Source organism: Synergistetes bacterium HGW-Synergistetes-1 (assembly GCA_002839185.1).
GTDB lineage: Bacteria > Synergistota > Synergistia > Synergistales > Synergistaceae > Caenicola.
Map to the genome: position 1 here is coordinate 4,764 of PGXO01000006.1, position 57,671 is coordinate 62,434.

Consider the following 57,671-nt stretch of genomic DNA (forward strand, 5'->3'; position numbering starts at 1 on the left):
ACAAAAAAGCTCCGTGCATAAGCACGGGGTTTTTTTGTTGGGAAGCTGCCGTAAGAACACCGGCGCGAAGTGCGACATAAACATGTCGCGGAAAGCGGTTGGGAAGCAATTGTTTAGGACCGTGGGGAATTACGGCATTGAGCCTGCCGCGGTGAATTTGCCGGGTGGTGCGTCCGGCGGAGAATTTGCGACATAAAGCGTCGCGGTGAATGAGACATTGGTGTTTGACCGTAAGCCTCTATCCTCGTCGTCCCCGAGTGCCTGTATCGGGGATCCAGTGTCTCTAGATTTATGCTGTTACTGACTTTTAGAACCTAACCCAAAGCCGCAGGATTTCCGATTTAAGCATTCGGGAACGACCGGGAATTGGCCCAACGGCTGCTACGACAGTGCTTTTGGTTCTTACGACTGTTCAGCAACCGTTGCCTGATCTTTTCCGACAGTGCAACGCAATTGGGGTTTAGAGCGAGTGATAACGACGCAACAAGCAGCGGAGCCTTCCGAAGGCGTATACTAATACGTCGAAGGAAGGCTCCGCAAGTGTTGCTAAGTCAGCGCCGCTATAAACCCCAATTGCACTAGAGGTAGAACAGTTGATTGCGACTGTTATACAAAGTCTTATATCCGAAATAGAGGGAGCCGAATACTGATAGGCATACTACCGCGCAGATCGCTATCATGATCGAGATCTGGTAGAGGATGGCGGTCGTTGGGAGCGTTCCCGACAGTATCTGGCCGGTCATCATTCCGGGCAGGGAGACTATGCCCATTCCAAGCATTGAATTTAGGGTGGGTAGAAGTGCGGTCTCAAGTGCCTGGTTTACCATTGGGAGCAGGATCTTCTGCGGTGTGACTCCGAGGTTTAGCAGGCTTTCCATCTGCTGGCGCTTTTCGCTGAGTGATTCGCAGAACGTCTTTGTGGCAAGATTTACACCGGTCATGGCATTGCCGATTATCATACCGCTCAGAGGGATGACATACTGCGGATTAAATATGCTTTGCCCCACGACAGCGGTCACGAAGAAAATCACTATGCCCAAACCTGAACAGGTTAGAGAAAGGGCTATCGCGATCTTGAATCCGGTGTTCATGCATTTGTTTTTCGAAAGTACCCTGTGGATCGCAAAAAGTATCATGCTTGTCAGATACATAAGTATGAATATCGGATGCGGATTATCGAAAATGTATGTGAGGACAAAGCCAGCCAGGGTCAGCTGGAGAGTCAGCCTTACGCTTGCAACGAAAAGGAGCTTGGTCTGGTTTATTTTTGCTTTTTTCATTACAGCAAGCACTACAAGGAGCAGGATATATACGAGGCTGAACTGGACAAGGCTTATTGCAGCGATTTCACGCATTATGGCTTGCTCCTTTCGAGTGCGATGATATTGTCTCCGTATTTTTCGGCAAGAGGAAGATAATGGCTTACTACGATAATTGTCATCTCGTTATCATTGGAAAAATTTATAATGTTCTTCATCATTGCATCCGAAGAGATGTTGTCCAGTGCTGATGTTGGTTCGTCAAGCATCAGGATTTTGGGCATGAACGAAAGGAATATCGCTATGTAGACCCTCTGCCGTTCTCCGCCAGACATAGTCTCGCATCTGGTCTCAAGAGGAAAATCTGCGCTGCATAGCTTGAGGAATTTCTCCATGTCTTCTTTTGGAAGAAGGTCGTGATCCCTGTATTCGTAATATTTTATAAAATTTTCTTCTATAGTGCCTGTGAATAGGTAGACTGACTGGCTTACGAGGAGAATTTCTCTTCTTAGTTTGATCGTGTCGATATTTTCAATATTATTATCGTTGTAGAGGATCTCTCCGCTGTCAGGGGAAATCGTGCCGTTAATAAGCTTGAGCAGCGTGCTTTTGCCGCAGCCGCTCGGACCATGTATGAATGTGGTTTCCTCCTTAGCGATTTTTATATCCGGGTATCTGATCATCGACTGAAAAACAACTTGATTGGCAGAAATGATATCCACGCGCTCACTCCTCAGTAAAAAAGGAAGTTAAGTATCTTTACTTTGTATTTCTCTTAAAACTATTTTCTCCAGAGTCCTGAGAAAACGGATATCGTCCTCCGCGGCTCTTTTCTTTGGGCCCTTTGTCCTTCCGCCGTTTCTGCGGAATTTGGCCTTGATTTCCCTCTCTTCGAGCATGAAGGTCATTCTTTCAGCTTCGTATTCTATACCCGCTGGGCTCAACGCGGAGGCTTTTTTTGAGAGCACGATGGCAGCAAGTCCCCAGTCCTGGGTAACTATAATGTCGCCGCATCCGGTGATGTTTATGATCTTGAGATCTGCTTCCTGGGATCCGCTTTCAACGGTAATATGTTGGGAAGAAATAATGTTGTGGTTGAAGCTGGCAACAGTTATTATAGGTATGCCGTATTTTGCCCCGGTATCTACCGTATGCTGCAGGACTGACTTTGGACATGCGTCTGCATCCACTATTATCCTCAGTTTATATTCCCCCGAATAAAGCAAAATAAACAATATTGCCAGATCATTATTTAGCATATTTGTGCTGTCATTACTAGTATAATGATTATAATTTATGGCTGCTTAAAATCATAATAGAATGTACGTTTCGGTTGTTGATTTTTAATTATCCAGGGGGATACCGATGGACCGATCTCTATGGACCCAAAAACGAAGTTGTTTTGCATGGTTTTTTTTCATCCTCTATTTCTGTGTTCAAATACTGTTTTTTTCAGGAGTCGGCACATGTACAGCGCAGACGCTCCCGCCTCTGCATGAAGCAGAATCGATGATCGGAGAAGGGCCGGAAGTTCTTGCTGCGGTTGCTGCAATGGGCCGCGACGAACAGATGATGGAGCTTGAGCGTCAGCGCATGGGAGCTAAATATTTTTTCAGCGCTACTTTTGGATACAGCGATGAACCCCTTTTTGAAACAAGCGAAGAATCCGCCTCCTACCGAAAATTAGGGATAGGAGCAGGTCTGGTTTTTCCCATTTTTGGAACATGGAACAAGCAGAAAATAAATGCTCTGGAATCACAGATAAGATCGATAGAATCTGAGTACAGACCAAGGATATTAAAACTCCACAACCTCGCAGCACTTCGAAAGGCCTATGTTACTTTATGGTCGGAATGTGAAAAAATTGCGATTGCAGAAAGGTTCCTCAAAACTGAAGAAAACACATCGAAGATACTGATTGAAAGAGAAAAAAAAGGACTCGTGCTTCCCGCGGACAGGATAGAGTTTTTGACTGCTTATGATATGGCAAGAAGGGATATTGCTGTGTCAAACATGAGGAAGACCCAGGCCCTGCAGATAATCAGACTTGCAACAGGGCAATTATGGGAAATGCCTCAGAAAATGGAAATACCTACTCTGCCTGCTTTTAACGGTCTGGAAGCGGACATTGAAAAACACCCAGAGATTTCGATGAGAAAAGAGACACTGAAAAAATATGAAGATCTCATGCGTGAAAAAAGAAGCGTTGACAGGGAAGGATCATTTACTGTCGGTGCGACTGCGGCTAAGGATTTTCCCGGAGAGATAGGAAGCGGGGTCTATGCTTCCGTAACGATAAACGAACCTCTTGGAACTGCGTTCTCCAAAGAAGATAAAATAAAAAAAGCTGCAGAGCATGACCTGAAAAGAGCAAAGCGTGAAGAACTTTTCATGAGGATCAAAGTACAGGGAGAAGCTGAAGAGGCAGCATCCCTCGCGTCTTATGCAGTTGCTAATATAAGGGCACAGGAATCCAGGCTGGCTGCACTTACAGAGGCTGTGAGGGAGAGGATCATGAGACATGCTTCTCTTTCCGGTGATACATTTGAGCAGCTGCAAAAGAGCAGGTACCAGTATTACCGTGGAGTAATGGATCTCCTTGATTCCGAGATGATATTTATGCAGACAGGTGCAGACCTCCTTGGTTATGCATATCCCGACGGGCCATTATCTGAGCCGTCAGAGCGCATACGGCCGATAGCAGATAACCCTCTCAGGTCAAGAATGCTTGATCCTGACTGGCTTGCATCCAAAATAAATGTCCCCGGTGGCAATACCCGAATCCTGGAACTGGAAAAGCCTGTCCCGAAGGACTATCCTGCAGCGGGTTCTTCGGCATCAACTGGCGTTCCTCACACAGCGACCGCTGTCGAGCCCACTAAGGTTGTTTCAACAGTCAGTCAGCCAAAAGAAGCAAAAGAGGGATCGATAAAAACCGATGTCTTAATGCCGAAATCCGTATATGTGTGGGATGCTTCGTCTTTTCTTGTCCCGGAGACCAGGATCTCTTCACTTGAGGAATTGAAAGCAAAAGGTTTTGATCATTTCCTTATCTCTTTCACAGCGGAACAGGTAAAAAAATTTGATGATTATTACAACAGGATGGAGCTTGAAGATCTTCTTTCAACTTCTAAGAGCATGGGGATAAGGGTGGATCTGCTTCTCGGAGAACCAACATGGCTGTACCCTGAAGAACGAAAAGACCTCATCAGGATTATCGAAAGGATGAAAAAGTTCAAATTCAGTGGCATACATCTTGATATTGAGCCTGATTCACTGCCCGGGGCAGAAGGAAAAAGGAAAGATCTCCTTGCCCATTTAATAGAGACTGTCAAAGAGGTAAAAAATACAACGGATCTTAAATTGTCTGTCTCAGTACACCCAAGGTATCTTGATGGGAGTCTTGGCGCAATTTTGTCAAAAGGATTTGCGGGACTGGGGCTTGAATACCTTGCTGTAATGATATATACGACAAATCAGGATACCGCGATAAAACGAATGAGGGATATCATGCTGATGCATCCCTCTTTGAACTTCCGCCTTGCCCAGAGCATTGAGAGGGTCCTTCCTCCTGAAGAGAGCTATTTCTCATCAGGGATAGATGTTTACAAACAAAGCATGGAAAATATATCCAGTGAGCTCTCAAACATCAGTAAGTTCAATGGTGTGATAATACAGTCATGGGAAGATATCGGAGGGATGTTTAGATGAGGGTGTCTTTTTCACAGACTCAAAAAAATGATCCGGAATTGAGATCAGGAGTAAAGATCCCATATTCCCCCGGAAAAAGGAGTACTTCGAAACTTCTCTGGTGGTCGATACTGGCTCTTGTATTCACGCCGCTGATCGTTCTTTTATGGAACATTTTTATCGACTGGATCTTTGTTTCATCACCAGGGATAATAAGTATGGACAGCTTTGCAATAACAGCACCTGAGAATGGTTTTATCAAAGAAGTCTATGCAAAAAAAGGGTTAGACGCAGATCCCGGCTTCGTGGCAATGAAGCTGGTAAGGGAACCTTCTCCGGAGCTTATTGATCAGATCGCGCTGATGAAAGCCGAAAGGGATTCACTCAGTTCGGCTTTGAATTCCCCAGCCAAGTTTCCGCTTATTTCTACCAGACTTGTTGATCAAAATATCGAGTTCTACAGGAAAGAAGCAGTTACTGTCAGGCGTCTGATGGAACAGGGAGCTGCGACAAGGGCTGAACTTAACCTTGCAGAATCGAACCTCAGGTCCGCAATGGCAGAACGTGAATCGATATTATCAGTAAGAGCGGATGACACAGCGGAAAAAAACACCAGATCGAGGCTGGATTACTACAACAGGAGTATTGAATACCTTGAAAGCCTTAAAGGTTCTTCTTTTGAGGTGGTAATAAAAAGAGCAGGCAGGATCCAGTCTATAGAGGCCTTTCCGGGCCAGTCAGTAAATGCCGGAGACGATTTGCTTTGGATAGCTGATCCCAGGACTGCCAAGGTAATAGTCTATGTCGCTCCCGAGAATTTCGAAAAGATAAAGATTGATTCGGAAGTGAAAGTTGTTTTACCCGGCAAGTCAAAAGGTATCAAAGCGGTAGTTGAAGAAATGCCGACGACATCACAAAGCACTCCGGGCGGTTTAGGAAGCAGGATGCTTGTTTCCCCCCGAAGCATAAGGGTATATTTGACACTTAAACAACCTTTGCCGGAAGAGCGGATAGTTGACGGGCTTCCCGTGAAAGTCGAGTGGGGACTCAGGTCCTTTTTTTAGGAGGATGAATGATGAAAGAGTATAAAATTTACAGGATCCTTCTTGGTGAAGAGACTGCACATTCTCCCGACGGTAAAATCAGCGATTTCCAGAGTGCAAGGGAATTATTGGAAAAAAAGCCCGAGAGTGGAATAGTCCTGATCGATGGTCTTAAAGGCAAAAAGACATCGGACAAACTTAAAGTATTCTGGGAACTGGTTGAACTTAGAGAATCAGTGGAGTTTTGCTGTGCACCTATTTACTTGTCACGCACTATGCAGCAGGTAGACATTTTAGTAGACGGTATTTCAAGCAATATTGAAGAGAGGCTTCCTGAGGCAGCTTCCATACTTGAAAGAGGCAAAAGGATCAGCAGGGAAAAGCTGCTGGATAACCACAACCTGAGAATGCTTTCCTATATGTATGTCAGGGGCGAAGAATATTCCCTTTCTCCAGTCTGCTCTCCTTTTTCACAATGGATATACTCCTACCCAGAAATGGCTCTCCTGCTTGACAGCTCTACAAAAGCATCGAAGATACTCAGGCCTGAAGATCTCAGTGGACTTGAGAGGCTGAGGTCTTTTCGGTTCGATACAGAGATGATAATGGCCCTGAGGGCAGTTACATTTCTTGAAGACCATGGATACATAACTCGAAATTTACTGGTGGACAGGGTGAGGAAATGTCCCAAATGTAAAACAGGCCACCTGAACTATGTCGATGTCTGCCCTAACTGCGGAAGCATCGATTTTAATAAAAAACTAATGATACACTGTTTTATCTGCGGACATGTTGCGCCGGACAGCGATTTTAGAAAAAACATGTCATTCGTATGCCCGAAATGCAATACTGTATTAAGACATCTGGGAAGCGATTACGATCACCCTCTCGAGTCTCATGAGTGCAACAACTGCGGATCAAAATTTATAGAGCCTGATGTTAAGGCTGACTGCCTCTTCTGTAGGACAAGGACAGATCCTTCTGATCTGACAGTTGTAAATGTTTACAGCTATAAGCTTTCAGAAAAGGGATCTGCTGCAGTACGGACAGGCAGTATGCAGATGGAGATCCAGCTGTTTGACGGGCAGAATAATCTAAAATTCAGCTATTTCTGCAATATCATTGAATGGATGAGGGAATACCGGAAACGCTACGCTGATGAAGTTTTCACCTTGATAGGGCTTAAATTTTCCAACCTGTACGAAGTTGAAGATTTATTGGGAGAAGATCTATACAAAAAGATAATGGATGAGCTGATATTCCGTATAAGGGCTATGGTAAGGACCACTGACATAACCACTTCTTCAGCGCCTGATACTTTCTGGATACTGCTGCCAAGGACATTGTTTGACAACTCAACGATATTGGCAGAACGTATAGAGCTGCTGAATGACAAGCTTGAGATCAAGTCAGATAAGAAAATTGAGATCACTGCAAAATGTTTCCAGATACCGACTGAAGATAATGAGATTTCTGCGGAGAAATATCTGGAATTGTTTGCTGAAGAACTTTGATCGAAAAACAGGAACTGACATGGAAGTATTCGAAGAGCTTTTGAGTTCAGAATATTTACCCCTTCTTTTTGAAGAAGGGGCAGGTACTCTTTTACTCAAATTCATGCCCTTTGTCCTCTTTTTTGAATTGCCGCTCGCGATCCTGGTCATAATAGGTGTTATCAAATATACAGTCGACAGGAGATATGAAGGGGAACGAAGACCGTATTTCCCCTCTGTTTCCTGCATAATCACATGTTACAGCGAAGGCCGCGATGTACAGAAAACTATAATGTCTCTCACCGAACAGATATATCCGGGCAAAATTGAGATGCTGGCAATGATCGACGGTGCAGCAAAAAACAAATTTACCTACGATTCAGCCCATGAAATGTCCCACTATGTATCGGGCTTTGAAAACAGAAAGCTTCTTGTTGTCCCCAAATGGCAAAGAGGCGGCAGGGTCTCCAGCCTGAACACAGGGCTCAATTTTGCGAGCGGAGAAATAGTAATGGCACTGGATGGAGATACTTCGTTTGACAACAACATGGTAGAGAGGGCCACCAGGCATTTTGAAGATCCAACAGTGGCAGCAGTATCAGGATGCCTCAGGGTAAGAAATGCCGATGAATCTTTGACAGCGTCTCTTCAGGCCATTGAGTATTTTATATCGATCCAGGCATCGAAGACCGGATTGAGTTCCTTTAACATGGTTAACAATATATCTGGAGCATTTGGCGTTTTCAGGAAAAGCGTACTTGACCTTGTAGAAGGGTGGGACGCAGGCACAGCGGAAGATCTTGATTTAACACTTCGGATAAAAAATTATTTTGGAAGATACAAAAAGAAATTCCGAATAATTTTTGATCCGGAAGCTATTGGACATACGGATGCCCCGGCGACATTCAAGGGGTTTCTGAAACAGAGGATAAGATGGGACGGTGATCTTTCCTACCTCTATTTTCGCAAGCACAAGCGCTCATTTAAACCTAAAATTCTCGGCTGGCCGAATTTTCTGATGATAATTTTAACGGGGCTCTTTTCACAGATAGTTATGCCTTTTGTCATCTTTGTATATACCGTATGGCTTTTTATCAGGTATCCGATTGAATATGCTTCTACTTTACTTTTTCTGGTCTATCTCTTTTATTTCTTTTTGCTTCTTGTAATGTATCTCATTTTTACAGCGTGTCTCTCAGAAAGACCTGAAGAGGACCTGTCAAGGCTGTGCTTCCTGCCTCTGATGCCGCTGTTTGCCTTTGCTGCAAGGATGAACAGTCTGGTCGCAACAGTATGGGAGCTGACAGCAAGCGGTCATAAGGATACATCAATGGCTCCGTGGTGGGTAACTCGGAAAAATAAATTCTGATCTCAGCGAGTGAAAAGGTCAAAAGCTATCTTGGCTAGCAGGAATATAAGAACAACGACCATCATGGGGCGGATAAATTTTCCGCCCTTTTTCAGTGCGTAGGCAGAACCGATATAGTTTCCGATAATGTTGCATATCCCGGCAGGGATAGCTATCTGGTAATAGACTGTTCCGGCCAGTGCAAACGTCAGCAGTGACGCGTAATTTGAGGCCAGGTTGACTATTTTTGCGTTGCCGGATGCTGTCTTAAGGTCATACTTCATAATTGAAGAGAAAGCGAATATGGCAAATGTGCCTGCGCCGGGACCAAACATTCCGTCATATCCTCCGACAAGGAATCCTATCAGAAGGGATAAAAAGAAAACAGCTTTCCTGGACAAAGAGTTAGAATGGTCTTCTTCACCCATATCCTTTTTCAGGAAGATGACGACCGCAGCAATCGGGAGGATCAGTAAAAGCATAGTTTTGAGGACATGGTCGGGGATCATCAGAACAATTGATGCGGCTATCCCTGATCCAATGAAAGAGCTGAATGCGGCCAGAAGTGAAGATCTTAGATTGACCGCACCGGCAGACCAGAATTTAAAAACCGACAGAGTAGTGCCGCATGCGCTTGAGAATTTATTGCACCCGTATGCGAAATGTGCAGGCATCCCCGTAAAGACATAAGCAGGAAGGGCGATGATCCCCCCTCCTCCCGCTGATGCATCGACAAAACCCGCAAGCCCCACCAAAAGGCAGACAAAAGAAAATACTGGCAGAGTAACGGTAAAATCAGTCCCCAAAATTATAACCGTTATGGATCATCTCAGATAATTTACTGGCGTTCTGTGCCTATGCTTCTACTTAAGGCAGTCGCATATCTCAGTGTTCATTTTGTCTCCCGGTTCCACCATAAAGCTTTTGATCCTGATCTTACCCTGCCTGTGCAGGGCCAGAGCAAGGGAGATTATGGTTGAACTGCTGACGCCGATCCTCTTAGATATCTCTTCAGGGTCGAGCTCTCCGTTTTCCTCTGCTGCACTGACAACTTCTTCACCCAGGAATGATACCCACTGGTTGAAAAGAGCGTGCATCTCAGGCGTATTTGAACTAGCCATCTGATTAAGTGTTATTACTGATTCGAAAATACGGGCGGAAACCAATTCAAGCGAATGTACCAGCATCTTCATGTCCTGTTGTTCCAGTGTTTTGGAATCTATATTCATAAAAATCACTCCTGTTTCTATGTTTTTCCAAGCCCACTGATTATATAATAGCTGGGAATAATATCAACCAGGATTTTCCCCGTAAAGGATGTGATGACATGTCTGTCTATAATATCCACAGCAAAGTGCTTGGAGTGCTTTCTGATACCCATGGAAGTTACCCTGCATGGGTATCAGCGCTCTCCCTATTTAAAAACGCAGATGCGATACTGCATGCCGGAGATGTCCTTTATCACGGGCCTCGAAACGCCATACCGGGAGGATACACCCCGTCAGATCTGGCCGAGGCTATCAACAGCTATAAAGGAACGATACTTATCGCAAGGGGAAATTGTGATGCTGAGGTTGATCAGATGGTACTGCATCCTCTGCTTGCCCCTTATGTCTCGATATGGTGGAACGGAAAAAAAATATTAATGATGCACGGCGACAATTTCCCGCTTTTCAGGCAGATGGCTCTTGATTCCAAAGCAGATCTTGCCATTTCAGGACATACTCACATAGCATCTGTTGTGAGGGAGAAAGATACGATCTTCCTGAACCCCGGATCGACAACTATGCCCAAGGGCAAAGATCCGGCCAGTGCCGCTGGTGTTGATGAAAAAGAAATAAGGATCATGACACTGGAAGGGAGAATTTTGCATAGTGAAAAATGGTGAAGCATACTATGGCCGGGTATTCAGGAAGAGAAGGTTTTGGCCTCAGATATTCTGGCTCATGGTTTTGTCTGCAGGATGCGGTTTTAGCTGCATATTTAATTCCACTCCGCTTTTCATTGCCTCGATATTGGCTGCTTTTCTAGGTCTTACTGAGAGCAGCAGATGGTCTCATAAAACCAACCTTCTGATATGTGCTTCGACGGCTGTCATAGGATCTGTGTGCGGAGTTTTCTCCTGGTTCGATACAGCTTCGATTTTCTTTCTTCTGGTGTCGGTCGGTGGATTCATGCTCTATTACAGGGACACCGGCAAAAAATTCATGGCTGCCTTGGGGAAATTTTCATCGGAAATTTCGAAAGAAAAGGACATGGCAGCCCTGTTGTCTGCAGCTGCTGATAGAATCAGGGAAATGACTTCAGGAGACGAGGTTTTTATAACAGTCGCAGACAGGTCAGGCGCTATGTATATGCCCGGCAGAACAGGAAAGCCGGATTCCTCGATACCGAGGAACGGAGGCGCAGCATGGAAGGTGTTCGCATCAGGGAGAGCATATCTTACCCAAAAGATTGAGAGTGCAAAGGACCTTCCTTTCTACAGGGATGCCAGGTCACTGATGTCAGCTCCGCTTTTTGCTGAAGGAGAAAAAATTGGTGTGCTGCAAATAGAATCCCACGTTGCCGACGCATTTTCGGAGGAGGATCTCCAAAAACTTGAATTGATCGCTTTTGTTCTTTCACATCCTTTGTATGTAAAATTGTCTGCTGAGGGTGGGGAAAAAGAGGAGGCTCAAAGCGACCGATGATCTTGATAGATATGCACGTCCACAGCAACTATTCTGACGGGACGCTAAGCGTAGAGTCAATAGCCAAAGCTGCGAAGAAACGGCACATGGCCTTTGTGAGTCTCACTGACCACGACACAACAGAGGGCCTCGCCCCTTTCATGTCTGCGTGTAAAGAATATGGGGTGGAAGGTCTTACGGGCATAGAACTTTCCGCGGATTCAGATTATACGCTTCACATCCTGGGCTTTCGGATAGACCCATCTAATGGGGCTCTCCAGAAGAGACTTAATGAAATAAGAGACCACAGGAATGCCAGAAACCACAGGATATGTAAAAAATTGCAGGAACTGGGTTTTGATGTACAAATAGAAGATGTTTCCCTCCTCTCAAGGGGGCAGGTCGTTGCAAGGCCTCACATAGCGAGGTTGATGTTGCAGAAGGGATATGTTTCAAGCATAGGGGAAGCTTTTACAAAATATATAGGCTTTGGAGGAAGCGCACATGTGTCAAGGGCAAGACTCGCCGCAGAGGAATGCATTTCTCTCATCACCGATGCAGGCGGGCTCGCAGTACTTGCACATCCGGCCCAGAGTTATCTTGAAGATGAAAAAATGGATCGGCTTCTGCGGCATCTTAAAGACAATGGCCTTTGGGGTATCGAAGCGCTTTATTCCGGACACAGCCCTGAACAGACATACAATTATCTTAAACTGGCCGATAAATTCGATCTTTATGCGACTGCAGGATCAGATTTCCATGGTTCAAACAGTCATGGTGTTGATCTTGGCGTTGCAGTCAGCGAAGATTTTCTTCCCTGGGCCAGGCTAGGGGTTAAAATATAGAGGCTGAAAATGGTTTTAATAAAAGCGATATTGAAGTATGGCTATAGAATATTAAAATAACAGAAAATCGACCAATGGAGGTATTTCAATATGAAAATTATGGATTTTCGCAGTGACACAGTAACGAAGCCCTCGGAAGAAATGCGCACGATCATGGCAAACGCGGAGGTAGGGGACGATATATACGGAGATGATCCATCGTCAAACGCTTTGTCAAAATATGCCGCTGAGCTGACAGGCAAAGAGGCGGCAATCTATACATGTTCAGGAACTATGGGAAACCTTCTTGCTTTTCTCTCCGCCGGACGCCACGGAGAAAGTCTCCTTGCAGGCAAGCGCTCCCATATCTGGAATGCCGAGGTCGGAGGTTTTTCAGCAGTTGCAGGACTTTGTCCATATCCCCTGAATGACGATGAAGGAATTCCAAAAGTCGAAGACATTGCTCCTGCAAACAGGGCGGACAACAACATCCATCACCCGGACACGACCATCCTCTGTCTGGAAAATACTCATAACTATACCGGAGGCATAGCTGTTTCCCCGAAACGATTTGCAGAAGTTGCCAGAGAAGGACACAGGCTAGGGTTCCATGTACATCTTGACGGAGCCAGGATATTCAACGCTTCCGTATGTTACGGAGTTGACGTGACCGAGTTTACAAAAGAAGTGGATTCAGTCCAGTTCTGCCTTTCAAAAGGTCTTGGCGCCCCAATGGGTTCCATGCTCTGCGGATCACATGAATTCATAGAAAGGGCAATGAAAGCCAGAAAGCGCATCGGCGGTGCTCAGCGCCAGGTAGGAATAGCAGCTGCAGCAGGACTTTATGCGCTCAAAAACAACATCCCCAGGCTTTCTGAAGACCATGACAACGCAAAACTTCTGTGTGAGCTCCTGATAAAGGGAGGAGTACATGTAGAGGAAGTGCCTAATATGACTAACATGGTATTTTTCCCGATGCTGCAGAGCTATCCCACAGATGAATATTTCGTAAGCGCCTGTAAAGAACGCGGACTGCTTCTAAACGCTCTTTCTCCGAGAAGGATACGCCTTGTTACACACCTCGATGTCAACAGGGAAGATGTTGAAAGGGCGGCAGGCATAATACTTGAGGTTATCTCTCAGTGACCGAATTCCTTTCCCGCGAAGAAGTTGAATCCATCTCTAATTGGATGCTGGATGAGGCTCTGCGCGGAGGGGTATCCGGAGCCGACGTGCTCTATTCGGAGGGTGCAGGCTCCGGCCTCTCCCTCAAGGATGGGGAGATCGAAGAGTGTGTGACAGGTTTTACGGCAGGCATTGGCGTCAGGACGATCATGTCTGACGGCAGGCAGGGCATATCCTATGGAAACAGGCTTGACAAGCTTTCCCTCCGGGAATTGGTGGAGTGGAGCCTTTTCAACTGCAGGAATTCTGAACCGGAAGAAGGCATTATGCTTTACGAGGGAAAGCTGGTCTCTGATCCCTCGCTTGATCTGGAAGATCCGGAGATCACAGCCGTTACACCTCAGAAGAGGATGGAATTCTGCCGCGTCATGACAGAGAGCGCAATGTCTGCCGACAGCAATATAATCTCTGTGAGGAGCGCATCCTGGAATGACGGATGGGGATCTTCCTTTTACTGTACAAGCACCGGACTTGAAGGCTGGGAGCGTGGAAGCAGCGCAAGCTGCGGAGTTACAGTCATTGCAGGTGATGGAAGAAATACCGAGATGGGCGGTCATGGTGAAGAGTCAAGAAGACTTGATGAACTCGACATAAGGAAGATCGCCCTTAAAGCTGTGGAGAAGACAGTCTCGGCTCTAGGCGGTACCCCTATGAAGACCGGCCCTTACACTATAGTGATCGAACCTGAGACCGCTGCATCGCTGGTTGATGTCATAGGTGATCTGTTCTGCGCCCCGGAGATACATAAGGGGAGGTCCCTGATGGCGGAACGGCTGAATTTAAAGGTGGCATCACCCTGCGTGACTCTTGTCGATGACGGAAGGATCCCCTGGAAAGCAGGCACAGGTTCATGGGATGCGGAAGGAGTTCCGACAGGCAGGACATTGCTCATCAAAGATGGCATTGCCCGCTCTTACCTGTATAATCTTCAGTACGCATGGAAAGACGGGGTCACATCAACCGGAAATGCATGCAGGGGAATGTCTTCTCTGCCTGATGTCGGTACGTCCAACCTCCTGCTTGAGGCCGGAAGCGAAACGCCGGGATCTCTGATCTCAGGAGTAAGCTCGGGCCTTTTCCTGACAGAATTGATGGGACTTCATACAATAGACCCGATCAGCGGTGATTTCTCGGTAGGAGCAAAGGGACATCTGATCGAGAACGGAATGATCACGAGACCTGTGAGCGGCGTCACGATAGCGTCGAACTTGATGGACTTTTTAAATAATATAGTTGCAGTCGGTTCCGACCTTACCTTCTTCGGATCAACTGCGGCCCCGACATTGGTGGTGGAAAACATTGTTGTTGCAGGTGAATAAAAAAATATCAAAGATACTCTGCTCTGCCTTGCTTCTAATGGTTATTATGGCTGTATCTGCTTCAGCAGAGACCCTCTCCCTTTGGCACAATGATATCAAAAAAGGAGACATATCCGCCAGGACAAACTCCCTTAAGGGCAAAGACATTGCAATTGAAGAGGTAATATCTGCACTGGGACTAGCAAGGTCAGGCAACCTTCAGGGTATAGTAGTTGTCATCGACGGTAAAAAAATGGAGTTTTGGAATAATTCAAGCGTGGTTAGGGTTGACGGAGCGATCATAAGCCTTCCTGATCCCATTGCAGTTGAAGATGGTCATTGGTGGGCGGACTCAAAAGCCATGATAACCGTACTGGACCAGTTTTATACCAAGATAGGCAAAAACCCCGGTATGAAATGGACTGAATCGGGGCAGGAACCTCCTCAGGCTGGACAGATAAAGAAAGAAGAACCTAAAAAAGAACCTCAGAAAGAAATCGCTGCTGAGCTGAAAAAACCTGAAAAAGAGGTAACGGCTGAACCAAATATTCCTATGCTCGAAGAAGAGAAAAAAGAAAGCGAAACATCGGCTGTTCCTCTAAAGGTGACTTACGGCAGCAAAAGACCTGTCGTAGTGCTTGACGCAGGGCATGGCGGTCATGACCCGGGCGCCGTTGCAAACGGCATGAGGGAAAAGGACATAAATCTCAGGGCTGTCCTCCAGCTTGGAGAGATGCTCCAGGCTTACGGCATAGACGTTCGCTATACAAGAAAGACGGATGTATATCTGAAGCTTGCAGAGAGAACTGCCTTTGCAAACGACAACAAAGCCAACGTTTTTGTCAGCATACACTGCAATGCGATGCCTAAAGGGAAGACTGCCGCAGGGCTTGAGTTTTACATAATGGCTCCCCCGTCAGACAAAGACGCAATGCAGCTGGCAATATATGAAAACAAGGAAATAAGCGGAGGGGCAGAGACACCGCAGGACGTCCAGCGCGCAGACCAGAAAACGAGGCTGCTGCTCAAAATACTTGGAGACATGCAGCAAAATGACAAGATAAACGAGAGCACAAGCCTTACAGAGGTGCTCCACAGCTCTGCCAATTCATCAGGGCTTCCTATGCGTAAGGTGAGACAGGCACCTTTCTATGTTCTACGAGGTGCGGGAATGCCATCCGTATTGATCGAAATGGGCTACCTCACAGACAGAGCTGAGGCGCGAAAACTAAACACCGCAGACTACAGAGAAGCCCTTTGCAGAAGCTTTGCGAAGGGGATCTTGACTTATATCAACGAACATCCGGTGACGGTACAGTGATCGTATTACAGGAGGAATAATGCATGAGGGATCCTGAGGAAAGAACCCGCCATTTTATTATCAGAAAGAAAAAAGAAGAAGAAAATTTCGACGAACCCTCAGTAAAGCGTACTTCTGCTCAGCAAAGGGATAACGCTTCGCATGAGGGGAAGAGGGTCAGGGAAGAGGAAAGAGAGAATCTGCGCGAAGGTTTTTTCGCCAGGTACTCAGGAAAAGGCAAGGCAGATGATGATAGATCTGATGATCGTTCGCGGGAGAACCGTGATGATGATTACGAAGATGATGATGAATTCGAAGAAGAAGAGGATGACAGCAAGAAAGCACCTCTGCTTGTAAGAATATTTGCCTGGATAGCTCTTCTTGCCATATTTTTTGTGTGCGGATACCTGGGTGCTAATTATTTCTTTAACTGGGCGGATAAAAAGGGCGGTCCAAGAATTGGAAATGTTGTAGGGAACGGTACCGAAGCAGCAAGAGTAAGCGTAGGAGCAAATTCTTCGAACGGGTCGGGCAACGTGAAGTACAACCTCTACATACCTGATGGAACGACTTTTACTGAGAGAGAGATCGAAATCAAAAAAGGAATGATAGAAGAAGATATCGAAAAGGTAGCCTCTGTTTATATTGATGGGCTCAAAGAAATGAAAATGCTGGACAACAATGTTGGCGTCATCAATGTTTTCAGGAGTGGGGACTGGCTCTATCTTGATATGACCGGCGCTTTCAGCTCGTCTTTGAAGACATTGGGCAAGGACAAAGCTGCGATAGTTATTACCGGACTTGTTCGGACAATGAAAGACAATTTTCCGCCTATTAAGAAGGTCAAATTCTACATAGACGGAAAAGAATCAGGAGAGAAGACACCTGCTGACCTTACAAGACCATGGGAAATCAACTGACGGGATATGAAATAATGAGAATTGATGGAAGAGAACTATTTGAACTCAGACCGATAAAGTTCCAAAGGAATTTCAGCAGATACGCGGAAGGGTCGGTTCTTGTTGAATGGGGCAATACCAAGGTTCTCTGCACTGCTTCTGTAGAAGACAAGGTCCCCCCGTTTATGAGGGGAACCGGCAAAGGCTGGATAAGCGCTGAATATTCAATGCTGCCCAGGTCCACCCACCAGAGGACTCAGAGGGATATAAGCAAAGGGAAACTCAACGGCAGGGGGACTGAGATACAGAGACTGATCGGTCGGTCGCTTCGTGCAGCTGTCGATATGACCAAACTTGGAGAAAAAACCATCTGGATCGACTGCGATGTGCTGCAGGCTGATGGCGGGACAAGGACGGCTTCTATCTCGGCTGGTTTTGTTGCGCTTTTTGATGCGTTAAGATGGATGGTATCCTGCTCGCAGATAGATGAGATACCTGTCAAGACACAGATAGGAGCTGTCAGTGCCGGCAAGGTCAGCGGGGTGTCGATGCTGGATTTGTGCTACGAAGAAGATTCCGCCGCAGATGTGGATGCCAACATCATAATGACCTCAAAGGGAGAATTCGTAGAACTGCAGGGCACCGGTGAGGGAGGAGTATTCTCGAGGGCTGAACTGGATGAGATATTGTTCCTGGGATGGAAAGGAATCAGCGAGATCCATCGGATACAGGCCGAAGCCCTTGAACTTACAGAAGAGGAAAAGGCGATTTTTTTAAGATGAAGATAATTCTTGCAAGCGGCAACAGAAATAAGTACCGTGAAATGAAAGATGCATTTGCGCCGATAGGAATAGAACTTCTTTACGGCGGAGATTTTGATACTAAGACAGATGTAGAGGAAACAGGAAGCAGCTACGAAGAAAATGCTCTGCTGAAAGCGAAGGCCTGGTCGAAGGCGCTTGGTCTGCCTGCAATGGCTGATGACAGTGGTCTGGAAGTATTCGCTCTCGGAGGAGCTCCCGGGATACGTTCAGCCCGTGCCGTTCCGGGTACTGACAAGGATAGAACGAACTGGCTGCTTTCGAGAATGAAAGACATTAAGGATAGAAGGGCACGCTTTGTTTCGTGCATCGCAGTTGTCTTTCCTCACAGAGAAGAACCTCTTGTTTATGAAGGCAGCTGCAGCGGGGCGATAGCATTAAAGTCATCCGGAATGAGCGGCTTCGGTTATGACCCGATATTTATACCTGACGGCTATGACCAAACTTTTTCTGAACTTGGAGACCAGGTAAAAACCAAAATTTCTCATAGAGCCCTTGCAATAAAAGGTATAGCGGAAATGCTAATACCTGTGTTACAATACTATGCTGTACGTACTATGGAAAATTCCCGGTCTGTCCAGGAGTAATGGCCTGACCGCCGGAATATAGAAAACTCTGGAGGTGTGGTTTGTGAAAATCCTTCTTGGAATCCTTCACATCCTTGTTTGTGTAGCTCTTATTGGAGTTATAATGATGCAGCACAGAAAAAGCGGTGGATTCACCGGAGCTTTTGGCGGAGGCGGAACTCAGGCAGATACGGGAGGAACATGGCAGCGCATGTCATCTCTGACCAAAATCACTGCAGGACTAATGCTCGCATTTATGGTCCTATCCATCCTGCAGGTTGTCGTAAGATAGGCTGTTGCCATGCCGCTCAAGAGGCTTGACAGCCAAAAAGACATTGCTTCCTACGAGGAGACAGAGGGTCGTCTTTTTTCTGCAACACACGAAGAACTGCTGACAGGCTGGACAACAGATATTTATTTTTTAAAAACCAGAGACGTGCTCCGTTCAGCAGGATTGCTGGAGACACCTGTCGTAGCTGAGGTATTTACCCGTAAGAGCGGTATTTTCGCCGGACTTGAAGAAGTTCTGCGGCTCTTCAGGACATTCCCGAACCAGCCGGAAGTTGAAGCCATCCCTGAGGGATCTGCTTTTGAGGGTAAAGAGGTTCTGGTGAGGATCAAGGGAACATACGAATCATTTGGCCTTTATGAAACAGTTTTACTCGGCATGCTTGCCTCATCTACAGGATGGGCCACAGCAGCTAAGGAATGTGTGGAAGCAGCTGAGGGCCGCAATGTGCTTTGTTTTGGAGCAAGACATGTTCATCCCGCTGTCGCTCCGGTAATGGAAAGAGCGGCGAAGATAGCCGGGTGCAGTGCGATGAGCTGCATTCTGGCCGCAAAGCTGTGCAATGAAGAACCAAAGGGAACCATCCCCCATGCTGCCATATTGATAGTAGGGGACACGGTTAAGCTTGCTAAGCTTTATGATGCTCAGATCCCTGCAGAAGAACCTCGTATAGTCCTTGTTGATACTTTCAAGGATGAAGCAGAAGAGACTATGCGCGTCGCAGAATGCCTGGGCGATAAGCTTGCCGGTGTAAGACTTGACACACCGGGTGAGCGCGGCGGCGTTACCCCGGATCTGGTTCGTGAGATCAGATGGCGCCTTGATATTGCCGGTTACAGCGATGTACAGGTGATAGCTACAGGCGGACTTACCCCCGAACGCATAAAGATGATGAACGATGCCGGAGCAAGCGTTTACGGAGTCGGCAGTTATATAACCCATGGAAAGTCAAGGGATATGACCATGGACCTGAAAATGATCGACGGAAGGCCTATCGCCAAGCGCGGACGTCTTCCCGGAATAATTGATAATCCGAGGCTTGAACGCGTACTCTAGCCCCGCAGTCTGTTTTCCCCCACGTTAACAGACAGTGTCCCTGAAGAGCGGTGCGTTAGCGCACGTATGCCACGGCTTCAGTGAACCGGACGAGTAGCTTTAAGAAATATAAAATATAAAAAATTAGTGATCCACTTTTTTTGAGGAGGAAGATCCATGATAGGCACACGTTCTTTCATGGCTAAGGGTGCGGAAGTTGAGCGCAAATGGTATGTGATCGACGCATCAGATAAACACCTTGGCCGTCTTGCAGTACAGGTAGCCCGTATACTTATTGGGAAACACAAGCCAACATACACGCCGCACGTTGATACCGGCGATTTTGTTGTTGTTGTAAACGCGGAGAAGATCGGGCTTACAGGCAAAAAACTCCTGCAGTCCACGATCATCACACACAGCCTTTACCCGGGCGGACTAAAGACTCTCACGTACCAGCAGGTACTTGAACGCCGTCCCGAACGTCTGATCGAGAGGGTCGTATGGGGTATGCTTCCCAAGACCAAACTTGGACGTGATATGTATCGTAAACTTAAAGTATATGCCGGTCCGAGCCATCCACACGAGGCTCAGAAACCAGAGCAGATAGACTAGGAGATAGGGGTGTAAAAAATGGCAGTTAAGAAAAAAGAAACAGCGGCCCCCGTATCCTTTATTTGGGGTACAGGCAGAAGAAAGAACGCTATCGCCCGAGTACGCATCTGCGAAGGCGACGGTAAGTTCCTTATCAACAACAGAGAAGTTAACGACTATCTCCCGCGTTTTTACTGGTCTACACAAGCTGTTGAAGCGCTGAAAGTAGCCGGCATCGAGGGCAAGATCGATGTATTCGTCAATGCCCACGGCGGCGGACTTACAGGTCAGGCAGGTGCAGTGCGCCTTGGTGTCGCAAGAGCGATCCTGAAGATGTACCCCGCAGCACGCCCCTCCCTTAAGAAGGCCGGACTTCTTACCCGCGACTCACGCATGGTTGAACGTAAGAAGGTCGGACTCAAAGGAGCAAGAGCAGCCAAGCAGTTCTCAAAGCGTTAGTTTTTCGAGATTCAAATCGAACACTTTTCACACGGTTTTTGCGGGGGTATTCCGGGCGTTGCTTTTTGCCTGAAATACCTCTTTTTTTGCTCTTTTGAAGCTGATCATTTTCGTATACTTCAGATCAGTGATTTTTAGGAGCAATTAAGCACTTGTACGGAGTTCTGTGGAATATTGCCTCTGTAGACCGGAATACTCAGATATGATTAATTTTCCTCTTGACCTTGCAGTTGTTGCGCACTAAACTTTACTGCGTAGATAACAATGCATCGGGCAACACCCGAAGAAGGGAGCAGTCCATGGATAGTCCCAGTCCCAGTCCTGAACCTCAAGGACGCTTAGCGAATATTTTCTAGCCCGGGCTGCACTTTCAACAAGCACCCGGCGCTGCCGGGTGTGGAGTATTTAATTAATTTACTTCTTTTCATCCCTTCACTCCCGTAGATTTAACAGTTTTTTTGACATAACGGCATACTATGCCGATGGCATCTTTTTGATGACACCTCCTGACTTGTGCATCAGTGCATGTTTCAGATCACGGGATAATTCAGAAAAACAGCGGGGAGGAAAAAACAATGCTCAAAATTTCAAAGACATTTGACGACAGGCTCCTTGAACTTGATCAGGACAATATCGAATCAGGATCATGGATAAGCCTGATAAAACCAACAGCAGAGGAACTTATATTAACTGAGAGATTAACAAAAGCTCCTCAGGACTTCGTAAGATCTGCACTTGACCCGGAAGAATCCTCCCGTATTGAAATAGAAGACAATCACATCCTTGTCCTTATAAACGTTCCTGTCAACCACGAAGACAGACCCGGAGAGTACGATACCATACCTCTCGGAATAATCGTCACGCCTGATTTTTTTGTGACGATCTGCCAGGAGTACAACGATATCCTCCAAAGCTTCACAGAGAGCAGATACAGGTATTTCAGTACCTATAAAAGAACCAGGTTCCTGTTCCAGCTTTTGTATCATTCCGCACTGCTGTTCCTGAAAGACCTGAGACAGATGGCCAGGAAATCGGACAGGATAGAGCAGGATCTGCGCCTGTCAATGAAGAACGAAGAGCTATTTCAGCTCCTGGACCTTCAGAAGGGGCTTACATACTACTCAATGTCACTGCGTTCCAACAGAGTAGTCGTTGAACGCCTGCTTCGCCTTTGTTCCAATCCCCAGGTCAACCATCTGATCAAGTTCAGGGAAGAGGATGAGGAACTGCTCGATGACGTGAGGGTCGAATACGATCAGTCTATTGAAATGGCTCAGATCCAGACAGATGTTCTTGCCGGCATGATGGATGCTTTTGCCTCCGTTATCTCCAACAACCTGAACATGGTCATGAAATTCCTTGCCTCAGTAACGATAGTGATGGCGATCCCTACAATGATCGCAAGCTTCTTCGGAATGAATGTTCCTGTCCCTTGGGCATCCCATCCAATGGGGTTCTTTATTGTCGGGATGGTAACGATGGCGCTGACTATAGTTACCATAGTCCTGCTCTGGAAGAAAAAGTTTTTCTAGGTAGACCATGGTCAAAATCTATATTTGTGATAAGGTTTGCATATGTTTCCCAATTAAGCATCAATAACATACAGTTTCCTTGAAGGGGGAGACTTCCGATTGAAAATATCAGAAGTTATAAAAAATAAAAAAGTGTGGATCATTGCGACAATTTTGATTGCAGCGGTCACTGTGTCAATTTTTTATTTTGAGGAACGAGCCAAGGATGAACGTGTAAGGGCTTCAGGTACAGTTGAAGTGACGGAGCTGAATCTCTCGCCTCTGGCTGGGGGAAGGATCCTGGAGCTAAATATTAATGAATCTGACCATGTAAATAAGGGACAGCTGATAGCTCGCATGTCCCTGGACGGAGCGGACCACGATGTTGAGATGGCAGAGGCATCACTGGCTGCTTCCAAAGAACAGCTCCTTGAGCTCCAGAACGGATTCAGAAAAGAGGATATTTCCAGGGCAGAGGCTGAATATGCACTCAGGAAGACGCAGTATGAGCAGGCTGTGAAGGATCATGAACGTTTCAAAGAACTCGCTGCTGATGGAGTGGTCCCTGTGAGGGAAGCCGAGTTGTACGAAGAAAGCGCAAAATTAAAAAGGAATAGTATGAAAATGGCTGCAGAGACACTCTCAATGCTGAGAACAGGTATGAGGCCCGAGCAGATAGAGGCAGCAAAGGCAAACGTAAAAAGAGCCGAGGCCGCATTACTCAAAACAAAGATACTGGTCAGCTACAAAGATTTTTATTCGCCTGCTGCAGGAGTGATCCTTACCAAGAACTACGAGGTCGGAGATGTAGTAAGTCCGGGTGCACCTATAGCAACTCTTGGAATAATGACAGACTGCTGGGTCAAGCTATATATCCCTTCCACACAGTTAGGACTTATTAAGCTTGGCGGAGAGGCCGAAATATCGGTAGATTCGTATCCAGACAAAAAGTTTAAAGCCTCTGTGACGGAGATAAACCAACAGGCTGAATATAACCCCAGGCTCTCACTCACCCAGAGCGAACGTTCAAACATGGTTTTCTGGATAAAGTTATCCGTGGATGATCCCGAAGGTATCCTAAAGCCAGGGATGCCGGCGGATGCTGTTATTTTATGAAAGACGCGGAACAGGAAATTTGTCTGAGCTACAAAGAGGTAGGGAAGAAATTTAAAAACATCTCCGCTCTTGATGATATATATCTGGAAGTGCACAGGGGGGAGATATTTGGATTCATCGGTCCTGACGGAGCAGGCAAGACTACGCTGATAAGGATGGCGATGGGGATAACCAATCCTGACAGAGGGGAATGTACCCTTCTGGGCAGCACCGACAGACGTAAGGCTAGAAAGAATGCCGGATACGTACCCCAGCTTTTTAGTCTATATACAGATATGACAGTAAATGAAAACATTGCCCTTTTTGGTTCGTTATACGGTACTTCCAGAGAAATTGTCCTTAAAAGAGCAGAAGCGATACTCAAACGTACCGGCCTGTGGCCTTTCAGGGAGAGGATGGTCGGAAAGCTTTCAGGAGGCATGAAGCAGAAACTGGCGCTTGCCTCGGGACTGATGCATACTCCTGAAATACTCTTTCTGGATGAGCCAACGACAGGAGTAGACCCGGTCGCACGAAGGGAATTTTGGGCGATGCTTTATGAGCTTAACAGAGAGGGACTGACAATAATAGTTTCAACTCCATATATGGACGAGGCGGAACTATGCACCCGCAAAATGTTCATCAACAATGGGAAAATACTTGATGTGGGTACTTCTGAAGAACTTCTTAGCCGTTTTGACAATAAAATACTTAAGCTGGAACTTGACGAAAGGCGTGCCAAGGAGTGGATTTTGAAGTGCGTGCATGTTCATGACGCTAATTTGTTTGGCAGCAGCTACCACATAGTTGTAGATGATGTTGTGGCGGCGGCCCGGGAGATAAAAGAAGAACTTGTTCTGAGATATACCGAAGCCCCTCAGCTTTACGAGATAACGCCAAGTCTTGAAGACCTTTTTGTCGCCTTTTCGGGAGGTACTCCCTCTTGCCCCAGATAGCCGTCGAAACAAGGGAACTTACAAAAAAATTCGGTGACTTTACAGCCGTGGATAACATAACTATGTCGATTGAAGAGGGTGCGGTGTATGGTTTCCTTGGACCTAACGGTTCCGGGAAATCCACAACCATCAGAATGCTCTGCGGTCTGCTTGCACCAACATCTGGAGTTGGGCTTGTCCTTGGGATGGATCTTGCCAAAGAGGGGAGAAAGATAAAAAACCAGGTTGGCTATATGTCTCAGAAGTTCAGTTTATATCCTGAAATGACAGTTATAGAAAATCTGGATCTCTACTCCGGCCTATATGGTTTAAAGGGAGCAGAAAAAAAGGAAAGAATAGAGCAGATGCTTGCGCTTGCTGGCCTTCAGGGAAGGGAAGACGAACAGACAAGACTGCTCTCGGGAGGCTGGAGACAAAGGCTGGCACTTGGGTGCGCGATTCTGCACAGGCCCAAAATACTTTTTCTGGATGAACCGACAAGCGGAGTTGACCCTAAGGCAAGGCGCCTTTTCTGGGACATCATATACGATCTTGCTGCGGACGGAACCACGATAATGGTAACTACCCACTTTATGGATGAGGCCGAACACTGTGATAAAGTGGCGTTCATATACTTTGGCGGCCTTATCGCTGACGATACGCCTGCGGATCTGAAAAAGCTTATTCCAGGAAAGTTATTCGAAGTGGATTCAGAGAACGGATTTGAACTCCTTGGCAGGGTACAGCGGGGTGAAGCGGGATCTGTAATCGATTCATACTTTTTCGGGAAAAAGCTCCATCTGCTTGTCAGCCAAGACAGCAGTATAAAAAACGAGGCAATATTCGAAGGATCTTTCGTTAAAGAAATAACACCATCCATGGAGGATGTCTTTGCATACCTTGTAAAGAAAGAATCAGCTAAGGAACTGGATGGCGGAAGGATCTCCGGCACAGGGGAGATCAGGCTGAATATTGACGTAAGCACGGCAAAAGAGGGATAGGCATGGGATTTGGAAGACTTCGGGCACTTATAGTCAAAGAATTTATTCAGGTGATGAGGGACAGGCTTACCCTTGCCATGCTGATATTCATGCCTGTGGCGCAGCTGCTGATATTTGGTTTTGCAATAAACACAGATGTCAAACATCTTCAGACCGCGATCTTCGATCAGTCAAGGACCCAGGAAAGCCGTGAAATGATACAGAGTTTCACTGCCAGCAATTACTTCGACATAAAATTATATGCCGATAACATCAAACAGATAAACAGGGCAGTAGAATCCGGAACTGCCAAGGTCGGGATAATAATCCCGACCGATTACGCACAGCGTTTGAAGAGCGGAAGGCAGACAAGCATACAGGTGATAATAGATGCTACGGACAACATGTCAGCATCTTCAGCAATGGCGGCAGCACAGACACTTGGAATGCTGAAATCACAGGAGATATCCGAAGTTAGATTCAGGAGAATGGGATTTGAGATACCCCCGCAGGCTGTTGATATGAGAATACGTCCCTGGTACAATCCGGATTTTATAACGTCGTGGTATCTTGTGCCCGGAATAATGGGTCTGCTTCTGACAATAACTCTGATCGCCATGATGGCGATGGCCATCGTACGAGAGAGTGAACAGGGAACGCTGGAACAGCTTCTTGTAACCCCTATGCATGCGTGGGAACTGCTCCTGAGCAAAATACTTCCATATATCATAGTCGGCTATATTCAGGTCATAGTCTCAATTATTGTTGGTATGGCCATATTCAGGATGCCCTTTTTAGGAAGCAAGATACTTTTCTTTGTTCTGACTTTCTTCTATGTAGTTGCGAATCTCTCACTTGGGATAATGATCTCGACCTTTTCGCAAAACCAGATGCAGGCTTTGCAGCTTTCGATATTTCTGATCCTGCCAAGCGTACTGCTTTCGGGGTTTGTTTTCCCCATCGAGGCGATGCCAATAGGGTTTCGTTATCTCGGGGAGTGCATACCAATAACATATTACATAAGGCTCTCACGGCAGATAATACTCAAGGGCGGCGGATTTGAATATGTGTGGAAAGATACCCTCGCATTGTGCGTATATATTGCTGTGATGTTCTCTTCAAGCATAGTCATGTTCAAAAAACGTTTTGTGCCATGATCCTCAGGAGGCTAAGAAAATGAAAAAAATGTCTCTCTTATTAAAAATTGTATCGTCATTTATCATACTTATCTCATTTGCTGAGGTTTCATTCTGTGCAGACTCCCATAGTCTCGAAAAACTGATCCTGAAAGCCTGTGAGGGAAACCCGTTAATATCTGCTGCAGAGGAAAGAGTCTTGCAGGCGGAAGGGGCGCTGCAGGAAGCGGGGGCAAAAATGGGTCCCAAATTTGGTGTGGGTGTTGCCGCTATCTGGCCGAGAGACAGATTCGTACCCATTGAAGGTCTGCCGTTGGGTTTTGGGAATGTGTACATAGCAGCTGCTGGTTTTGTGCAAACGATTTACGCGGGAGGATCGCTCTGCTCTTCAAAAGAGGCAGCAAAGCTTGCAAGGGATGCAGCTGAAGCAGAGAAGGAAAGGATAACCCAGACGGTCACTAACTCTGTCAGAGTTGCCTATTACAATTGGAAACGAGCATTTGAAAAAGAAAAAGTATCCAAAGAAGCTCTGGTACTTGCCAACGATCATCTGTCGAGGGCAGAGAAGCTTTTCAAATCGGGACTCATTGCAAAAGGAGACGTTCTGAGGAACAAAGTTGCAGTTGCTGACGCTGAGCTTAACCGTATAAGGGCAGATAACGCAGTTGAGATATCCGTCAGCGTACTTGAAAGGGCAGTTGGCTCTCCGCTGGATCTGAAGGAGATAGAAGGAGTAAAAACTGATTTGGATATTGTCCCGTCCATTGAACCGACATCAAATATGGAAGAGCATATTAAGGCGGCTTATGAAAACAGGATGGAGATAAAGATGTACGATCTAATGAGCAGGCGAGCCCTTAAGGTAGCCAGGGCTGCGGAAGGTCAGCTCCTGCCCCAAATAATAGCTGCCGGAGCTGTAATGAATTCCGGGAACGAGTTTTTCCCGAGCGGTAATGAGGAAGTGGTTTTTTCAATGATAGCCCGTTGGACTATTTTTGACAGCGGAGAGACCGTCGCAAAAACAAAACAGGCGAAAGCTCAAGCGAGGGAGCTTATCCATCTTATTGATGACATGAAGAACACGATCAAAATGGAAGTAACTCAGGCAGAGCTGAATCTTAAATCATCACACAGCAGACTCGAGGTTGCGGAACGCCAGGTTGCTGAGTCAGAAGAGGACTATAGGATCGCGGTCAGAAAATACCAGGAACAGGTGGGAACAAACCTGGACATGCTGGACGCCAGATTGGCTCTTACCAACAGCCGGACAGAGAAAGTGGAAGCTTTGTACGATATCTATATTGCAGAGGCGGACCTCCTGTATTCACTGGGTAAATAGGATTAGCAAAGATAAGCATTTATGTTTGATAAATGAATGAAGGCAAGAATAAAGTTTATTTTCACGGGAGTTTTTCACATAAAAAGACATTGCGCCTTTTTTCTCTAAGTCAGAAGCGTAAATTGTTTTGTTTTGACGTTTTATTCATTCAATTCAGGCATGAGTAGTCTTTTCCCCCCTTTACTCAAATCAGGAAGAGGAATACAATTGATAGTGTGTGTGAGAATTGTCCCGATACTGGGACAGATATCTTAAAGTAAATGCCCGTTTGGGCGAAAAATCCAAGGAGGTTTTTTGTATGGCCGTACAGAAACGTACTTCCAAGAATGTTCTTCTTGCAACAGCTTTGGAGAACTTCTATGCAGCAGCTGAAGAAATGAATCTTGATGAGGGGCTGGTAGAAGTTCTCAGCCGTCCCGAAAGAGCTGTCTGTGTCTCCGTCCCCGTAGTTATGGACGACGGTTCAGTAAGAGTATTTGAAGGTTACCGCGTACAGCATTCCACAGTCTGCGGACCGGCAAAGGGCGGACTCCGTTTCCACCCCGATGTCAACCTCGAAGAGTGCGAAGCTCTCGGAAGCCTTATGACATGGAAATGTTCACTTGCAGGTATTCCATACGGCGGAGGCAAGGGCGGGATCGCTGTAGATCCTTTCGAACTTTCACCGCGTGAACGTGAAATGATGACCCGTACATTCGCAGCACGTATCGCCCCCTTCATCGGCGACTGGACAGACGTTCCTGCACCTGATGTCAACACCGGCGGTCCTGAAATGGTCTGGATAATGGATACCATTTCAAAACTTCGCGGCAAACTTGAGCCCGGCGTAGTAACAGGCAAACCCATCGCCTACTGGGGATCAAAGGGCCGCACGGCAGCAACAGGCCTCGGAGTTTCAACATGTGTCCTTGAACTTCTTAAAACACAGAAGGTAGACCCCAAAACAGCAACAGTCATCGTACAGGGCTTCGGTAACGTCGGAACATACAACGCACTCTTCCTCCAGGAAGCAGGAGCAAAAGTTGTAGGTATCAGCGACATCACCGGCGGTTACTACTGCAAGGACGGAATTGACATCAAGGCAGCGAAGGCATTTGTTGAAGCACATCCGAAGCGTATCCTTGACGGCTACACACAGCCCGGACTCGTAAGGATGAGCGGAGAAGAGATCCTTGAGCAGGAGTGCCTTGTTCTTTCACCCTGCGCCCTCGAAGGTGTCATCAGTGAGAAGAATGCCGACAAACTTAAGTGCACATATATCGTCGAAGGCGCAAACGGACCTATCAGGCCCGACGGTGACGTTATCCTTGACAGGCGCGGTATCCTTGTCGTTCCTGACTTCCTTGCCAACAGCGGCGGAGTCATCGGTTCATACTTTGAATGGGTACAGGACCTCGCCGGATTCTTCTGGACAGAGGAAGAGTACAACAACCGCCTCGTACCGATCATGAAGGACAACTTCAAGAGAGTATGGGATTATTCACAGGAACACAGCGTAAAGATGCGCCGCGCAGCATTCCTTGTTGCGATCAAGCGCGTTGCAGACGGCCTTAAGCTGAAAGGTTTCTTCCTCTAAGCTTTAGCTGACCAATACAGTCAAAATAATAAAAGCCGCTCCTCAACAGGGGCGGCTTTTTCGATTGTGCGTCGGGTCGGATCTTCTCAAAACCCTGATATTAATATTTTTATTAACAGATATCAAAAGTTTCTTCCAGAGCCTTTATAAATTTTACCAGTGCTTCGTTTATGGGGACCTCAATGCCGTGCTTTTTTGCAAGACTGCAAACAGTTCCTCCAAAGGCCTCGACCTCAGTTTTTCTTCTTGCTTCGACATCCTGCAGCATCGAGGTCTTTCCGGTAGGGTTGAGCGAGCTGAGTATATCGATGCATTTTGTGATATCACCATCACTCAGGTCGATCTTTTCAGCCTTCGCAACCGCGACCGCCTCCAGCATGGCCTCAGTCAGCAGACCTCTTACCGCTATTGAATCCCTGATCGCGCCGTAGGTGCATCTGAGTACGGCAGTGACCTGGTTGGCTCCGACGTTGAGCATGAACTTAAGCCACAGGTCGCGTATCATGTTTTCGGGAATGCTATATTTTATGCCTGTCTTTTTGAAAAATTCTTCGACGGCCAATACCCTTTCTGTATACTTTCCAGGAATATTTTGGGCTTCGCCAAATGGTACAAAACCCAGATTTACGTAATTAGTATAATCTCCGATCCGCGTTGAATCCGTCCGCATCACGTATGAATATAGGACCTTATCAATTCCATATGTTTTGCCTATCTCTTCCTCGCTTGATATGCCATTGAGGAATGAGATTATTATCGTATTTTCTCCAACATGGTTCGCGGCCTCTTCGATTGCCTTGGGGAGGTGGTGGTTCTTGACAGCGAAGATAAGGAGATCCGCAGGCGGAACTTTGTCTTCGGGTCCGAATATCGGGAACATGTAAGTCTTGCCGTTTACACATACACCATTTTTGCGATATCTATCTGCCCTGTCACCCGAAGCTACCGCCCTGATATTTCCCATTGGTACAGACTCTGAGATCTTTGCAAGATTTGCGCTTCCAAGTGCGCCAAGTCCAATGATCGATACTGTTTCAATGCTTTTCATTCCCAAAACTCCATTTCCACTTTTATAAAATAATTGAACTGTTAAGTGCATTGTATACTATTTGAGCCTTTGTTACATTCTATAAAAATACCGGCGCACTAAAAATGTGCGCCGGTATCGATCGTAGATGTTAACGGAGATCGGTTAGATTATTTCCTTTGCAGTCACTGCCTTGTCAAACCAGTCTTTGCCTTCTACCAGTCTTGAGACCAGCATTGCTGAGCAGGTGTCTCCAGTGGCGTTGACCATTGTAGCTGCCGGGTCGACCAGGAAGCCTATAGTTGCAATAATAGGGAACGCTTCAGGCGGGAATCCGTAAAGACTCACTATCAGCATTTCTCCGACCAGGCCTCCGCCTGGTATACCGGAGAGGACAACTCCTGAAAGAACTGCGACTGCGACAGCAGTAGTGATAGTTCCTATTCCGGTGAAGGGGATGTTGAAGATGCCGAAAAGGAATGCGATCTTAAGGATACCGCTTAGGCAGGAACCTTCCATGTGAGCTGTTGCTCCGATAGGCAGCACTATTTCAGCAATATCTTTTGGGATACCAATATTTTGCGCGGCTACAAGGTTGACCGGCAGGGTAGCATTGCTGCTCTGTGTTCCAAGCGCAGTTATTGATGGTGTTATTATATTCTTCCAGAATACCCCAACTCCCTTGCCCTGCGTTGCTATCCATGAATAAATAGTAAAGGCGACAAAGAAATAGCCGAAAGTAGCAATATGGTAAATAATCATTGAGCGGAGATATGCTCCGAGAAGGTTTGGACCATAGTCTCCTACGAGAGTTGCAAAGTAGGCACCCAGACCTATCGGGGCATAGTACATCAGGTATTTGACCATCTGGAGCATAGCATCAGCAAATACCGCGATCCCGCGTCCGACAGACCTTCCCCTCTCTCCAAGCGTCTGGAGGCAGAAGCCGAAGAATATGGTGAAAATGATCAGCGGCAGCATTGCCCTTCTTGAGAGCAGCAACGCGAAATCTTCTACCGTAAATGCCTTTACTATCTGGTCTGCTGTACTTAATGCCTGGAAATCACCCGGGGCCTGAAGCTGAATGTTTGTCCCTGCTGCAGGCGGGAAGAGTGTGACGGTTAGAAGCATAAGGATCGCAGCTATTGCTCCTGTTACTAAAAAGACGAGTACCAGGGATCTCATGACCTTGCCGAGTCTCTCCATTGATGACATGTTGGCGACAGCGCTGCAGATAGTTGAGAAGACCAGGGGAACGACTACCATAAACATTGCATTGATAAAGACATCTCCAAGAGGCTTAAAGACCAGCGCGTCTTTGCCCATCACGGCCCCCACTATACAGCCGATCACAATTCCTGTGAGAAGTATGATAGGGAACCGGTAGGCTTTCCAGAGACTGTTTGATTCTGATGCCATGATAACCTCTCCTTTCGTTTCTGCTTTTATTGGGTATGCTGAAAGTATAGAACAAAGATACTTATGTTGAAAGAGGATGATGGATATTAAATCATTTTTAGCACAAATTGACCATACCAATATAAACAATAACAGGTAAAAAGAAAAAAAGTTATCCATGCAAATTTATACGAACGTATAAAAACGATGTTCAGACGTGCCTGCAACCAGTTGCGCAATATTATACACTTTTCTTTTTTATTTACTACTCTTCTTTTTTACTGTAAGCGTCAAATATTATGATCTGGGCTGCGTACAAACAAAAAGTGTCCCAGGATATCCTGGAACACTTATGCTAGTGAGGGTCTAGTAAAACTTTTTAATGGTGCCGGAGACGAGAATCGAACTCGTACGGGTTGCCCCACACGCCCCTCAAACGTGCGTGTCTACCATTTCCACCACCCCGGCACTCGAGACTTAGAAATTATACGTAGCATATCCTCTTTCGTCAAGTCTCTATTTGAAAAAAACGGACCTCACTTGCGTGCTGCTTTTGTGCAGTATCCAAAAGCTGATCAGACCCCATGTGAGATAAGGCATAAAAAAATCGGAGACGCTCAATTGCGTCTCCGAAAAATGATCCATGAACTTATTTGCTGTATTCGCGACGTTCCTTGATACGAGCTGCTTTGCCGCTGAGTTCGCGGAGATAGTAAAGCTTCGCTCTGCGGACCTTACCTTTGCGTACGATCTCTACCTTTTCGACGCTCGGGCAATGGACCGGGAATATTCTTTCTACTCCTATCCCGGCCGACATCTTTCTGACGATAAAGTTCTCGCGAATTCCGCCGTGCTGACGTCCGATAACTACTCCTTCAAATATCTGGATGCGTTCGCGGTTGCCTTCTTTAACTTTAACGTGGACTTTTACTGTATCCCCGGGGCGGAACTCTGAAAGGCTTTCATCAGTCTTTAAGAATCTCTTCTCAATAAGTGCTATTCTTGGATCTATCATGAGGTTTTTCCCTCCTTATCTTGGTATGTGTATTTTTGTCATTATTTTAACTTTTTATGGCCGCTGAGGGCCTGTGCTGATCGACGGACGGAAACCCTGTTTCATCTCCAGCCGAAAAATCTGTCAAGAGTGATGCTGACCGCACTTCTTACTGAAAGATGGTTCCAGCTGTCAAGCCCTCCGGCGATCGGTGTCATTACAGAGTCTGCCTCTTTTAAAATATCTTCGTGCAGTCCCCAGCCCGTCCCGAATATGAAGACAGGAGAGAGATCCTCTTCAAGTATCCTGCGTTTGAGTGACAGCCAATGAACAGCGCCTTCAACGGACTTTGCTGTTGTCGCTATCTTGAAAGGTTCTGTTTTTTCTCTTTCTCCGATCCATTTCAGCGCTCTGTTGACTGAAGCGAAGATCTTTAGTGTACTGAATGCTTCGCTCCTGTCCTGGTTATAAGAGGCTCCCCAACCTTCAGTCCAGTGAGAGGCTATCCTCTTGACCATTTCACGCTGCTGGGCCAATGGCGTTACCAGAAGATACTTTTTGATCCCGTATGTGCGGCATGCCCTCGCGATGTCATGAAGATCCATTCCTGTGATCGCTGTGGAGGACTTTTCGCCTCTTTTGTCGAGTACAGGGTAATGGACTTCCATCACGTAAGCGCCTTTGGAGAGCCAGGGCATTATCCCGGCCCGCCCTACTATGTCAGGCCTTCTTTTAAGCGTTCTCTCGACGGCCTGCCTTCTGCGCCACTTATTGATGGCCTTCTCATCACCGCTCAGGAGGATATCCGGTACTTTGTGCCCGTTCCATTCAGAGGGTCTGGTGTAGTGAGGCGTATCAAGCATCCCGCCAAAGAAAGAATCTTCCCTGACAGCTTCTGACTTGCCTACTACTCCGGGGATGAGCCTTGAAACGGCATCTACGATCGCCATTGCAGGCATTTCCCCGCCGGTGAGCACAAAATCGCCTATTGAAATTTCAAGGTCCACATTTTTTTCGACGAATCTTTCATCGACACCTTCGTAATGACCGCACAGTATGACAAGATGCTCTTTCCTTGATAGGTCTTCGACCAGTTCCTGATGCAGCCTCGTCCCCTGTGGAGAAGGATATACAAAGAACGGTTTTCCGTTTCCCTTCAGGCTGTCGAGTGCCTTTTGGAGAGGCTCGGCCATAAGCACCATTCCGCCGCTTCCGTAGGAATAATCATCGATCTGCCTGTAACTGCCTTCTGCAAAGTCCCTTATGTCGAGGACATCGACCTCCAGCCTGCCCTTCGCTATCCCTCGTCCAAGCACGCTTGCTCCAAGATAGCTCTTTATGAGATCAGGGAAGGCTGTAATAATGGATATTTTCATATCAGTCCCAGAGTCCCTCCGGTACAGTTACAAGCATTACGCCTTTTTGTGTGTCGACTTTGTTGATGACCTCCGCAAGCGCAGGAATAGGTCTGATCTGGCCCTCTTCTGTCTTTATCAGGTAGACATCGTTGCTTCCTGTCTGAAGTACTTCCTGAATTAGTCCAAGCTTAGTTCCTGTGGCATTGTCGATCACCTTAAGGCCTACAATATCGTCGATCCAGTATTCATCATCGGAAAGTTCAACGCGTTCCTCTTTTGGTACTGTGACAAAGCTTCCCTTAAAAGATTCCGCGAGAGTTCTGTCTGATACGTTTGCGATCTGGAGAAAAAATGTATCTTTTCCCTCGTAGGGCACTAATTTTGTAACATTGACAGTCTGGCTCGGAACGCCGGGTTTTTCCAGGGTAAGTTTTTTCATTTTGAAAAAACGCTCAGGAAAATCAGTAAGAGGGAAAAGGAGCATTGTTCCTGTAACTCCATGCACACCCACTATTTTCCCGATGACTACCCTTTCTTCCGACGAAACCTCACTCTTCTTCGACATCTACATCGACCTTTTCACCGGATTTGACCGACGCGGCTTTGGCTACGTGGCGTATGGCATTGATAGTGGAGCCCTTTTTGCCTATGACCCTGCCTATATCTTCCCCGGCCACCTTTATTGTCAAGAGGATAGCTCCGGAGTCGCTTCGATCTTCTGAGATCTTGACTTCATCAGGTTTTGTAACAAGCCTGCGAACTATCAGATCTACCAGTTCAATGTAATCAGGCATAACTATCGACCGCCTTATTCTGCTGCCGGAGCATCAAAAACTCCAGCCTTTTTGAGCAGGATCTTAGCTGTATCTGAAGGGGAAGCCCCATTCTTCAGCCAAAATGCTGCACGTTCAACGTCCACTTTGACCTCTGCAGGATCTGTGAGAGGGTTGTAGGTTCCGAGTATCTCTATGAAGCGGCCGTCTCTTGGAGAATGAGAATCGGCAACCACAAGACGATAGAAAGGAGCCTTCTTTTTCCCGTGACGGGAAAGACGGATACGAACTGCCATTTGCGTAAACACCTCCTGTTTTTAGGGTTCCTCGGTGATTTGATTTTCACTGCTTGTAGATATACGGGCGAAAATCAAATTACGGAGAAACCCGATGTTATCTTTTTGAAATCGGAAACCGATAAAAAAGCCTGTTAGTCGATTGGTAATCGATAGGGAGTCGATTGCAAATCAGTTGTTAGGACCTGAGAACCTCAAACCTATACCCTGACTATGAAAAAGGATGGTTTAAATCAGGCAAGGTTACTTGTTTTGATCTATTGATCCCCAACCGATTTGCAATCGATTCCCAACTGATTTCCGGCGGGTGTACCCCCCGCGCGCCCTTACGGGCGCCTGTTACTTAAACAAACCTCTACGGCCTGCGCCGAAATTCTTCATTCCGCCCATGCCGGGAGGCATCTTGAAGCCTTTTCCTCCGGCGGACATTTTGCCGATGCCCTTCATCATTGTCTTCATCTGTTCATACTGTGCCAGGATCTGGTTCACCATCTGCACAGATGTGCCCGAACCTTCGGCTATCCTCCTGCGGCGGCTGCCCTTAATTATCTCCGGGTTGCGTCTCTCTTTGAGAGTCATTGAGAGGATTATGGCCTCTGTCTGTTTCATCCTTTTCGGGTCGACATTTGCGTCTTTGAGGGCTTTGCTGCCTCCGGGGATCGGGAGCATCTCCAGCACTTTTTCAAGCGGACCCATCTTCTGTATCTGCTGAAGCTGGAGGAGCATGTCTTCCAGGGTGAACCTGTTCTTCTTGAGGCTCTCCGTCATTCTGTTTATATCGGCTTCGGTCGTGGCAGACTGGACTTTCTCAAGAAGCCCTTCCATATCGCCCATTCCGATGATGCGCTGAGCCATGCGTTTGGCATCAAAGACTTCAAGATCTTCCGTCTTCTCTCCGCAGCCGGCAAGTTTTATCGGAACTCCTGTGCTTGCCCGAACCGCGAGCGACGGGCCGCCTCTGGCGTCTCCGTCAAGCTTTGTGAGGACCACTCCTGTCAGGCCAAGGCGCTTGTGGAAGGTTTCGGCTACGTTGACTGCTTCCTGACCTGTCATGGAATCCACTACAAGCAGAATTTCAGTCGGAGGCACTGCGGCTTTCATTGTTTCAAGTTCAGCCATCAGTTCGTCGTCCATCTGGAGACGTCCTGCAGTGTCGAGGATTATCATGTCACAGAGGTGGTCTTCTGCGTATTTGCGGGATTTTGATGCTACCTTTACAGGATCTGTCTCTCCGGGTTCAGGTCCCCAAAAATGAATATTTGATTTTTCAGCAAGTACCCTGAGCTGTTCGACCGCCGCTGGTCTCCGAAGGTCGCAGGCTACTACAAGCGGCTTATGGCTTTTCGCCATTTTTTTTGCGATCTTGACTGTGGTAGTTGTTTTTCCTGACCCCTGAAGGCCTACCATCATGTAAACAGTAGGAGGTTTAGGCGATATTGTGAGCGGGACAGGTGCTTCGCCCATTATCTTGACGAGCTCTTCGTATACTATGGTAAATATCAGCTGTGCAGGGGTTACAGAGTCGAGAACTGTTCTTCCTGTCGCGCGCACTTTGATAGCTTCAACTACGTCCTTGACGACCTTGTAATTGACGTCAGCCTCAAGGAGGGCACGGCGTACTTCACGCAGCGCTTCGTTTATGTCTTCAGGAGTAAGTTTTCCTTTTCCTCTCAGACCGGCAAAGATATTTTCAAACCGTTCTTTTAATGAGTCGAACATTTCTTTTCCCCTTATGCTTCCAACAATTTTTTAATGTTTTTGTAAAAGTCTTCCGGCAACTGTTTTTTATGTTCCTCAAGAAGCCTCAGGATCTCTTCGTATTTGCTTTCTTTTTCTAAAAGTCCCAGAGCTTTCTCCGCGTTCTCCATATGTTCCCTTGCTCTTGTAATAAGGTCGTGGACGCCCTGTCTGGAGACCTTCAGCGATTCAGCCGCTTCGGAGAGAGAGAAATCCTGCAGAAGGACCATCTCACAGGCGAGTCTCTGTTTCTCAGTTATCAGAGTTCCGTAGACATCAAGCAGAAGTCCGTCCCTGATACGTTGGTCAAGCGAATCCGTATCCTGCAAAATATCACTCCTGTCCTTATGAACCAATGAATTATACTCAGCACGTGCGTCTCTGTCAAGTAATTTTACTTGACAGAGACGCACGTATGGCATCGCACAAAAAAAGAGCCCCGAAGGGCTCTTTTTATCAGTTCAGCTTGGTTATTTTGTCATCTTTATCTTCGAGTACTTCTCAGGAACCTCAACAGATGCGGCGTTCATGAATCCCTTACCAAACATGTATGTATCCTGATAGACAAGCAGGTGGTTTTTGCTTGTCACTCCTGTACCGAGGTCGGTGTAGTAGTTGCCGTTCCACGCTGCACCCGGTGTGTACTCGCCGTAGCAGGCCATCAGGTCATCTTTGCTCTCAAGCTTGGCTTTTCCTTCAACTATCCTCTTGCCGAACTCAGCAAGGGCAACGCTGTTGGTGTAGCCATAGGAGAAGGCCCATGTTCCCATGCGGCCGGCTGCGCCTGCGTCAGCAACTGCCTTTTCAACCTTTTTGAGGATGACTGGCCAGTTGCCTGCTTCTGCTGCAAGGTCGATACCGAATGCTCCGGGATATCCCATGAGCGGTGACGGAAGGTCAGCTTCGATAAAGAATCCACCGTTTGCAGCAAGCTGTTTGAGAAGCGGTTCGGTGTGTGCGTCGTTTGTGCAGAAGAACGCAGTGTTTTTACCATATTTGCTTACCCATGCAGGTGTTTTTTCAAGTATGAACTGCTGTGCGCCTGCAACGCCTACGTCGCTGGTCGGGTCGGGAGCGGTTTCAAATACAAATTTCATGCCGAGGTCTTTGCATGCCTGCTCCATGATGAGACGACGCCTTCCGAGTGTTTCGTAGCTCATGTGACGGGGGAAGGAAATATGCACAAAAGTGTCGCATCCGAGTTCTTTTGCGGTGTGAATGATAAGATAGCCGCGGGAAACGAAGTCCGCGTTTATCGTAAGGTCTGCGACCGATGCGATAACGTTCGGGTCTTCGTGTGCTTCACCGGCGAAGCAGAGGATGTCAGGGCGTTTTTCCTTGATGCGGCGGAAACCTTCAGCGGTTCCCGGGATCGCCTGGTTAACTACGACTACCTTCATGTCCGGGTCATCAGCAAGTCCTGCTATCTGTGCAATGGTCGTTTCCATCTCAGACATAAAGTTGTCGGGATAGGTAAGATGCTTGATCATTCCGCCTGTTGAAACGTCGCCATACTTCTGGATCGCAAGTTCAGCTCCGCGAAGGTCATCTTCGCTCTGAGAGACTGTACCTGTTACGATACCGATGTGGAAGGCTGCCTTTTCAGGGGCTTTAGCCTCTTCCTGTGCTGCCTGTTCTGCCGGTTTGTTGGCAGACTGGACCAAAAAGAAGCCCAGGACCAGTACAGCTATCGCGCCGATGATCATCATAGTTTTCTTTGACATGAACTCATCCTCCTTAAAATTAGTTGAATATAAAAAGTATTTCTTGTTGCCGTGCTAAAAATGTTAAGCGTTTTTGCCTCAGAGCTTGCTGAACTCTATAAACTAAATTCTATAAGCAGTTCACGTCTATGTCAATTGATTACCTCTTCACCTTATTATTCTTCCTCAGGATCATAGAGACAATATAATGATTGAGTTCCGGCCTCACCCAGTCCCCCTTCCGATATTTCCTCATAAAGTTCCCTTGTCAGAGAGAGAGCCGGCAGATCAAGCCCGATCTCATCCGCTGATTCCTCCGCCAGTTTCATGTCTTTGATGTAGTGTTTTACAAAAAAGCCGGGATCAAAATCTCCGTTCAGTATCCTGGGGCCGTAATTTGAAAGGCTCCAGCTGCCTGCGGCTCCTCCCGATATCGCTTCAAGCACTTCTTTCTGGTCAAGACCGCATCCCTTTGCGAAAGCCAGCCCCTCGCACATTCCTGTCATAGTTCCCGCCAGTGTTATCTGGTTTACCAGTTTTGTGTACTGTCCGCACCCTGCCTTGCCCATGTGCCTTATGTTTGTTCCCATCAGCCTGAAGTAGGGGAGGGCGCGTTCGAAGTCATCCTTCTCTCCGCCGACAAGGATCGTCAGCTTTGCTTCCCTTGCTCCCCTGTCGCCTCCTGTTACAGGCGCATCAAGGACGGATATTCCTTTAGACCCGGCGGCCTCCCAGATCCTTCCTGCCAGTTTGGGGCTTGATGTTGTCATGTCAACAAGGAGGGAGCCTTTTGCTGCCGACTCGATAAGTCCGTTTTTGCCCAGGTAGATATCCTCTACATCTTTAGGATAGCCAACAATTGTGAAAACAATGCTGCATTTGGAGGCCAGTCCTGACGGTGAATCTTCCCAGACGGCTCCCATTTGGATTAGTTTTTCGGCTTTGCTTTTTGTTCTGTTGTATACGTGGACTTCATTTCCGCCGGATAGAAGATGTCCTGCCATACTGGAGCCCATTACCCCGGTACCGATAAAACCCAGAATGTTCCTGCCGCTCATTTGATCATCCTTTCTCTAAGCTGTTCTTTACTACGGTAAGTTCTCTCGGTGAATGGTTAAGTGCCTCTCCTGTGCCGTCCGGTCTTACTGCGACCAGATTCTCGATCCTTACCCCAAATTTGCCGGGCAGGTAAATGCCGGGCTCAACACTGAAAACATTTCCAGGCTCAAGGGGTCTGTCATTCCCCTCAATGATAAAGGGCGACTCGTGAACAGCCAGTCCTATGCCATGCCCGACCCTGTTGAAGAAAAAGTCTCCATATCCTGCATCGACTATGACCTTTCTTGCCGCCCTGTCTACATCCTGTCCTGTAGCTCCGGGTCTCACCGCTGCTTCTCCTGCCGCCTGCGCCATTCTGACAGTTTCGTAAACTTTTTTCTGTTCATCAGTCGGAGTACCTACGAAAAGTGTCCTGGTAGTATCTGAGCAATAGCCGTTGTGCCTTCCCCCGAGGTCAAGGATGATGACGTCATTTTTTTCGATCACCCTTTTATCTCCGGAGTAGTGGGGCATTGAGCCGTTTGGTCCGCTGGCGACTATCGGGCCGAAAGACATCTGGTAACATCCGGCCTCTTCAAAAAATTCAGGTATCTTCTTTATGATGTCCCTCTCTGTCATACCGGGCCTTATGAAGTCGATGAGCTTGTAAACGACCTGATCGACCATCCCGGATGCTTCTCTCATAAGATCAAGCTCTTCTTCATCTTTGTGTGAGCGAAGCGGGTCCAGCACTTTTAAACCGTTGCAAAGCTGGATATCCATTGAATCTCTTATTGCCAGCATATCAACGGCCCGCACTCCGTCGTTGAATGCTATCTTTTTGCCGACAAGCTCCAGTTTTTCGCAGCCCAGCCTGAACGCGTCTGTAAATCCTTCATGGTCGTTCCATTCTGCGTAGAAGGGAAAATCTCCGAAAGCATTTTGGATCTCTTCTTTGTAAAGCAGCGGAGTCATCGCAAAGCATGCGGCATCCTTCGAGACCATCAGTCCCCGGACCCTTTCGTCCGGATGGGTATCAAGGCCGCTTATATACTCCAGGTCAGTCGAAGGACCAAGGTATATGCCGTCGAAACCCCAGGATCTCAATTCATCCGCCAGTTTTTTCAACCTGTTTTCTCTGATCAAATTTATCCCTCCGAAATCTCATAAAATGGTTTGCTTTCCGGATCATTGAAAATCATTCAGAGCCTGACGAAGCTACTATCAGGGTCCGCTATTATCATACTACTTAGAGATACTATTATCTATAAGGTAAAGACCGGCCTGGCAGCAGGGACTTCCGGGCAAACAAGCAAAAAACGGCTGAACGGTAGAAAACCGGGAAAAGGGCTCCATGAGAGCCCTTGCGGCACAGAGGTGTGTTAGACACGGATCAGCCCGTATTGACTTATGGGCCTTGCGGGAATACCATTTATACTGTGCAGTATATCCGGTTCAGTTTTTTTGCAGGGGAACTGCAGCTGTTCTACCGGAGCTTTCTGATCAGAAAACTCCCATTCCCAAATATTACAGGAGGAGTACTTTATGAAGAAACATGCGGTCTGTTTTGCAGTTGCGCTGGTCCTGGCCCTTGTCTTCTGCGGTTCTGCCCTTGCTGCCGCGCCCTTCCACATCGGTGTAGCGACACTGACGGTCTCACAGGCAGAGGACACTTACCGGGGGGCTGAAAGGCTCATCAAAGAGTACGGTGACGCAGCCTCAGGCGGAATGATCCGCCACGTCACAATGCCTGACAATTTTATGTCTGAAATGGAGACCACCATCTCCCAGATAGTGGGACTTTCAGATGACCCGAAGGTCAAGGTCATAGTAGTCGATGACGCGATCCCGGGAACAACAGAAGCATTCCGCAGGGTCAAGGAAAAACGCCCTGACGTTCTCTGCTTCGCAGGTGAACCGCAGGAAGACCCGGCAGTAATTTCAAGCACAGCAGACTTTGCAATTGGCGTAGACAACATAATGCGTGGATACCTCATAATAAACACAGCAAAAAAAATGGGAGCAAAAACATTTGTACATATCTCATTCCCACGTCACATGAGCTATGAACTCCTTTCAAGACGGCGCGCAATAATGGAACAGGCCTGCAAAGACCTGGGTATGAAATTTGCATTTGAGAGCGCTCCGGACCCGACCAGCGATGTAGGTGTAGCGGGAGCCCAGCAGTTCATTCTTGAAAAGACACCGGCATGGGTGAACAAATACGGCAAAGACACGGCTTTTTTCTGCACAAACGATGCTCAGACGGAACCCCTGCTCAAGCAGGTCGCAAAGTACGGAGCGATATTTGTCGAGCCTGACCTTCCGTCACCGCTCATGGGCTATCCGGGAGCTTTCGGGATAGACCTTTCAAAAGAAGCAGGCAACTGGCCTGCAATAGTTAAAAAGGTCGAGGCCGCAGTCATCAAGGCAGGGGGCAAGGCCAGAATGGGAACATGGGCCTACTCTTACGGATGGAGCACCACCTGTGCGCTTGCCGAATACGGCAAGAGGATAGTTGAAGGCAAAGCGAAGCTTTACAACCTCAAAGACCTGTGGAAGTGCTATGACAAGTTCACCCCGGGTGCCGCGTGGAACGGGGCGCAGTACTTTGATGTAGCAAAGGGAGTTAAGAATAAGAAATTCACTCTTGTTTACCAGGATACTTATGTCTTTGGCAAGGGATACATGAAAGTTACAGGGGTAAAGGTCCCGGAGAAATATCTCACGATCAAGTAGGACGGAAATCAGGGATAATGGAATAGCAAAGACAAACAAGCCGGATATCGCCTTTTATGACAAAAGGCTTATCCGGTTTGTTTTATCGGTCCGAATACTTTGATAATATATGGAATTATAAGTGTATAATATTATTGTGTTGATGATGTGAGGTATTTATTGTCGGTTTTCTTTTGTATTGTTGTTGGAATTTAATTTTTCTGTTATATATATAAGCAAATGTTTATTTAGTATTAAGAAAAAGAGGTGAAGCGGATGTCCGAAGGAGTGCCTCTCCTAAAAATGGAGAATATCGGCAAGGAGTACTTCGGAAACAGAGTTCTCGCTGACGTCAGTTTTTCGCTGATGCCGGGCGAAATACTCGGACTTGTAGGTGAAAACGGTGCAGGAAAGTCCACACTGATGAATATTCTCTTCGGAATGTCTGTCATTGAGGAGACAGGCGGGTACGAAGGCAGAATAATCATCGACGGGGAAGAAAAAATATTCAAAGACCCATTCGACGCACTTGAAGCGGGTATAGGAATGGTCCACCAGGAATTCTCGCTGATTCCGGGCTTTACTGCCACGGAGAATATCCTTCTCAACAGAGAATCCATGAAATACAACCCGCTGGTCGAGGTGTTCGGGGACAGGTTCAAGACCCTTGACAGAACCGACATGAACAACAGGGCAGTCAAGGCAATTGATACCTTGGGGGTCACTTTGGCTCCCGATACGCTGATAAGCGAAATGCCTGTCGGCCACAAACAGTTTACAGAGATAGCCCGTGAGATCGACAGAAAGAAAACAAAACTTCTGGTTTTGGACGAACCTACGGCTGTACTTGCGGAATCCGAGGCCCAGGTGCTCATTGAGGCATTAAAAAAACTGGCCTGCCAGGGCATAGCGATCATATTCATATCCCACAGGCTCCAGGAGATCATTGACCTGTGTGACAAACTTGTAGTCCTCAGGGACGGCAGGGTCATCCAGGAGGCAAAAACAGGAGAGACAAACGTAAGACAGATAGCCAGCTGGATGGTAGGAAGACAGATCTCAGGAGTAGCAGATGCGGCTGAAGAAAAAGAGAGAAAGTTTGGAGAAGTAATCCTGAAAACCCAAAACCTCTGGGTAGACATGCCGGGAGAGACAGTAAGGGATGTTTCCATAGAAGTTCGCCAAGGTGAGATATTTGGTCTTGGGGGACTTGCCGGACAGGGCAAGGTTGGCATTTCCAACGGAATAATGGGTCTTTATGTTTCCGGGGGAAAGGTCTTTGTAAAGGGTAAAGAAATAAAGCTCAACGATCCAAACTCCTCCCTGATGGAGGGAATGGCATTCGTCTCTGAAGACAGGCGCGGAGTGGGACTACTCCTTGAAGAGGGAATAGACTGGAACATCACCTTCACAGCCATGCAGGTGCAGGAGAAGTATATCTCACATCTGCTCGGCGGGCTGGTCAAGTGGCGCGATGACAAAGCTGTCACAAAGTGTACTGAAGACTACATCAAAGCCCTCGAGATCCGCTGCACAGGGCCCAAACAGAGAGCTGTTGAGCTTTCCGGAGGCAACCAACAAAAGGTATGCCTTGCAAAAGCTTTTGCCGTGGCACCTGAGATACTCTTTGTCTCAGAACCGACGAGGGGAATAGATGTAGGAGCAAAAAAACTGGTTCTCGACACTCTTCGCAGAGTCAACGAAGAGACGGGAACGACAATAATAATGACATCTTCTGAACTGGAAGAACTCAGGTCGATATGCGACAGGGTCGCGATAATCAACGAAGGAAGGCTTTCGGGCATATTGCCGGCGAAGTCCCCGGCGGAAGAGTTCGGACTTCTCATGCTCGGGCATGTTGTCGAAAGAAGCCCTGACGAAATATCGGCAGAGAGGTGCAGGTGATAAGGATGAAAGAAAAACTTCAGGCTTTTATTGAAAATGCTGGGTGGCCCCGAATAATAATCGGGCTCTTCCTCCTCTCACTCTTTATCGCGGCTCCCATGGTAGGAGTTCGTCTGGACGCTTCGCTTTCTGATACTCTTGTTCGCGTTGGAATGAACGGAGTGCTTGTACTTGCGATGGTCCCAATGGTCCAGTCAGGGTGCGGGCTCAACTTCGGCCTCCCACTCGGGATAATAGCCGGGCTCCTCGGAGCTGTAACATCTATCCAGATCGGGATAGAAGGAAGTATCGGATTTCTGCTGGCAATGGCGATAGCAGTTCCGCTGGCAGTAGTTTTTGGATGGATGTACGGCCAGCTTCTAAACAGGGTCAAGGGTGATGAGATGATGATCGCTACATACGTGGGATTCTCATCTGTTGCTTTGATGTGCATGGCCTGGCTTCTCCTCCCTTACACCAGCCCGACGATGATCTGGGGCTACGGCGGTTCGGGGCTCAGAACTACGATAAGCGTTGAAGGCTTCTGGTTCAACGCGCTCAGCAAACACCTCAACATAAGGATAGGGGAATTCTTCTATCTGCCCATAGGGATGTATATTTTCTTTGCGCTCATGATATTCCTCGTATGGGGATTTTTCCGTACAAAGACTGGGACTGCGGTGACAGCAGTAGGTTCAAACCCTGAGTTTGCAAGGGCTTCCGGCATTGACGTAGACAAAATGCGCACCATCTCAGTAATACTCTCAACAGTACTGGGTGCCGTCGGAATACTTGTATACGAACAGAGCTTCGGATTCGTCCAGCTCTACATGGGTCCCTTTTATATGGCCTTCCCTGCTGTAGCAGCGATATTGCTCGGTGGCGCATCGGTAAACAAGGCCTCCATGGTCAACGTGGTCGTAGGCACTTTCCTCTTCCAGGGAATACTTACAATGACACCCTCCGTAATAAACAGTGTAATGCAGACTGACATGTCTGAAGTTATCAGGATCATAGTCAGTAACGGAATGATCCTCTACGCCCTTACCAGGAAAGTGATGGTGAAGAGATAATGGCGGACAAAAATAAAGGCTCATTCAACATCAAAAATATCCTGGCCAATAATGCCGTCCCCATAATCTTTATCGGCCTTTCCGTCATAGCGATACCGATCTCAGGCTTCTCTGCCAACTATCTCATACAGGAGATGCTTACAAGGCTGGCAAGAAACTCATTCCTTGTTCTTTCTCTTCTGATCCCGATACTTGCGGGGATGGGACTCAACTTTGGTATGGTCCTGGGAGCGATGGCAGGGCAGATAGGGCTCATCTTCGTAACAGACTGGGCAGTGACAGGTGTTTACGGAATGATGCTTGCCGGGCTGATAGGAACCCCCATTGCAATAATCCTGGGCTATATATGCGGAGCGGTCCTCAACAGGGCCAAAGGCAGGGAAATGGTCACATCATACATCCTGGGATTCTTCATCAACGGCGTCTATCAGCTGATAGTGCTCTACACTATGGGACGTCTCATCCCGATCAGCAACCCGCAGCTGGTCCTTTCCAGAGGATACGGCATCAGGAACGCGATAAACCTCACAGGAGTAAGGCATGTTCTCGACAACCTCATCCCTGTAAGCATCTCAGGCATAGACATCCCCCTTGCGACATTCATACTCATAGGCCTTTTCTGTATCCTGATAATCTGGTTCAGAAAGACAAAGCTGGGGCAGGACATGAGGGCTCTCGGACAGGATATGAAAGTTGCCGAGGAAGCAGGTATCCCCGTTGAACGGACAAGGATAATAGCGATACTCATATCTACGATCCTTGCATGTTACGGACAGATAATATTCCTTCAGAATATCGGTACCATGAACACATACAACAGCCATGAACAGGCGGGGATGTTCGCCATAGCTGCGATCCTCATCGGGGGAGCCTCTGTAAGCAGAGCGACTATAACGAACGTATTCGTCGGAGTTGTCCTTTTCCACCTGATGTTTGTCGTCTCCCCCATGGCAGGCAAGGAGCTTATCGGACAGGCACAGCTTGGTGAATACTTCAGGGTTTTCGTCTCCTACGGCATAATAGCCCTTGCACTTGTCCTCCACGCCTGGAGAAGGATGAGAGCCAAGGCAGAGGCACGCAGAAGCCTGAGGGGGGAGGATTAGACCATGAACAACGGATCTGTCAATAAAAAGAGACTGGTGATAAGGCTGGTCCTTTTATCTCTCCTGATCGTTATTGGTTTTTTCCTCTATTATTACGGCAAGGAACACGAGATCCTTCTGGACAACAAAACAGTTGAGATCAACGGAAAAAGTTACGAAGCTGCGGAGTTTGTCAGGATAACCATAAACGGGGATGCCGGGAAAGCAATAGAGCTCTATGCTAAAGAGCGAGACGTGGTGAAGGTCACCGGCCCCAACCATACGATCAAAGTAGAAATAGTTGATGAGGATTCAGACAAAGTCATCAAAACGGAGGAAAGAGACTTCAATTTCGGAAAGACTTCCTCCTTGATGATATCCATCCCCGCAGTTGCAGAAAAAGCGCCGGATGTCTATCTGCCCCTGCCCGGATCAATGGTTCAGGCTCCTGCTCCTGAAACGGAACCGGAAGCTGCGACAGAGACGACAGGAGAAATTGAGCCGCCCGCTCTATCTGACTGATATCCTATCGGACAAGAGATAATTAGACATAAAAATACCGCCCCTATCACTGGGCGGTATTATTATTATCTTCCAAAGATTTATTATTGATGTGAACGTTTAGATGGGGATAGGTCATTACGAGGCCGTTCTTCTTGAACAATGCATCCATGCCATTGTGAATATCCCAGTATGCGTCCCAGTATACACTGTTGTCCGCCCACGCCCTGACCACGTATTCGATGGAACTCTCCTTGTATTTGCTTACCGCGACGAAAGGCGCAGGTTCATTGTCAATGTTGGGGTTAGAGGATACATATTCCAACAGTACTTCACGCACCTTATCGGGTGGACAGTCGTAGGAGACTGTAAAATTAAGGTTGAATCTCCGTTTTTCTTCCGTGCTGTAATTTGTTATCTTTCCGTTTGACACTTCACTGTTGGGCATATATATCAGGATATTTTCGAAAGAGAGTATTTTTGTATGGACAAAACCGATCTCTTTGATAAAACCTCCCACTCCGCCCACTTCGACGTAATCCCCAACCTTGAAGGGTTTTATGAAAAGCAGCATGAGCCCTGACAGGACATTGGACAGCAGTCCCTGTACAGACAGGGAGACAGCCAATCCTGCAACGCTCAGTACCGCCACCAGCGATGTGACCTGGATCCCCAGCGCACTTGCAACCATCATAAAGAGGATAAAATAGAGCACAAGCTTGACAGAGCCTGAGAGGAACCTATGGAGCGTTACATCAATATTTGATTTTCCCAGCCTGTTATTTAAAAAAGAAAGCAGCATCCTTATGACAAAAAGCCCGACCAACAGGTAAAGTATCGCGGGAAGTATAGAAGTCAGAGTGAATTTTTCAAGAAGCAGTTTAAAAGAATCAAAATCAACAGGCATGAAGTAAATCATCCTTCCAGAAAATAGTTATTTTAATTAATTTTACCATAACACTGAAGAGCAAAGCGCTTTTCCTGCCACAAGAAGCGTCCGGAGGGCTGGCGGGGTAACGTCCGCCGGGAAGTGCGGCTTGAAGATACCGCCCTGGCAAGCGATAGGCAAGCAGCTTTTACATTGTGAAGCTGCGACAAAAATATGTCGCGTGAAACAATGGTGAAGCGGTAGTGAAGCAGTTGTAAGGGCGGTCAAACGATCGTTGGGGCAGGGCCAGGATCGGAGAATTTGCAGCCTCTGGCTGCGGAGAATTCGCGAAGTTCATCGCTGGAGAATTTACTCGCTTCGCATCGCGGAGAATTGCGACCAAAGGCCGCGGAGGTTCAAAATCACTTTCTTTTCCAGAACTGGGCTCACTCTCCGTCGTTCCCGAATGGGTCCATCGGGAATCCAGTGTCTCTAGATTTTGTCTATGACTGGCTTTATGGGGCCTAAACAAAAGCCTCTATTCCGGTATCTCAAAGCGCATTTGAAATGGTTCGAGCACTATGGTTAATTTAAAAAAATTTTCCTGACGGAAAACGGTGCTTTCCCGACAACCGCATACCGGAATGACGATGGTGAATGAGTCCGCGACCGCTTAGCCATTGCTCAGCTATATTTTTAAAACCATTGCTTCCCAACTGCTTCCCGGCGATGGAATCGCCACTTCTCGCGGCATTATCACGCCGCACTTCTCCGTCCCCTATGTCGGCATTCTGCCGGTTGTTGAGGGGCACGATTGACCCTACAATGACATCATTTAAAGACCCATTGCTACTTACAGGTTTTTCGACAGGGGCGGTAAATATGAACAAAGATAATTATGATGACCGTTGGCATTCTATAGATACGGAGGAAGCCCTTAAGCTTCAGGGGGTCTCTGAGAAGGGGCTTACTTCGGCTCAGGCAAAAGAACGCCTTGCCGAGAAAGGTCCGAACTCGCTGGATGTCGAGGAGGGGGCGGGGCCTTTTATGATGCTGATCAGTCAGGTCAACAACCCGCTGATCTACCTGCTGGCCGGTGCCGCTGCCCTCTCTCTCTTTGTAGGCCATGCCATAGATGCGGCTGTCATTGCCGGTGTCATAGTCCTCAACACATTGCTTGGATTTTTCCAGGAGTGGAGGGCGGAAGGGGCGATTGACGCGCTTCGCCGAATGACATCTCCACATGCAAGGGTGATCAGAGACGGAAACACTAAGGAGATCGATGCTTCTGATGTGGTGCCCGGAGACATCCTGATCCTTGAGACAGGCAACAGGGTAGCCGCAACTGCAAGGGTCACATGGTCTGAGGAGCTCGAGGTCGATGAATCCGCTCTCACGGGCGAATCCCTGCCGGTCGGCAAGTCCACGGATACTCTGGAACAGGATATCCCTCTGGCTGATCAGAAAAATATCGTACACATGTCCACCAGCGTGACCGGCGGCCGAGGGCGGGCCCTGGTAGTGGCAACCGGAATGAATACCCAGATAGGCAGGATAGCGGCTGAGGTCAGGACCACAGGCAGGGAAGACACACCTCTGCAAAAGAAAATGAACAGGCTCAGCATGGTCCTTGGCATCGGCAGCATCGCATTTGCTGCGGTCGTCTTTGGGCTGGGGCTGCTTCGCGGATATGAGATCCTGGATATGCTGATGTTCTCCGTGGCACTCGCTGTCTCTGCCATCCCTGAGGGACTTCCCGCCGTTATCAGCGTTACACTGGCCCTGGGTGTACAGCGCATGGCCGGCAAGAACGCCATCATCCGCCGCATGGCTGCCGTAGAGACCCTTGGTTCCACCACCGTAATATGCACGGACAAGACCGGGACAATTACAAAGAATCAAATGACGGTCCGGAATATCTGGGCCGGAGGCGTTACATACAAAGTAAGCGGCGAGGGCTATGCCCCTGAGGGTGAGATCAGGTCCGCAGATGGCGAAAAAGATATGTCGGGTGATCTTACCAGGCTGTTGGAAATCGGACTTTACTGCAACAATGCCGCACTGAAGGAAAAAGACGGACAATGGTACGTAGAAGGAAATCCAAGCGACGGTGCTCTGGTTGTGGCAGCAAAAAAGGCTGGACTGGAAAGACTCCCGGAGAGGGCTGAACGACTCTCCGAAATACCTCTCTCCAGCAGCACCAAATACATGGCTACACTCAATAGGACTGATAACGGCAATGCGCACGCGGTTCTCGTTAAAGGCGCCCCTGAACGTATCATGGAATTCTGTTCCCATGTTTTTATAAACGGAGAAGCTGCAGAACTGGATGACAAACGCCGCAGCGAGATAGTAGAACGCAGCGAGCAGATGGCATCTGAGGCTCTCCGTGTACTCGCCGGAGCCTATCGGGAAATCTCAGGTATCGAAGGAAAGCTGGAACGGTCTGAAGCCGAAGGAAGCCTGATACTGGCAGGATTGTGGGGAATGATGGACCCGCCCCGGGAAGAAAGCATTGAGGCCGTGAAAAAAGCAAAGGGCGCGGGGATCCGGCCTGTGATGATAACAGGTGATCACGCCGTAACAGCCCTTGCCATAGCAAAGGCGGTCGGCATTTCCGACAGCGATGAGGCAGTAACAGGCAGGGAAATTGATGGTATGGAAAAACATGAGCTTGCACGGGCAGCGCTCGAACGAGGCGTCTTTGCCCGGGTAACACCGGCTCACAAACTGAAGATCATGGAATCACTAAAGGAAGCGGGACACATAGTTGCAATGACAGGCGACGGAGTTAACGATGCCCCTGCCCTGAAGGGTGCCGACATCGGCGTTGCCATGGGAATAACGGGAACCGAAGTGGCCAAAGAGGCTGCAGACATGATCCTGGTGGATGACAACTTCGCCACGATCGTGCAAGCTGTGGAAGAGGGCCGGGTCATCTACAACAACCTGCAGCGTGTGGTCTACTTTCTCCTGGCAACTAACCTCGGAGAGATCCTCACCCTGGTGGCGGCCCTGGTCATAGGACTCGACCTGCCGCTTACGGCGGTAATGGTGCTGTGGGTCAATCTGGTGACAGACGGGACCTGTACAGTACCTTTGGGTATGGAACCGGGACATGCCGACATCCTGAAACAGCCTCCGAGGGACCCAAAAGAGTTCATCATCGACCGTGTCGCTGTTATGAGAATAGTCATTCTGACACCCATCATGGCCGTGGGCACGATAGGCCTCTTCTGGTATTCAAATGAGACCGGAGGCCTCAGCTACGCACGGACCATAGCCTTTACGACCCTGGCTGCGTTTCAGTGGTTCCAGGCTTTCAATGCCCGTTCCTCCACGAAGTCGATCTTTTCCGTGGGTCCCTTCTCCAACCACTGGGTCCTTCTCGGAGTCGGCAGCGCAATAATTATGCAGATAGCAGCAGTCCAGAGTCCTCTGGGACATATGCTTTTCAAAACTGTAAGCCTTTCACTGAGAGACTGGATGATGATCTTTCTGGTTGCCTCCACGATATGGATTGCCGATGAGCTCCTAAAAATTGCAAGGAATTGGGATTTATAGCAGCGCTAACTTAGCAAAGCTTGCGGAGCCTTCCTTCGACGTATGTTTAATACTTTGGCGAAGTGCGGCATGATGATGCCGCGGGAAGTGGCGATTTCATCGCCGCGAAGCAGTGGGGAAGCTGTTGTTAAGATCTCTAAGGACCAACTGATTTGCAATCGATTCCCTACTGACTCCCGTCGGATGTTTTTCCGGCAGATCCTGCGTCGTTATCACTTGCTCTAAATCCCAATTCCATACAATGTATTAAAACAACAAAAGCACGCCATCTGCCCCAATTCCCAGGTATTTATGGTATGGCAGGAAGTGCGGCATCTTGATGCTGCACTTCCCGGCGGATGCACTCTCCGCCTGCCCTTATTTACTTGCGGCGCCTGGATAGCAGCATCAGCGCCGGCAATGCCAGGAGCATGGCCATCACGGGGAAGCCTGCGGAACATCCTCCGCTTCCTGCAGACGGGACCACCTCATGTGCATATCCGAGTGCCGGGACGGCAAGGGTCTTGCCGTCGTCGAACGTCACAGTAAGGGAAGTCGTTCCAGGATTGTGGGCTACGTAGACCTTGTCTCCGTTGCTGTTGATAAAGCTTGCCGCTGAGGTGTGGTCTGCGTCGTTGTCCGCATGGATCGCCGTACCGTGCGAAAGGTGGGAGTCTATCCACCAGAAGACGGCAGCGCGTGACGAATCCTGTAGGATGAGCGTATCGTAGTTCGGAGCAGGGATCTCCCACTGCATCTTCCATTTGTCGAGAGGAATGCCTCCCGCTGCATCCGGCGTGATAAGAGCCTTTGCATCCGCCGTGTAAGACTTCGTGAGGGACTTCATCATAAGCAGTTTGTCCTTATCCGACGGAGACGGGGGATCCTGTCCCGCTCCCAGCTTTGGCCAGTCAGTCTCGATGTACCCCTTAACGTCCTGTTCAGCGAGCGCGCCTTCGTTCACGCCGAGATAGAGCGACGATCCGGTCAGCGGCAGCCACTGTATGCCGTGCTTAAGTAGAGGCGGATTTCCAAAGTCCGTCTGGAAGGTCATTTCGTTCTGGTTTATCTGCGAGACCATAGAAGGGACATAGGTCATAGGGACATTGTCGCTTTTTGCCGCGAATTGACGGAAACTCAGGAAGGGGCGGAAGGCATCGTTTGTAGTGTAGCCGAACCAGTAGAGCTCGGCCGAGCGGACTTCCGATGCGAACATGTATGCGGCCCATTTTTCAAGTTCTGCGTTGGAGGAGTCGGCAGGATAGTTCAGCTGCGCCCACAGAAGAAGCGCCGCCCAGGCCTGGATGGCTTCGGATGTAGATTCCTGCTGGCCGCCCTGGTTGCCGCGCGATGTGCCGCTTGCCCAGGAATGCCCCGCGTAGGGGCTGAAATGCCGCAGGAAGGGGAAGTCGGGATCCGAGCCTTTTCCGGTACGGTCCGTGTTTGCGATATCTTTGATCAGAAGCTTTATCATCGGCGCATAGTCTGCAGCCCATCCCAGATTATCCGGATCCGACTGATGGGTCTTCTCCCAGCGCGCGATTTCTGCAGCTGTCTTGACGAAGTATCCGAAGTGGAAGTGGTGGTCGTTGAGCAGGCTGTCTGCAGCGAAGCCGTCTTCGCATGAGGGGATCATTGATCCCCAGCGAGTATCGTAATAGAACGCATGCTGCGCCGCGTTTTTCAGGGATGTTTTGCCGTCCTGAATGGCTCGCAGGCGATATCCCATCGTTTCAGCTGCCCTTTTGTATATGGACTTCGTTGTGCTGTCCACCGATGAAACGCCGGCAGAAGTCTGTCCCACCATCTCCGCGACCGGAAGGAGCATAGCAAGCCTGTGCATCTCCTGCGCTCCGAAGTAGCTTCCCTGCGAAAGGAAGTTGGGGTCCTGAGTATCAAGAGCCTGCTGCAGCAGCGATGCCATACGGTCTGCCTTAGCTTTGTCAGGTTTGTCTATCACGGCAGGAAGGCAGGGCGGGACATCGTATGTGTTGGTGAACGAATTCCCTGCCGCAAGAAGCATACGTCCTTTCAGTGAGGGCCAGTACCAGCCTTTCGTCCACGAGGACGAAGCTGTAGGGGACATGGAGCTATCGAGTATTTTTACGGACTGATCCAGATACTGGTGGGGATACATGGCGAAGAGCGTTCCGTCGCCGGAAGGGGACTCTCCTGCCAGAGGGCTTGTTGTGTAATTAAACTGAACGGTCACAGAACTTCCCGATAATACCGGAGCGACCCGTGTGTCCGTAACTTCAAGGAAGGCCCGGGAGGCGAACTCAGCCAACAGTTTACGCACGTCTTCTTCAGTGGGTTCATCGTATATCGTCTTGCCCCAAGGGCAGGGAAGAACGGCAACAGCATAGTGCTTTCCTGCCGAGCAGACGGCCGTGTTGAGTACCCTTGAGTCATCCTTCTGGGCCTTGTCGAGCGTCCATGTTGAACCGGCGGGACCGAACACAGCGTAGACGGTGTAGGTGCTGTAATCTTTGCTTTCAGAGCTGTCCGGTATCTTTGCCTTTCCAAACGGGACCTGATTGACAACGGCGAATGCAGCAGACGGAATTTGCTGGCCGTTTGCCATGCCTGAGTTGACCTGGAATGAGCTTCCGACAAGAGGAACCACCTTGCCGATGTTCCATGACTGGAACGTGACCTGAGGTGCTCCGTTTGCTAGCTTAACAAGAAGGAAGGGCCATCCGTTCCCAGCCGTTACTTTCATCGTCTCTGCAGGGGAAGTCATTGAAAAGTTTACGAACCAGTCGCTCCATCCAGTCACACTTACAGCAGTGTAGGCAGCCTGGTTCCATCCTGAAAGCGTTGAGCCCAGGTACATATCCTGGTCGAAGAAGGTGTTGAAGTAGGGAGATATCCCCTTGCTGTCAGTTCCCACAACTTCCTGCATGAATCCGGCGCCGGCAGTAAGAACGTTGTTCTTCATCCCTGCGCGCTGGCTGTCTGGAACATTGAGTGATACGGCAAGTCCGCCCTTCTGCGGCTGAAAGACAAGCGGTTCGCTGAAGAGCTCCCATGACAGGCCGTGCCGCTGTGTTTTCATTTCCGCGGGCCTGTCCGGCAGATCGTTCGGGTCGACCCACGCAAGCGGTGTCCACCAGTCAGAGGTCGGGACCTTGCGTTTCTCGGCCGCTGATGCGTCGACGTTCGGCCCGACTGCCGGCAGAGTCATTTTTACCGGACCTCCATCGGGTCTGGTCCCATCGGCAGGTTTTGTTACGGCGTAGCTTCCCGCACCTCCGGGAGAAACCCAGTCAGCGGAGTAAGCCGGAAGTGTTAAAAGGAAAAGCATAACAAAGAACATCGGGATCAAATTGTTGCGGAATCGGAACTTCACTTGATTCAAGGAATTTCCCTCCCCTATTTGGGATTATCTGATAATAATTTGATGTAATAAACTGATAATAGATCATTGTAAGTCTATTTTGGATCAGCGTCTAGATGTTGGAGAAGAGGTTGATAGATGATGGCGACCGCTTGGTAAACGATAGTTAGGAACGGGGGAAGTGCGGCATGAGGATGCCGCGCTATGAATAATGTGAACATGATTTGACATTTGCAAAAAACTGATGATACTTTAAAGCCTGAAATACATCCTAATATCGTTGTTGATTTTTTAATTTTATAAATGTTCAGTCATGATGGACGGTGGATCTGCATCACGTCAGGCTTGAAGCAGTTGTGTGAAAGAACGGATCTGAAGTGTCATATTTCGGGAACAGAAAAGGGGGATACGACGATGAGAAATGACGGTGAGGAGATCGCCGCGCTGACAAAGGCGCAAGGGGACCGGGCCGGGACAGAGGTGCCGAAATGGTACAAGGGATTCATATTCAAAGACGAAAGCCTCGTGTTCGAGCTGATCAGGGTGATGGCCAAGACTGTTGAACATGGTGCTGACATCGGGGAATCGCTCGCTGCCGCAGTCCGTATCAAGCAAAAGGAAGGTGACAGGCAGCAGCTTCTGGACGCATGGTATCATGAATGGAAGGCGTTGGCGGAGCGTATTGAGAAGACGGCTGAAGAATGCCTGTCCAAGGGACACAAAGTCAGTGCCGGGGAGGCCTATCTTCGGGCCTCTGAATACTATCGATCCGCCGATTTCTATCTCCATGACCGGCCGGACGATCCCGCTGTCCTTTATCTGTGGAACAAAATGGAGTACTGCTTTGAAGAGGCACGAAAGCTCACACACCCTTTCCTGGAAGCAGTCCGGATCCCTTATGAAGGCACGGTTCTTCCCGGTTATTTTTGTCCGGCTGTTTCAAAGAGAGGGCGCGCTCCCACCATCATAATGCACCAGGGGTTCGACGGTACGATACAAGAGCTCTATCTCGGCTATTGTAAGGATGCTGCCCGCAGAGGGTATAACTGCCTTATGTTCGAGGGACCGGGTCAGGGCAGCGTGATAAGAAAACAAGGGCTTCCCTTCAGGCATGACTGGGAAAAGGCAGTTACGCCGGTCGTTGATTATCTGCTTAAGAGAGAGGATGTCGATCCGAAGAGGATAGCTCTTTATGGCATGAGCATGGGCGGCTATCTCGCGCCGAGGGCGGCGGCCTATGAACACAGGATCGCGGCCCTGATCGCCAATTCCGGGATCTTTGACAATTGGGCCAACACTTATGAGAGGCTGGGCATGAAGCGTGATGAGCTGATCAGATACGTGCAGGATAAACCCGACGAGGTCAACGCAAAATCCTGGCAAGTCGCTGAAACTGACATTACGACCTTCTGGGGGCTGACAAACGGACTATGGACCTTCGGGGCAAAAACGCCGGCGGAGCTCCACCTGAAGCAGTCCAGGTACACTCTGGCTGAATGTGGCCATCTGATCTCCTGCCATACACTCATCGTTGATTCCGATGCCGAACAATTCTTCGGCGGACAGCCAAGAAAGCTCTATGACGCACTCACCTGTCCGAAAAGCTACCTCGTGTTCAAAAGCGGTGAAGGCAGCGAGCTCCACTGTCAGGCCGGAGGGAACTTAATGGGGAATCAGCGGATCTATGACTGGCTTGATGAGGTTTTTGAGGACATCTGATAATAAGAAGCAGGTACGGCCTGCCACAGCCCGGAATTGTCAAATTAATTATTTGGCAGGAAGATCCTTTTTCTTGCGGGATTCCAGCTGTTTTGTGCTTTCTGGCGGAGTTGGCAAGTTTTCTGGCATTTCATTTCCAAATTCGGCAATAGTCTTACGAATTTTTTTGCCAATTTCAAAATGCGTTTTATTGGCATCAGTTTTATTCTCTATATTGTCACGTCTGAGTCGCTCTGAAGAGATTTTCGGCAAGCTCTTTGCTTACCATGTGGTCAAGAATATCCTTGCCAGGCGGAGGCAGTTTCCGCATGCGTTTATCATAAGTTCTTATCCTGCTTTCTTTAAAACAGGCTTAATTTTGATGGCCATTGCAACAGCGACAATTATAAACAGCAAAGCGTAAACAGTAAGAGAGATAGTATACCCGCTGTAACTGGAAATCACTGACAAAGCAGGCGGTCCAAAGAACATGCCTATGCCCCAGAACAGATAGTAGGCTCCCGAAATTGTCCCCTTGAAGGATTCGTCAACGGTTTCGTTCAGAAAGATCATGGAAGCAAGATAAAAAACACCCAGCCCCAGACTGGCGATCGTAAGCATAAAAAGTATTCCGATAAAATCAAGAAAAGGAGTAATGGCTAATCCAAGAGAAGCAAGCATCAATCCGAAAACCATGAAGATATTCGGTCCGAACCGGTCAGATAATTTACCTGTAATAACTTGTGAAATGCTGATTGCTACATAAAACAGCGAAAAAAATACGCCTATATATGTAGCATCGAATCCCTTTTCCTGAAGCAGATAAGCAGGCATGGTTGTGAGAAAGATGCCATACCCGGTTCCATACAGTGTAATTCCCAAAAGAGCAAGAAAAACATTGCTGTCTTTAGTCAGATTCAAAATACCGGAGATATTAAACGAACCAGCAAGCTTCTTTGCATCGCTTTGCATCGCGGAGAATGTGGTCTTAAATCATTAATTCTCCGCCGGGGGTATTCCGGTAAGCCGTTTCTTCCGTCGTCCTCGAATGCCCATACAATTGTGAAACTGCGACAAAAACCTGTCGCGTTAAGCCGTTGTGAAGCAATAGTGAAACGGTTGTTAAAACTTGAGACCCATTCTCTATCTGGAGTGCTTTCCGACATCGGGAATTCAGTTCCACCGCCCCTTATCGTCGTCCCCGAATGCTTCAATCGGGAACCAGCGTCTCTGAACCTTCTCTATTACTAGCTTTTCGAACCAAACCAACCGCTCGCTTGCCCGGGTGGACTCCCCGAC

The 57,671-nt window shown here is 48.0% G+C and carries 51 protein-coding genes, 1 tRNA gene and 1 pseudogene; 31 read left to right on the top strand and 22 right to left on the bottom strand.

Features of this window, described 5'->3' with window-relative positions; all coding sequences use genetic code 11:
- Positions 1-578: 578 nt before the first annotated feature.
- The 3 genes from CVV54_06635 to CVV54_06645 form a co-directional block, all read right to left on the bottom strand.
- Positions 579-1,355: an iron export ABC transporter permease subunit FetB gene (locus CVV54_06635; protein PKL04181.1), complete on the bottom strand. Its 777-nt coding sequence runs from the start codon at positions 1,353-1,355 to the stop codon at positions 579-581.
- On the bottom strand, positions 1,355-1,942 hold the full coding sequence (locus CVV54_06640) for an ABC transporter (GenBank protein PKL04264.1): 588 nt from the start codon (positions 1,940-1,942) through the stop codon (positions 1,355-1,357). The genes CVV54_06635 and CVV54_06640 overlap by 1 nt, the downstream gene beginning before the upstream one ends.
- Before the next feature lie 66 nt (positions 1,943-2,008).
- Positions 2,009-2,461 (bottom strand): hypothetical protein, encoded by a 453-nt coding sequence (locus tag CVV54_06645; GenBank protein PKL04265.1) that lies wholly within the window; start codon positions 2,459-2,461, stop codon positions 2,009-2,011.
- 163 nt (positions 2,462-2,624) lie between these two features.
- Here CVV54_06645 and CVV54_06650 point away from each other — a divergent pair, with 163 nt between their 5' ends.
- Genes CVV54_06650 through CVV54_06665 form a run of 4 tightly spaced genes read left to right on the top strand, consistent with a single transcriptional unit; the run spans position 2,625 to position 8,854 of the window.
- Positions 2,625-4,970 carry a hypothetical protein gene (locus tag CVV54_06650; GenBank protein PKL04182.1) on the top strand — a complete coding sequence of 782 codons (2,346 nt, stop codon included), beginning with the start codon at positions 2,625-2,627 and terminating at the stop codon, positions 4,968-4,970.
- Positions 4,967-6,013, top strand: coding sequence for a hypothetical protein (locus CVV54_06655; protein ID PKL04183.1), 1,047 nt, complete (start codon positions 4,967-4,969; stop codon positions 6,011-6,013). Before CVV54_06650 ends, CVV54_06655 begins: the two co-directional genes overlap by 4 nt.
- Positions 6,014-6,024: 11 nt before the next feature.
- Positions 6,025-7,506, top strand: a complete 1,482-nt coding sequence (locus CVV54_06660) for a hypothetical protein (protein PKL04184.1) — start codon at positions 6,025-6,027, stop codon at positions 7,504-7,506.
- 19 nt (positions 7,507-7,525) lie between these two features.
- The gene (locus CVV54_06665) at positions 7,526-8,854 is read left to right on the top strand and encodes an N-acetylglucosaminyltransferase (GenBank protein PKL04185.1); all 1,329 of its coding nucleotides are present in this window, start codon (positions 7,526-7,528) and stop codon (positions 8,852-8,854) included.
- 2 nt (positions 8,855-8,856) lie between these two features.
- On the opposite strand, the gene CVV54_06670 is transcribed toward CVV54_06665, so the two are convergent.
- Both CVV54_06670 and CVV54_06675 read right to left on the bottom strand, forming a co-directional pair.
- Entirely contained in the window at positions 8,857-9,639 is a 783-nt protein-coding gene (locus CVV54_06670; GenBank protein ID PKL04186.1) for a hypothetical protein, read from the bottom strand.
- Positions 9,640-9,696: 57 nt separating this feature from the next.
- Complete coding sequence (locus CVV54_06675; GenBank protein ID PKL04187.1) at positions 9,697-10,062, bottom strand: hypothetical protein; 366 nt, start codon at positions 10,060-10,062, stop codon at positions 9,697-9,699.
- Positions 10,063-10,160: 98 nt separating this feature from the next.
- On the opposite strand from CVV54_06675, the gene CVV54_06680 reads away from it, so the two are divergent.
- The 20 genes from CVV54_06680 (at position 10,161) to CVV54_06775 (ending at position 29,341) form a co-directional block, all read left to right on the top strand.
- Positions 10,161-10,721 (top strand): phosphodiesterase, encoded by a 561-nt coding sequence (locus CVV54_06680; protein ID PKL04188.1) that lies wholly within the window; start codon positions 10,161-10,163, stop codon positions 10,719-10,721.
- Entirely contained in the window at positions 10,708-11,523 is an 816-nt protein-coding gene (locus tag CVV54_06685; protein PKL04189.1) for a hypothetical protein, read from the top strand. The genes CVV54_06680 and CVV54_06685 overlap by 14 nt, the downstream gene beginning before the upstream one ends.
- The gene (locus CVV54_06690) at positions 11,520-12,347 is read left to right on the top strand and encodes a phosphatase (protein PKL04190.1); all 828 of its coding nucleotides are present in this window, start codon (positions 11,520-11,522) and stop codon (positions 12,345-12,347) included. The genes CVV54_06685 and CVV54_06690 overlap by 4 nt, the downstream gene beginning before the upstream one ends.
- A gap of 90 nt (positions 12,348-12,437) precedes the next feature.
- On the top strand, positions 12,438-13,472 hold the full coding sequence (locus CVV54_06695; GenBank protein PKL04191.1) for a threonine aldolase: 1,035 nt from the start codon (positions 12,438-12,440) through the stop codon (positions 13,470-13,472).
- A complete protein-coding gene (locus CVV54_06700) occupies positions 13,469-14,830 on the top strand; it encodes a TldD/PmbA family protein (protein ID PKL04192.1) in 1,362 nt (453 codons plus the stop codon). Before CVV54_06695 ends, CVV54_06700 begins: the two co-directional genes overlap by 4 nt.
- The gene (locus CVV54_06705; GenBank protein PKL04193.1) at positions 14,814-16,130 is read left to right on the top strand and encodes a hypothetical protein; all 1,317 of its coding nucleotides are present in this window, start codon (positions 14,814-14,816) and stop codon (positions 16,128-16,130) included. Before CVV54_06700 ends, CVV54_06705 begins: the two co-directional genes overlap by 17 nt.
- 23 nt (positions 16,131-16,153) lie before the next feature.
- On the top strand, positions 16,154-17,029 hold the full coding sequence (locus tag CVV54_06710) for a hypothetical protein (GenBank protein ID PKL04194.1): 876 nt from the start codon (positions 16,154-16,156) through the stop codon (positions 17,027-17,029).
- Positions 17,030-17,040: 11 nt separating this feature from the next.
- Positions 17,041-17,790: a ribonuclease PH gene (locus CVV54_06715; GenBank protein ID PKL04266.1), complete on the top strand. Its 750-nt coding sequence runs from the start codon at positions 17,041-17,043 to the stop codon at positions 17,788-17,790.
- A complete protein-coding gene (gene rdgB / locus CVV54_06720; GenBank protein PKL04195.1) occupies positions 17,787-18,416 on the top strand; it encodes a non-canonical purine NTP pyrophosphatase, RdgB/HAM1 family in 630 nt (209 codons plus the stop codon). The genes CVV54_06715 and rdgB overlap by 4 nt, the downstream gene beginning before the upstream one ends.
- Positions 18,417-18,459: 43 nt before the next feature.
- Complete coding sequence (secG, locus tag CVV54_06725) at positions 18,460-18,687, top strand: preprotein translocase subunit SecG (protein ID PKL04196.1); 228 nt, start codon at positions 18,460-18,462, stop codon at positions 18,685-18,687.
- Between the two features lie 9 nt (positions 18,688-18,696).
- Complete coding sequence (locus CVV54_06730; protein ID PKL04197.1) at positions 18,697-19,740, top strand: nicotinate phosphoribosyltransferase; 1,044 nt, start codon at positions 18,697-18,699, stop codon at positions 19,738-19,740.
- Between the two features lie 156 nt (positions 19,741-19,896).
- Positions 19,897-20,331 carry a 50S ribosomal protein L13 gene (locus CVV54_06735; GenBank protein PKL04198.1) on the top strand — a complete coding sequence of 145 codons (435 nt, stop codon included), beginning with the start codon at positions 19,897-19,899 and terminating at the stop codon, positions 20,329-20,331.
- An 18-nt stretch (positions 20,332-20,349) separates the two neighbouring features.
- Complete coding sequence (locus CVV54_06740; GenBank protein ID PKL04199.1) at positions 20,350-20,769, top strand: 30S ribosomal protein S9; 420 nt, start codon at positions 20,350-20,352, stop codon at positions 20,767-20,769.
- 575 nt (positions 20,770-21,344) lie between these two features.
- Positions 21,345-22,301 (top strand): magnesium transporter, encoded by a 957-nt coding sequence (locus CVV54_06745; GenBank protein ID PKL04200.1) that lies wholly within the window; start codon positions 21,345-21,347, stop codon positions 22,299-22,301.
- A gap of 63 nt (positions 22,302-22,364) precedes the next feature.
- A complete protein-coding gene (locus CVV54_06750; GenBank protein ID PKL04201.1) occupies positions 22,365-23,396 on the top strand; it encodes a hypothetical protein in 1,032 nt (343 codons plus the stop codon).
- Complete coding sequence (locus CVV54_06755; GenBank protein ID PKL04202.1) at positions 23,393-24,331, top strand: ABC transporter ATP-binding protein; 939 nt, start codon at positions 23,393-23,395, stop codon at positions 24,329-24,331. Before CVV54_06750 ends, CVV54_06755 begins: the two co-directional genes overlap by 4 nt.
- Before the next feature lie 62 nt (positions 24,332-24,393).
- Entirely contained in the window at positions 24,394-25,311 is a 918-nt protein-coding gene (locus CVV54_06760; GenBank protein PKL04267.1) for an ABC transporter ATP-binding protein, read from the top strand.
- Positions 25,312-25,313: 2 nt separating this feature from the next.
- Entirely contained in the window at positions 25,314-26,447 is a 1,134-nt protein-coding gene (locus tag CVV54_06765) for an ABC transporter permease (protein PKL04203.1), read from the top strand.
- A gap of 19 nt (positions 26,448-26,466) precedes the next feature.
- On the top strand, positions 26,467-27,765 hold the full coding sequence (locus tag CVV54_06770) for a hypothetical protein (GenBank protein PKL04204.1): 1,299 nt from the start codon (positions 26,467-26,469) through the stop codon (positions 27,763-27,765).
- 298 nt (positions 27,766-28,063) lie between these two features.
- On the top strand, positions 28,064-29,341 hold the full coding sequence (locus CVV54_06775) for a glutamate dehydrogenase (protein PKL04205.1): 1,278 nt from the start codon (positions 28,064-28,066) through the stop codon (positions 29,339-29,341).
- Positions 29,342-29,453: 112 nt separating this feature from the next.
- Here CVV54_06775 and CVV54_06780 read toward each other — a convergent pair whose 3' ends face one another.
- The 13 genes from CVV54_06780 to CVV54_06840 all read right to left on the bottom strand — a co-directional run bounded on the left by CVV54_06780 (position 29,454) and on the right by CVV54_06840 (position 40,811).
- Positions 29,454-30,440 (bottom strand): 2-dehydropantoate 2-reductase, encoded by a 987-nt coding sequence (locus CVV54_06780; protein ID PKL04206.1) that lies wholly within the window; start codon positions 30,438-30,440, stop codon positions 29,454-29,456.
- A 93-nt stretch (positions 30,441-30,533) separates the two neighbouring features.
- Positions 30,534-31,787 carry a sodium:proton antiporter gene (locus CVV54_06785; GenBank protein ID PKL04207.1) on the bottom strand — a complete coding sequence of 418 codons (1,254 nt, stop codon included), beginning with the start codon at positions 31,785-31,787 and terminating at the stop codon, positions 30,534-30,536.
- Between the two features lie 362 nt (positions 31,788-32,149).
- Positions 32,150-32,234, bottom strand: a tRNA-Leu gene (locus CVV54_06790).
- A 181-nt stretch (positions 32,235-32,415) separates the two neighbouring features.
- Positions 32,416-32,781: a 50S ribosomal protein L19 gene (locus CVV54_06795; GenBank protein ID PKL04208.1), complete on the bottom strand. Its 366-nt coding sequence runs from the start codon at positions 32,779-32,781 to the stop codon at positions 32,416-32,418.
- 101 nt (positions 32,782-32,882) lie between these two features.
- Positions 32,883-34,136 (bottom strand): tRNA (guanosine(37)-N1)-methyltransferase TrmD, encoded by a 1,254-nt coding sequence (locus tag CVV54_06800; protein ID PKL04209.1) that lies wholly within the window; start codon positions 34,134-34,136, stop codon positions 32,883-32,885.
- 1 nt (position 34,137) lies between these two features.
- On the bottom strand, positions 34,138-34,683 hold the full coding sequence (gene rimM / locus CVV54_06805; protein ID PKL04210.1) for a 16S rRNA processing protein RimM: 546 nt from the start codon (positions 34,681-34,683) through the stop codon (positions 34,138-34,140).
- A complete protein-coding gene (locus CVV54_06810; protein ID PKL04211.1) occupies positions 34,667-34,912 on the bottom strand; it encodes an RNA-binding protein in 246 nt (81 codons plus the stop codon). Before CVV54_06810 ends, rimM begins: the two co-directional genes overlap by 17 nt.
- Before the next feature lie 14 nt (positions 34,913-34,926).
- A complete protein-coding gene (rpsP, locus tag CVV54_06815; protein ID PKL04212.1) occupies positions 34,927-35,187 on the bottom strand; it encodes a 30S ribosomal protein S16 in 261 nt (86 codons plus the stop codon).
- 339 nt (positions 35,188-35,526) lie between these two features.
- Complete coding sequence (locus CVV54_06820) at positions 35,527-36,906, bottom strand: signal recognition particle protein (GenBank protein PKL04213.1); 1,380 nt, start codon at positions 36,904-36,906, stop codon at positions 35,527-35,529.
- A gap of 11 nt (positions 36,907-36,917) precedes the next feature.
- Complete coding sequence (locus tag CVV54_06825) at positions 36,918-37,346, bottom strand: DNA-binding protein (protein ID PKL04214.1); 429 nt, start codon at positions 37,344-37,346, stop codon at positions 36,918-36,920.
- 48 nt (positions 37,347-37,394) lie between these two features.
- Positions 37,395-38,630 carry a hypothetical protein gene (locus CVV54_06830; protein ID PKL04268.1) on the bottom strand — a complete coding sequence of 412 codons (1,236 nt, stop codon included), beginning with the start codon at positions 38,628-38,630 and terminating at the stop codon, positions 37,395-37,397.
- 173 nt (positions 38,631-38,803) lie between these two features.
- Positions 38,804-39,685, bottom strand: a complete 882-nt coding sequence (locus CVV54_06835; protein ID PKL04215.1) for an oxidoreductase — start codon at positions 39,683-39,685, stop codon at positions 38,804-38,806.
- Positions 39,686-39,689: 4 nt separating this feature from the next.
- Complete coding sequence (locus CVV54_06840; protein ID PKL04216.1) at positions 39,690-40,811, bottom strand: aminopeptidase P family protein; 1,122 nt, start codon at positions 40,809-40,811, stop codon at positions 39,690-39,692.
- Positions 40,812-41,210: 399 nt separating this feature from the next.
- Here CVV54_06840 and CVV54_06845 point away from each other — a divergent pair, with 399 nt between their 5' ends.
- The 5 genes from CVV54_06845 (at position 41,211) to CVV54_06865 (ending at position 46,944) form a co-directional block, all read left to right on the top strand.
- Positions 41,211-42,404 carry a hypothetical protein gene (locus CVV54_06845; protein PKL04217.1) on the top strand — a complete coding sequence of 398 codons (1,194 nt, stop codon included), beginning with the start codon at positions 41,211-41,213 and terminating at the stop codon, positions 42,402-42,404.
- 255 nt (positions 42,405-42,659) lie between these two features.
- The gene (locus CVV54_06850) at positions 42,660-44,288 is read left to right on the top strand and encodes a sugar ABC transporter ATP-binding protein (protein ID PKL04218.1); all 1,629 of its coding nucleotides are present in this window, start codon (positions 42,660-42,662) and stop codon (positions 44,286-44,288) included.
- A 5-nt stretch (positions 44,289-44,293) separates the two neighbouring features.
- Positions 44,294-45,340, top strand: coding sequence for an ABC transporter (locus CVV54_06855; GenBank protein ID PKL04269.1), 1,047 nt, complete (start codon positions 44,294-44,296; stop codon positions 45,338-45,340).
- Positions 45,340-46,443 carry an ABC transporter permease gene (locus CVV54_06860; GenBank protein PKL04219.1) on the top strand — a complete coding sequence of 368 codons (1,104 nt, stop codon included), beginning with the start codon at positions 45,340-45,342 and terminating at the stop codon, positions 46,441-46,443. Before CVV54_06855 ends, CVV54_06860 begins: the two co-directional genes overlap by 1 nt.
- A gap of 3 nt (positions 46,444-46,446) precedes the next feature.
- Complete coding sequence (locus CVV54_06865) at positions 46,447-46,944, top strand: hypothetical protein (GenBank protein PKL04220.1); 498 nt, start codon at positions 46,447-46,449, stop codon at positions 46,942-46,944.
- 46 nt (positions 46,945-46,990) lie between these two features.
- Here CVV54_06865 and CVV54_06870 read toward each other — a convergent pair whose 3' ends face one another.
- On the bottom strand, positions 46,991-47,830 hold the full coding sequence (locus tag CVV54_06870) for a small-conductance mechanosensitive channel (protein PKL04221.1): 840 nt from the start codon (positions 47,828-47,830) through the stop codon (positions 46,991-46,993).
- A gap of 618 nt (positions 47,831-48,448) precedes the next feature.
- On the opposite strand from CVV54_06870, the gene CVV54_06875 reads away from it, so the two are divergent.
- Positions 48,449-51,355, top strand: coding sequence for a hypothetical protein (locus CVV54_06875; GenBank protein ID PKL04222.1), 2,907 nt, complete (start codon positions 48,449-48,451; stop codon positions 51,353-51,355).
- A gap of 361 nt (positions 51,356-51,716) precedes the next feature.
- Here CVV54_06875 and CVV54_06880 read toward each other — a convergent pair whose 3' ends face one another.
- Positions 51,717-54,695, bottom strand: coding sequence for a hypothetical protein (locus CVV54_06880; GenBank protein ID PKL04223.1), 2,979 nt, complete (start codon positions 54,693-54,695; stop codon positions 51,717-51,719).
- A gap of 393 nt (positions 54,696-55,088) precedes the next feature.
- On the opposite strand from CVV54_06880, the gene CVV54_06885 reads away from it, so the two are divergent.
- The gene (locus CVV54_06885; GenBank protein PKL04224.1) at positions 55,089-56,393 is read left to right on the top strand and encodes an alpha/beta hydrolase; all 1,305 of its coding nucleotides are present in this window, start codon (positions 55,089-55,091) and stop codon (positions 56,391-56,393) included.
- 48 nt (positions 56,394-56,441) lie between these two features.
- On the opposite strand, the pseudogene CVV54_06890 reads toward CVV54_06885, so the two are convergent.
- A pseudogene (locus tag CVV54_06890) lies at positions 56,442-56,703 on the bottom strand (hypothetical protein).
- A 17-nt stretch (positions 56,704-56,720) separates the two neighbouring features.
- Entirely contained in the window at positions 56,721-57,344 is a 624-nt protein-coding gene (locus CVV54_06895; GenBank protein PKL04225.1) for a hypothetical protein, read from the bottom strand.
- Positions 57,345-57,671 lie beyond the last annotated feature (327 nt).

Bases quoted from the DNA above. Each gene is read 5' to 3' on its own strand.
- CVV54_06850 (PKL04218.1), top strand. From the start codon at position 42,660: ATGTCCGAAGGAGTGCCTCTCCTAAAAATGGAGAATATCGGCAAGGAG.
- CVV54_06825 (PKL04214.1), bottom strand. From the start codon at position 37,346: ATGCCATACGTGCGTCTCTGTCAAGTAAAATTACTTGACAGAGACGCA.
- CVV54_06795 (PKL04208.1), bottom strand. From the start codon at position 32,781: ATGATAGATCCAAGAATAGCACTTATTGAGAAGAGATTCTTAAAGACT.
- CVV54_06775 (PKL04205.1), top strand. From the start codon at position 28,064: ATGGCCGTACAGAAACGTACTTCCAAGAATGTTCTTCTTGCAACAGCT.
- CVV54_06860 (PKL04219.1), top strand. From the start codon at position 45,340: ATGGCGGACAAAAATAAAGGCTCATTCAACATCAAAAATATCCTGGCC.
- CVV54_06835 (PKL04215.1), bottom strand. From the start codon at position 39,685: ATGAGCGGCAGGAACATTCTGGGTTTTATCGGTACCGGGGTAATGGGC.
- CVV54_06865 (PKL04220.1), top strand. From the start codon at position 46,447: ATGAACAACGGATCTGTCAATAAAAAGAGACTGGTGATAAGGCTGGTC.
- CVV54_06665 (PKL04185.1), top strand. From the start codon at position 7,526: ATGGAAGTATTCGAAGAGCTTTTGAGTTCAGAATATTTACCCCTTCTT.
- rpsP (PKL04212.1), bottom strand. From the start codon at position 35,187: ATGGCAGTTCGTATCCGTCTTTCCCGTCACGGGAAAAAGAAGGCTCCT.
- CVV54_06785 (PKL04207.1), bottom strand. From the start codon at position 31,787: ATGGCATCAGAATCAAACAGTCTCTGGAAAGCCTACCGGTTCCCTATC.
- CVV54_06660 (PKL04184.1), top strand. From the start codon at position 6,025: ATGAAAGAGTATAAAATTTACAGGATCCTTCTTGGTGAAGAGACTGCA.
- CVV54_06845 (PKL04217.1), top strand. From the start codon at position 41,211: ATGAAGAAACATGCGGTCTGTTTTGCAGTTGCGCTGGTCCTGGCCCTT.
- CVV54_06680 (PKL04188.1), top strand. From the start codon at position 10,161: ATGTCTGTCTATAATATCCACAGCAAAGTGCTTGGAGTGCTTTCTGAT.
- CVV54_06875 (PKL04222.1), top strand. From the start codon at position 48,449: ATGAGTCCGCGACCGCTTAGCCATTGCTCAGCTATATTTTTAAAACCA.
- CVV54_06895 (PKL04225.1), bottom strand. From the start codon at position 57,344: ATGCAAAGCGATGCAAAGAAGCTTGCTGGTTCGTTTAATATCTCCGGT.
- CVV54_06810 (PKL04211.1), bottom strand. From the start codon at position 34,912: ATGCCTGATTACATTGAACTGGTAGATCTGATAGTTCGCAGGCTTGTT.
- CVV54_06780 (PKL04206.1), bottom strand. From the start codon at position 30,440: ATGCACTTAACAGTTCAATTATTTTATAAAAGTGGAAATGGAGTTTTG.
- CVV54_06710 (PKL04194.1), top strand. From the start codon at position 16,154: ATGAGGGATCCTGAGGAAAGAACCCGCCATTTTATTATCAGAAAGAAA.
- CVV54_06800 (PKL04209.1), bottom strand. From the start codon at position 34,136: ATGAAAATATCCATTATTACAGCCTTCCCTGATCTCATAAAGAGCTAT.
- CVV54_06695 (PKL04191.1), top strand. From the start codon at position 12,438: ATGAAAATTATGGATTTTCGCAGTGACACAGTAACGAAGCCCTCGGAA.
- CVV54_06830 (PKL04268.1), bottom strand. From the start codon at position 38,630: ATGATCATCGGCGCGATAGCTGTACTGGTCCTGGGCTTCTTTTTGGTC.
- rdgB (PKL04195.1), top strand. From the start codon at position 17,787: ATGAAGATAATTCTTGCAAGCGGCAACAGAAATAAGTACCGTGAAATG.
- CVV54_06885 (PKL04224.1), top strand. From the start codon at position 55,089: ATGAGAAATGACGGTGAGGAGATCGCCGCGCTGACAAAGGCGCAAGGG.
- CVV54_06730 (PKL04197.1), top strand. From the start codon at position 18,697: ATGCCGCTCAAGAGGCTTGACAGCCAAAAAGACATTGCTTCCTACGAG.
- CVV54_06690 (PKL04190.1), top strand. From the start codon at position 11,520: ATGATCTTGATAGATATGCACGTCCACAGCAACTATTCTGACGGGACG.
- rimM (PKL04210.1), bottom strand. From the start codon at position 34,683: ATGTCGAAGAAGAGTGAGGTTTCGTCGGAAGAAAGGGTAGTCATCGGG.
- CVV54_06765 (PKL04203.1), top strand. From the start codon at position 25,314: ATGGGATTTGGAAGACTTCGGGCACTTATAGTCAAAGAATTTATTCAG.
- CVV54_06650 (PKL04182.1), top strand. From the start codon at position 2,625: ATGGACCGATCTCTATGGACCCAAAAACGAAGTTGTTTTGCATGGTTT.
- CVV54_06655 (PKL04183.1), top strand. From the start codon at position 4,967: ATGAGGGTGTCTTTTTCACAGACTCAAAAAAATGATCCGGAATTGAGA.
- CVV54_06735 (PKL04198.1), top strand. From the start codon at position 19,897: ATGATAGGCACACGTTCTTTCATGGCTAAGGGTGCGGAAGTTGAGCGC.
- CVV54_06820 (PKL04213.1), bottom strand. From the start codon at position 36,906: ATGTTCGACTCATTAAAAGAACGGTTTGAAAATATCTTTGCCGGTCTG.
- CVV54_06755 (PKL04202.1), top strand. From the start codon at position 23,393: ATGAAAGACGCGGAACAGGAAATTTGTCTGAGCTACAAAGAGGTAGGG.
- CVV54_06870 (PKL04221.1), bottom strand. From the start codon at position 47,830: ATGCCTGTTGATTTTGATTCTTTTAAACTGCTTCTTGAAAAATTCACT.
- CVV54_06855 (PKL04269.1), top strand. From the start codon at position 44,294: ATGAAAGAAAAACTTCAGGCTTTTATTGAAAATGCTGGGTGGCCCCGA.
- CVV54_06740 (PKL04199.1), top strand. From the start codon at position 20,350: ATGGCAGTTAAGAAAAAAGAAACAGCGGCCCCCGTATCCTTTATTTGG.
- CVV54_06640 (PKL04264.1), bottom strand. From the start codon at position 1,942: ATGATCAGATACCCGGATATAAAAATCGCTAAGGAGGAAACCACATTC.
- CVV54_06770 (PKL04204.1), top strand. From the start codon at position 26,467: ATGAAAAAAATGTCTCTCTTATTAAAAATTGTATCGTCATTTATCATA.
- CVV54_06675 (PKL04187.1), bottom strand. From the start codon at position 10,062: ATGAATATAGATTCCAAAACACTGGAACAACAGGACATGAAGATGCTG.
- CVV54_06635 (PKL04181.1), bottom strand. From the start codon at position 1,355: ATGCGTGAAATCGCTGCAATAAGCCTTGTCCAGTTCAGCCTCGTATAT.
- CVV54_06760 (PKL04267.1), top strand. From the start codon at position 24,394: ATGTCGATTGAAGAGGGTGCGGTGTATGGTTTCCTTGGACCTAACGGT.
- CVV54_06745 (PKL04200.1), top strand. From the start codon at position 21,345: ATGCTCAAAATTTCAAAGACATTTGACGACAGGCTCCTTGAACTTGAT.